This is a genomic window from Polyangiaceae bacterium (genome assembly GCA_016715885.1).
GTDB lineage: Bacteria > Myxococcota_A > Polyangia > Polyangiales > Polyangiaceae > Polyangium.
In genome coordinates this window covers 692,058-749,728 of record JADJXL010000025.1, presented here as the reverse complement: position 1 = coordinate 749,728, position 57,671 = coordinate 692,058, and the positions used below count along the sequence as shown (strand labels likewise).

General features: G+C 61.2%; 34 protein-coding genes (2 of these 34 cut by a window edge). 16 read left to right on the top strand and 18 right to left on the bottom strand.

The genetic code is table 11. The features are described from left to right. From IPM54_38035 to IPM54_38010, 6 genes are all read right to left on the bottom strand, one after another. Positions 1 to 1,125: the 5' portion of a hypothetical protein gene (locus IPM54_38035; GenBank protein ID MBK9265577.1), read on the bottom strand. The gene continues 456 nt to the left of window position 1, outside the view; the window shows 1,125 of its 1,581 coding nt (coding positions 1-1,125); its start codon is at positions 1,123 to 1,125; its stop codon lies off the left edge, out of view. A 330-nt stretch (positions 1,126 to 1,455) separates the two neighbouring features. Next, on the bottom strand, positions 1,456 to 2,232 hold the full coding sequence (locus IPM54_38030; protein ID MBK9265576.1) for a HEAT repeat domain-containing protein: 777 nt from the start codon (positions 2,230 to 2,232) through the stop codon (positions 1,456 to 1,458). Positions 2,233 to 2,510: 278 nt separating this feature from the next. Further along, positions 2,511 to 3,482 (bottom strand): hypothetical protein, encoded by a 972-nt coding sequence (locus IPM54_38025; protein MBK9265575.1) that lies wholly within the window; start codon positions 3,480 to 3,482, stop codon positions 2,511 to 2,513. Between the two features lie 84 nt (positions 3,483 to 3,566). Continuing rightward, complete coding sequence (locus IPM54_38020) at positions 3,567 to 4,547, bottom strand: outer membrane beta-barrel domain-containing protein (GenBank protein MBK9265574.1); 981 nt, start codon at positions 4,545 to 4,547, stop codon at positions 3,567 to 3,569. Between the two features lie 343 nt (positions 4,548 to 4,890). Then, positions 4,891 to 6,267 carry a signal recognition particle-docking protein FtsY gene (gene ftsY, locus IPM54_38015; protein ID MBK9265573.1) on the bottom strand — a complete coding sequence of 459 codons (1,377 nt, stop codon included), beginning with the start codon at positions 6,265 to 6,267 and terminating at the stop codon, positions 4,891 to 4,893. A 142-nt stretch (positions 6,268 to 6,409) separates the two neighbouring features. Beyond that, complete coding sequence (locus IPM54_38010; protein MBK9265572.1) at positions 6,410 to 8,212, bottom strand: carboxypeptidase regulatory-like domain-containing protein; 1,803 nt, start codon at positions 8,210 to 8,212, stop codon at positions 6,410 to 6,412. Positions 8,213 to 8,428: 216 nt separating this feature from the next. Between IPM54_38010 and IPM54_38005 the strand changes: the two genes are divergently transcribed. Together IPM54_38005 and IPM54_38000 are read left to right on the top strand one after the other, a co-directional pair. Next, on the top strand, positions 8,429 to 9,322 hold the full coding sequence (locus IPM54_38005) for a HEAT repeat domain-containing protein (protein ID MBK9265571.1): 894 nt from the start codon (positions 8,429 to 8,431) through the stop codon (positions 9,320 to 9,322). 29 nt (positions 9,323 to 9,351) lie between these two features. Next, positions 9,352 to 10,212 carry a HAMP domain-containing protein gene (locus IPM54_38000; protein ID MBK9265570.1) on the top strand — a complete coding sequence of 287 codons (861 nt, stop codon included), beginning with the start codon at positions 9,352 to 9,354 and terminating at the stop codon, positions 10,210 to 10,212. A 16-nt stretch (positions 10,213 to 10,228) separates the two neighbouring features. On the opposite strand, the gene IPM54_37995 is transcribed toward IPM54_38000, so the two are convergent. Together IPM54_37995 and IPM54_37990 are read right to left on the bottom strand one after the other, a co-directional pair. After that, entirely contained in the window at positions 10,229 to 10,765 is a 537-nt protein-coding gene (locus tag IPM54_37995) for a YraN family protein (protein MBK9265569.1), read from the bottom strand. After that, complete coding sequence (locus IPM54_37990; GenBank protein MBK9265568.1) at positions 10,726 to 11,385, bottom strand: hypothetical protein; 660 nt, start codon at positions 11,383 to 11,385, stop codon at positions 10,726 to 10,728. The genes IPM54_37995 and IPM54_37990 overlap by 40 nt, the downstream gene beginning before the upstream one ends. 524 nt (positions 11,386 to 11,909) lie before the next feature. Between IPM54_37990 and IPM54_37985 the strand changes: the two genes are divergently transcribed. From IPM54_37985 to IPM54_37955, 7 genes are all read left to right on the top strand, one after another. Then, positions 11,910 to 13,631 carry a hypothetical protein gene (locus tag IPM54_37985; protein MBK9265567.1) on the top strand — a complete coding sequence of 574 codons (1,722 nt, stop codon included), beginning with the start codon at positions 11,910 to 11,912 and terminating at the stop codon, positions 13,629 to 13,631. Positions 13,632 to 13,738: 107 nt separating this feature from the next. Then, positions 13,739 to 17,515 carry a tetratricopeptide repeat protein gene (locus IPM54_37980; protein MBK9265566.1) on the top strand — a complete coding sequence of 1,259 codons (3,777 nt, stop codon included), beginning with the start codon at positions 13,739 to 13,741 and terminating at the stop codon, positions 17,513 to 17,515. 11 nt (positions 17,516 to 17,526) lie between these two features. Next, complete coding sequence (locus IPM54_37975) at positions 17,527 to 18,996, top strand: hypothetical protein (GenBank protein MBK9265565.1); 1,470 nt, start codon at positions 17,527 to 17,529, stop codon at positions 18,994 to 18,996. A 197-nt stretch (positions 18,997 to 19,193) separates the two neighbouring features. Further along, entirely contained in the window at positions 19,194 to 19,457 is a 264-nt protein-coding gene (locus tag IPM54_37970) for a hypothetical protein (GenBank protein MBK9265564.1), read from the top strand. Positions 19,458 to 19,607: 150 nt separating this feature from the next. After that, on the top strand, positions 19,608 to 21,641 hold the full coding sequence (locus tag IPM54_37965) for an FHA domain-containing protein (GenBank protein MBK9265563.1): 2,034 nt from the start codon (positions 19,608 to 19,610) through the stop codon (positions 21,639 to 21,641). Between the two features lie 357 nt (positions 21,642 to 21,998). After that, complete coding sequence (locus IPM54_37960) at positions 21,999 to 22,889, top strand: tetratricopeptide repeat protein (protein ID MBK9265562.1); 891 nt, start codon at positions 21,999 to 22,001, stop codon at positions 22,887 to 22,889. A 68-nt stretch (positions 22,890 to 22,957) separates the two neighbouring features. After that, positions 22,958 to 34,234 carry a tetratricopeptide repeat protein gene (locus tag IPM54_37955; GenBank protein ID MBK9265561.1) on the top strand — a complete coding sequence of 3,759 codons (11,277 nt, stop codon included), beginning with the start codon at positions 22,958 to 22,960 and terminating at the stop codon, positions 34,232 to 34,234. Positions 34,235 to 34,427: 193 nt separating this feature from the next. Here the strand turns inward: IPM54_37955 and IPM54_37950 are convergent, their stop codons facing one another. Next, positions 34,428 to 38,357: a protein kinase gene (locus IPM54_37950; protein ID MBK9265560.1), complete on the bottom strand. Its 3,930-nt coding sequence runs from the start codon at positions 38,355 to 38,357 to the stop codon at positions 34,428 to 34,430. Positions 38,358 to 38,653: 296 nt separating this feature from the next. Between IPM54_37950 and IPM54_37945 the strand changes: the two genes are divergently transcribed. Next, positions 38,654 to 40,156 (top strand): hypothetical protein, encoded by a 1,503-nt coding sequence (locus IPM54_37945; protein ID MBK9265559.1) that lies wholly within the window; start codon positions 38,654 to 38,656, stop codon positions 40,154 to 40,156. A 7-nt stretch (positions 40,157 to 40,163) separates the two neighbouring features. Further along, positions 40,164 to 41,033 carry a hypothetical protein gene (locus IPM54_37940; protein MBK9265558.1) on the top strand — a complete coding sequence of 290 codons (870 nt, stop codon included), beginning with the start codon at positions 40,164 to 40,166 and terminating at the stop codon, positions 41,031 to 41,033. On the opposite strand, the gene IPM54_37935 is transcribed toward IPM54_37940, so the two are convergent. The 4 genes from IPM54_37935 to IPM54_37920 all read right to left on the bottom strand — a co-directional run bounded on the left by IPM54_37935 (position 41,034) and on the right by IPM54_37920 (position 46,193). Then, a complete protein-coding gene (locus IPM54_37935) occupies positions 41,034 to 42,281 on the bottom strand; it encodes an HRDC domain-containing protein (GenBank protein MBK9265557.1) in 1,248 nt (415 codons plus the stop codon). After that, entirely contained in the window at positions 42,278 to 43,180 is a 903-nt protein-coding gene (locus tag IPM54_37930) for a matrixin family metalloprotease (protein ID MBK9265556.1), read from the bottom strand. The genes IPM54_37935 and IPM54_37930 overlap by 4 nt, the downstream gene beginning before the upstream one ends. 10 nt (positions 43,181 to 43,190) lie before the next feature. Further along, the gene (locus tag IPM54_37925; protein ID MBK9265555.1) at positions 43,191 to 43,787 is read right to left on the bottom strand and encodes a hypothetical protein; all 597 of its coding nucleotides are present in this window, start codon (positions 43,785 to 43,787) and stop codon (positions 43,191 to 43,193) included. 237 nt (positions 43,788 to 44,024) lie between these two features. After that, entirely contained in the window at positions 44,025 to 46,193 is a 2,169-nt protein-coding gene (locus IPM54_37920) for an OmpA family protein (GenBank protein MBK9265554.1), read from the bottom strand. Positions 46,194 to 46,434: 241 nt separating this feature from the next. Here IPM54_37920 and IPM54_37915 point away from each other — a divergent pair, with 241 nt between their 5' ends. Beyond that, on the top strand, positions 46,435 to 46,725 hold the full coding sequence (locus tag IPM54_37915) for a hypothetical protein (GenBank protein MBK9265553.1): 291 nt from the start codon (positions 46,435 to 46,437) through the stop codon (positions 46,723 to 46,725). A 51-nt stretch (positions 46,726 to 46,776) separates the two neighbouring features. Beyond that, the gene (locus tag IPM54_37910) at positions 46,777 to 50,523 is read left to right on the top strand and encodes an isoleucine--tRNA ligase (GenBank protein ID MBK9265552.1); all 3,747 of its coding nucleotides are present in this window, start codon (positions 46,777 to 46,779) and stop codon (positions 50,521 to 50,523) included. Between the two features lie 62 nt (positions 50,524 to 50,585). Here the strand turns inward: IPM54_37910 and IPM54_37905 are convergent, their stop codons facing one another. After that, positions 50,586 to 50,780: a small, acid-soluble spore protein, alpha/beta type gene (locus tag IPM54_37905; protein ID MBK9265551.1), complete on the bottom strand. Its 195-nt coding sequence runs from the start codon at positions 50,778 to 50,780 to the stop codon at positions 50,586 to 50,588. A 140-nt stretch (positions 50,781 to 50,920) separates the two neighbouring features. After that, a complete protein-coding gene (locus IPM54_37900; protein ID MBK9265550.1) occupies positions 50,921 to 51,607 on the bottom strand; it encodes a sel1 repeat family protein in 687 nt (228 codons plus the stop codon). A 175-nt stretch (positions 51,608 to 51,782) separates the two neighbouring features. Here IPM54_37900 and IPM54_37895 point away from each other — a divergent pair, with 175 nt between their 5' ends. Together IPM54_37895 and IPM54_37890 are read left to right on the top strand one after the other, a co-directional pair. After that, a complete protein-coding gene (locus tag IPM54_37895; GenBank protein MBK9265549.1) occupies positions 51,783 to 52,211 on the top strand; it encodes a tellurite resistance TerB family protein in 429 nt (142 codons plus the stop codon). 74 nt (positions 52,212 to 52,285) lie between these two features. Continuing rightward, entirely contained in the window at positions 52,286 to 53,143 is an 858-nt protein-coding gene (locus IPM54_37890) for a serine/threonine protein kinase (protein MBK9265548.1), read from the top strand. Here the strand turns inward: IPM54_37890 and IPM54_37885 are convergent. The 3 genes from IPM54_37885 to IPM54_37875 all read right to left on the bottom strand — a co-directional run bounded on the left by IPM54_37885 (position 53,052) and on the right by IPM54_37875 (position 56,748). After that, on the bottom strand, positions 53,052 to 53,783 hold the full coding sequence (locus IPM54_37885; protein ID MBK9265547.1) for an FKBP-type peptidyl-prolyl cis-trans isomerase: 732 nt from the start codon (positions 53,781 to 53,783) through the stop codon (positions 53,052 to 53,054). The genes IPM54_37890 and IPM54_37885 overlap by 92 nt on opposite strands. A 72-nt stretch (positions 53,784 to 53,855) precedes the next feature. Continuing rightward, entirely contained in the window at positions 53,856 to 54,746 is an 891-nt protein-coding gene (locus tag IPM54_37880; GenBank protein ID MBK9265546.1) for a hypothetical protein, read from the bottom strand. Between the two features lie 37 nt (positions 54,747 to 54,783). Next, positions 54,784 to 56,748, bottom strand: a complete 1,965-nt coding sequence (locus IPM54_37875; protein MBK9265545.1) for a protein kinase — start codon at positions 56,746 to 56,748, stop codon at positions 54,784 to 54,786. Positions 56,749 to 57,083: 335 nt separating this feature from the next. Here IPM54_37875 and IPM54_37870 point away from each other — a divergent pair, with 335 nt between their 5' ends. Then, a protein-coding gene (locus IPM54_37870) for a ketoacyl-ACP synthase III (protein MBK9265544.1) crosses the window boundary here: on the top strand, positions 57,084 to 57,671 show its 5' portion. It continues 408 nt past the right edge of the window; the window shows 588 of its 996 coding nt (coding positions 1-588); the start codon lies at positions 57,084 to 57,086; its stop codon lies off the right edge, out of view.

Sequence of the window (57,671 nt, the reverse complement as noted above, 5' to 3'; positions counted from 1 at the left end):
GTCGCCGAACGTTTCGGGATCTCCTTCGGTCTGCCAAAGACGCACACCGCCCGATGCCGAAAAGTCGAACTTGCGCGATGGCGCTGCCGAAATGCGTGCCGTTACCGATGTCGTTGGGCTTCGCGTGAACCAGTTGAAGATCGAGTCTGCGTCGAACGTGGGCACGAAGTAGTCGACGTCGGCTCCAACGGTCGTGCGAGATCCGAGGTATGCCTCGAGGCCGCCGTAATACGACGCGATGATTTGGTTGTAGAGGTCGTAGGTGAATCCGCCCTTGATCGCGCCGAGCGAGCTCTTGTTCAAGTCGAGCGAATAGCCAAGGCGATCCTGCGACAACCGCATGCCTTTGACGGTGTGAAAACCTCCGCCGGGATCAGGGAACTGCTGCGTGACGGACGTGCCTTGGTTGTACACACGACGGTAGGAAAAACGGCCGTGTATCCAGCTCGGGCCGTTGGTCTCGAGGTTGACTCCGAACGCCGGCGCGGGTTGCGTGTACTGGTACGACGGGTAGTCGGTGACGCTTGGTTGATCAGCGGCCGTGCCAAACCCAACGTGACTGCCACGCCAGACGCCGGGCCGTTCGAAACGCGACGTCGACAAGGCCAAACCACCGCGTTGTTCGAAGCCGGCATACACCTCGGCTTGTACGAAAAACGGAGTCGTCACGCGCGCGAGAGCTCCGTCGAACGACCACCATCCAAGTGTGTCGACGACGTATTGGCGTCCCGCGCGAAACCCGAACCACCCATTGAAGAGGCTTCGCCCTTCGACGTACGCGTACATCAGGTCCACGGGAGCCTGCTGCAATCCCGGGACAAACCTCATGCCGGGGCCAGCCTCGGTCTGATAACTCGTCTCGCCACCGCGATCGGCATCTCCGAGGTGCCCGTTGATGCCGAAGTCGGCGTCGAGGCGCACGCGAAGCACGGCAGAGAAGTCGGCTTTGCCTGGCACGTAGTCGCCCTGCAAGTTGTAGACGCTGAGCGACAACGTCTGCATCAAGCGGCGCCGATTGAGAATCGTGTCGCCCCAAGGACTCGCGAGCTGATAGGCCTGCAGCGCCGTTTCACTTCGAACGTCGAAGTCGAGCGCTCGGGCCTCGCGCGGAGCTGCGACGACCATCGTTGCGCCTGCAGCAAATCCGGCCGCAGTCACGCGCAGAAGGCGCGCCAATCGTTGTGCCCTCACTTCTGCGATGCTCGCTTTCCGTCGAGTCGTACTGGCAGTCGTACGCGCTTCATACGCGTCTGCAGCTAAGCCTTCGACACTCCCCGACTTGTCGGGGCAAGCGTGATCCTCAGCGAGCGATGGGGGTGGTGTCAACTGACACGAACATCACGATGAGTGCTCGATCGCGGGGCGCGTGCGTCACGTCGACTTCACGATCCTCGCAGCGCTCTTGCGATGCTCCCCCATACGCGCGATCGGCGCGCACGTGGCTACGCGGGTCGTTCAGTTGAACCCAAGCGAGCGTTTGACGATCTTGCCGCCTTCACCAACCGAGTAGCCGGAGGTGTCAGAAAGCGCGTCGTCGACGGCATCGCGGCGAGAATCGGGGATCGTCCACCCACGTACGAGCAGCCCATCGGCAATTTTATTTTTGACTCGTACGGATTCCTCTTGAACGAGCAAGTCGATCAGCCCTTCGACACTTTCAGGCATGCCCTGCGCGAACGTCGTTTGCACGGCGTGGAAACGCACGGTCTCGTTGACGTCCTCGAAAAACCGTTCCACCGCGCTGCGCACGTCCTCGTGCACGACATCCTCGAGAGCCTGGATGACATGGATCTTAGGCTCGACGTTACGCGCATACTCAGTGTCGAAACGATCGAGCAGCGCGATGAGCTCGTTGCGGTAGTCCTCGTCGTCGAGAATCTCCGCGAGGATCTTGAGTGGCCACGTGAGCGCTTCCGCCTTCGCGCAAAAGTCGACCACGGCAGGCACGACATCCTTGCCCGTCGCGACGATGCCACGGAACGCGATGTCCTTTTCTTCCTGGTCGGTGATCGACGGGTCGATGGTGAACGTGAACCGCTTGAGAAGCGCAGCAGCCGCCTCGGGCGAGCTCATCTCGACGAGCGTCTGAATGGCTTCGAGACGATCGTAGGTCTGGGCGCGTTTGTCCGCGACGACCTTGGCGGGCCCGCTGATTTTCTTGTCGACCGCGGGGGCCGGGGCCGCGTTCGTCGTGCTCTTGGGACTCTTGCGGAGGAAGTCGAAAATGCCCACCTGGACCTCGATGCGTGCCTACTCGAGGCAAGCACGGAGGCATCGCATAGGGCTTTGCGACGGACAAGGCAAGTTCTCGCGGACGTTGCGTGGCTGCTGCACGTTGCGAATCGCCTGTCGGGCTCGCTTAGCCTATAAAGTACGCTTCCGCCGCCGTCCCTCGTTGCGCGACCCTCGTACAACATCCGCGGGAGGCGGCATGCGGCCGACGCCGTCGCTGAGTTGCGAGCGATCTTTGGATTTGGTGTGCGGGGGAGGATTCGGCGGGAAAAGCCGCGTTATTCGCTGATTTTCACGCGGTGCGGGAAGGAGAACAGCAAGTTCACGGTGATCATGCTGTTGAAGCGGAACTGGCGGTCTTTGCTGTTGACGGCCGTATCGGGGAACGCTTCGTCGTTGCCGGCGCCCGCGTTGTCGAAACCGGACGTATTGCGGGAGAACGGCATGGCGCGCCACTCCGCACCGAACCCGAAAAACTCGAGCTGACGCGGGTAGAAGTTCCAGCCGACGCCGAAGGTCGGGGCGATGCGGAGGCCGCTTTCGAGCTCGAACGAGCTAGCGCAAGCGGTGATGGGGTTGCCGTCATCGTCTTGACCACAAGCCATGCGTTCTTGCACGCCGACGAATGCAGCTCCTGCGAAGAAGCTGATGTCGGTGTCGGCGGTGAGTGCGCCGAAGAGCGACAGTTTGCCGCGGAACGGAACGACGTTGATTTGAGGTGCAGCGACAAACTGGATCTTGCCGAGCTGATCGTCGACGAGCAGACCGGTAGAAGCTCCGCCCGTCGACTGCGCGATACCCGGGCGCGTCAAGTTGACGGCGGTGAGTTTGCAGGGCTGAACGTTTTCTGGAGCGGGCGTCGTGCTGCTGCACGCTCGACTGTCGACGGCCTTTCCTTGGAGCTCATCGGTCAGTGACGTCGTGGTCGAGATGCCGTACGCGCCCCAGATACCGAACCCAAGCCAGTCGGTCGGATGCCAACTCACGCGAAGTCCTGGAAGGATCGTGCGTTGGTATTCGTCGAGCAGTGTGAAGGAGGAGCCCAACGCAATTTCGACGCGGCCTTTGCGATGCAGGCGCAGTTGGCGCACGGCAGGGGCACCCGCGAGAGGCCCCGTGAGCTGAATTTCTTGTGCCTCTACGCTCGCAGTTGCACCGAGTGCGGCGGCACCGGCAAGCACTGCGACAATCCCGCGGCGCAGTTGCGGAAGGCGAGACGCGCAAAGGTTATTGACGAATCGACGCATCATGCATGTCCCCGTACTTGGCTGAACCGTCCTCTGAATTCCTTTACGCCGCGATCGCCATGCTGGATTGTCCAGCATGGCTTCGGATCACTTCGGCAGCCGGTACTCCCAGGTGAACGGGAGGAAAACCGAGAAACCAACCTGCGCCTGAACGTTGTTGGTGAAGCTCGTTTGATCGGCTGTCCATGTTTCGGGCTTCTGCGCAAACGGAATGCCGTCCGTGTCGCGACCCGTGACGATCGTCGGATTCTCGAGCTCATCGAAGAAGATGTAGTCACTGAGCTCGGCGACGACGGCAAACCAGCGGTTGAGGAAGATGCGCAAGCCACCACCGACATGGAACGACAGTCGCGGCTTGTACTCGAACGTGCGGTTGTCCGGATCGACGACGGCGATGGGACGTGACGCGATGGCTCCGACGCCGCCGAGCACGTACAAGTCGTAGTGGAAGATGAAGTCGCCAAATCCAGCAAACTTGCCGTACGCCGGAACGTACGTGAAGTTTGCGTTGGCGTTCCACGCGTACTCCGTGATCGGAATGCCGACGCGTGCCGCGCGGCTCGTCTGGAAGTTGAAGTTCGATGGCGCGTTCAGGCCGGCGTAGAAGTTGCCGTTGATCCCGACCGCCATGACGTTGTTGATGTAGAAGTTGAGCGCGAGACCCGGTCCGTTGTGCGCAACGAACTGATCGTTCATCGTCAGTCCGAAGTACGGGTTGATCTCGAAGCGAAAACGGCGGAGCGCATAGATCTGCTGCACCGCGTACATCTCCGCGTTGATCGGGCGCTTGGCGGCCTCCGCCATGTTGATGCTCGGACAGGCGTCGGGATCAATCTTGCAAATGTCGCCGAGGCCGCCGTCGCCATCGCCTTCACCCGCACCTTCGCCACCTTCGCCACCTTCGACAGGAGTCGTCGAGCCATCGCCCGCGGCATCACCTCCTGCGGGTGTTTCCTCCTCGTCGAGGTTGATCTCTTTGGGCTGGTCCTTTTTTGGTTGCGCTGACGCCGTCAACGGTGCCGCCAGCAGCGCCGCCGCTACGAGGAGCCCCACTCGAGCCTTATTCATCGCCATCCCTTCCGCAGTTCGTGCGACGCCATCATCAGATCCATCCACCGTGCTTCTAAGTATGCGACTTTATTACGAAATATCGGCCAACCCGAGAAGTGGGCCGGACTATATCACGGACAAAATCTGAGAATCAACAACCAAATCGTACTTCGTGCTCGTCATGATCTTTTCGATCGATATCCGACAAGCGGTTCGGATGAAAGCATCATCGACGCCGAAGGGGAAGAGTGTCTCGACAAAAGCAACATCAAGCCGCTGTGAACCAGCAAAGGCCGAAGGCCCGCGTAGAGCAACCCAAACGGGGCTTGCCCTACGCGAGCATTCCTGCATCGAAGCAACTTCAGGCTGCCGCATCGGTCGCTTCGTCGGCCTGACCAAGTAGCGCCTCGACAAACTCGTCGGCGTTGAAGTCACGCAGCTCGTCCGGACGTTCACCGACGCCAATGTATCGAACAGGGAGCGAGTGCTCGGCACATACGCCGAGGACCACACCACCTTTGGCCGTTCCATCGAGCTTCGTGAGAACGATCCCGCTGAGCGGCAAAGCCTCTTTGAACAGCGCTGCTTGTTGCATCGCGTTCTGACCATTGGTCGCATCGAGCACGAGCAGCGTTTCATGCGGCGCACCGGGCAGCGCCTTGTCGATCGTCTTCGCAACTTTCTTCAGCTCGTCCATCAGGTTCGTCTTCGTGTGCAAACGACCTGCAGTGTCGGCGAGCACGACGTCGGCCCCGATCTCCGCAGCCTTCTGGATCGCGTCGAAGATCACCGCACCCGGATTCGCTCCGTCCTTGCCACTGACGACCTCACAACCAACGCGCTTGCCCCACACGATGAGCTGCTGAACGGCAGCCGCGCGGAACGTGTCGCCAGCTGCAAGCACGACGGTGCGTCCTTCCGCCTTCAGACGCGTTGCAAGCTTGCCGATCGTCGTCGTCTTTCCAGCACCATTCACGCCGACGAACATCACCACCGTCGGCCTTGCAGGGAGCTTGATGTTCCCCCCGCTGCTGCCAAGGATGTCACGCACTCGCGTGCGAAGCGCTTCCCAAACCTGATCGTCGGTGACGAGCTCCTTGCGCTTGATGCCAAGACGAATCTGCTCGAGCAGCGTTTCGGTCGTCTTGACCCCCACGTCCGAGGTCAACAGCACTTCTTCGATCTGATCGACGAGACTCGGATCGACTTCGCTGCGACCCACGAAGAGCGCCTTTAGGCGACCAAAAAAACCCTCGTTCTCGCGCGCCTTTGCAAGTCCTCGACGAAGCCCTGCGACGTCCTTCTTCCGAGGTGCAACGGGCGGGGGAGCGGCACCAGCAACGATCGCTTTCGGCGCAGGAGCTGCTTCGACCTTCGGCGCAGGTGCTACTTCCGGAGCCGCTTCGGGCTCTGGTGCAGGCTCGGCAGCTCTGGGCGCAGCCACCGGCTCTTCTTTGGGAGCAGCCTCGGCCTTGGGCGGCGGCTTTGCCTCCTCCTTTGGCTTGGCCTCCTTGGCCTCGTCCGTCGGCTGCTTTGTCGGAGCTTTCTTCACCTCTTGCTTCGCGGGTTTGTCCGCGGCTTTCTGAGGCGCTTCCGATTCGGCAGCGGGCTTCTTGTCCTGGAGCTTCTTGGGCTCCGGCGCTTTTTCGATCTGCTTCGGGGCTTCCGGCTTCCGAATGAACAGGAAGTAAACGGCGGCCAACACGATCAGACCGATGACGATGTAAAGGGGCTCCACGATGTGCGTTCTCCAGCGATCGCGAACTCGCGCCCGCGACTATATGAGACCCGACCCGTACGTCAACGTTTGCGCTCGTTTGCGAGCACGATGAAGCCGCACGGGACCAAGTTGGTTGGGCTGAGTGCGCGTTTGGCGCGCATCATACCCCAAGCTTGCGGCCGCCGCGCGGTTCTCCGGCCACGAGCTGCGACTCGAGCTGTTCATCGACCATTGCCGGCCCATACGCCGCTGTTTCGACGCCACGTGCCCACTGCTCGACTTCATCGTCTTGGGCGCGAAACGCCGCTCGGCGCACATGCCCCGGCGTGGGCTCGGGCTGGGCGTCGAAGGGAGCTCCCGTGCGCTGCGCCCAACGAACGAGACGCTCGAGGAGAGTTCGTCGCCGCGTCACGAGCGCAATGCGCAGGACCCCTGGCAAAGGCAGAGCTTGCTCGTGCTTGGTGTGTGCAGGCGCTTCGATGACGAGCCGCGCATCACTCCGATGGCTTGCATCCAGGACAAACTCGCCACGCTCGTTCGACGTCGCACGCGAAACGACGCCGTCGCCCTGAAATGCCGGCGCGATCACGACGAGACGAGCCGCAGCGATGGGCGTCGCATCATGCGCATCGATGACCGTGCCGCTGTACGAGGTTTGTCCTGCTTCCGCGCGCACGACATCGACTCCCGCACGCCCCGTAGGTACCGGCGTCTTGCCATCATCGGCATTCGGAACCGCACGCATCGGCGCACGTCGCCATCCAATGACGATCCACGCCGTCACGGCGAGCACGACGAGCGCAATCGCGATCTGTTTCGCCATGCCCGGGCCTCGAACCGAGATCTCGATGTCGAGCGACTTTCCGGCACGAAAGAAAGGTGCAGACGGCACGTAGCGAAGCTTCAGCGGAACCGTTCCGGCACGCTCGAACGAAAACGACGCGATGACACGCGCCACGCCGTCTCGTACTTCGCCCGCACCGACGCTTTCGTCGCCACGCAACGCTTCGACGACACCTCCCGTCACAGGACCACGCAACGTCTTCACGTCGACGTCGATCGGCACACCGTCATCGGGATCGCCCACGTCGACGGGGTGCGACAACGACAACGCGACGTCGGCACGTCGCACGATCGGCTGCGACGCAGTCGCTTTTGCAAGCACCGTCGTGCCATCGAAACGCAGGCGCAGTTCACCCGCGCCGGGTCCCGCAAACGCCTTCGTCGGCAGCTCGAAACGCACGCGCCCATCCCCGCCCGTCGACTGCTCCGCGATACGCTCACCACGCTCGTCTTCGAGCACCACCACGAGTCCTTCACGGCGCACGACACTCGACGTCGATCGTTGACTCGCGGCTCGGTCGACTCGTAGCGATGCCGTGAGTGACACACTCGGTCGCTCGAGATCGATGACGTCCGGAGGCGGTTCGAAGCGCAAGAGTGTGTGCGCGACGGAAGCTCTATTCGAGTCGAAGGAGATCGCGCTCTCGGTGGCATCGTGGAGCGGGTCGCCATCGAAGCGCAGCTTCAAGGAAGCTTTGCCGAAAGTCCCCTCGGCTCGAATGCAGAACTCACCGTGGTCATCGGTGCGCACTTCGTATTTGTCTGCGCTCGCAATGCGTGGCGTGCGACGTTCCCGCCGTGCGGCAGAATCGCACGGCGAAGGCAGTGGAAGAGGGGCACCAGGCGACCCATCGGGCGCGATGACCTGCAGCGTGATCGGGACTCCACCGAGCACCGCACCCGCGTCGTCCATGAGATGCCCGCGCACGATCGTTGCAGAGCCCTCGATCGTCGCAGTGGCACCGATCTGCGCTCCGCCTCGCACCTGAATGCGCACGGCCCCGGCGGGCTTCGATGCTTGTGCCGAAGCCCATGACGAGACCAGCATCACGAGCAATGCGGCGACGAGGTGAAGCGGCAAAAACGAGTTTCTCGTACGGGCGTCTCCGCCTCGGAACATTCTCTTCCCATAGGTGGGAACGCGTCGCGTGGCCAGGGCTACTTCGCGACTTCCAGATCGTCCGTCATGCGCGACGCTTTGAAGCTCCATGCGAGCAGTCACGTCCAAGCCCCCGCGTCCGCAGACCCGCTTTCGGTGCGAATGGTCGGGAGTGAGGTGCGCGCGCGATGGTCACGGAACAGAGGCGTCGACGAGTCGAGGAGCAGGGTGACGACGATGGACGGGCATGTGTGTGCAAGCTCTTCGATCATCACGAATTGCAACCAGCGCCGCCTCCCGAAGGCGAAGAGGTGGTGTACCTTTATGGGTCCTATGCGCAAGAGCATCAGCGTGCTCGTGGCTTCACTTCTTACCGTCGCGTTCTTACGCGAGGCGCATGCCGATCCCAAGACCGGCTATCTCGTGCAGCAGCTCAAGACCAGCGATGACTTTCGCGTGCGCACGCAAGCTGCGCTCGCGCTTGGTGCATCGGGTGACGATGCTGCGGTCAAACCTCTGTGCGACGCGCTTGCCGATGACAACGTCATGGTCAAGCAATCGGCCGCTGCAGCACTCGGCAAGCTCGGCAAGGCCGGAGGTGTTCCGTGCCTGAAAGCAGCCCTCGCGAAAGAGACCGCTGCTGGACCGAAGAAACAAATGCAGAAGGCGCTCGACGCTCTCGCCGGCTCTGCTGCTCCCCCACCTCCTGGTCCCGACTCCAAGTATTACGTGGCGATCGAAGTCACGAACAAATCCAAGCGAAAGCTCGACGAAGTCGATGCGATCGTTCGCAGCGCGATTCAGTCGAAGCTGCTCGGCAGGAAAGGTTATGCCGTTGCGCCGAAAGGCGAGTCGAGCGCAGCCGCGGGGAAGATCGTCAAGTCGAAAAAGCTCGCGGGCTACTACCTCATCGCGAGCGTCGAGGCGCCCGTGTATGACGGAGGGAGCCTGACGCAAGTCGTTCGCGTGAGCATGTGGACCTATCCAACGAAAGCGCTCAAAGGCGAGTTTGCACCAAAGCTCACGCAATCGGATACGCCGAAGCCCGATCCCGAGAGTGAGACGACGCTGATCAAGATGTGCGTCGAGAACGCGGTCGATACGTTCACCAAGGTCGTTGCCTCCATGTGACGCGCTTTTCTGGGCCAACGAAACGCGTCATGGCAAAAGTCGAAGAAGGTTTTCCCATGAGCGATGCGTCTGCCCCCGACACCACCCCTCCCAAGACTGGGCGCCAGCAGCGCCGTCTTCGCAACTTCCTCCTCGACAAACAATTCCAGCTCAAATACGCGGGCATGCTCGCGGGCATTGCGCTCGTCTTGTCCGTCATCTTCGGCATTGGGCTTCGAGCCACCAGCGAGCGACTCGTCCAGCGAAACCGCGACGCGGTCGCGCGGAGCCAACAGCTCGTTACGCAGGGCCAAGAGACAGTTCGTCGCGGCAAACTCGTCGTCGATCTGAGCAAGAAGGTCAACGACGTCGTCGCGATGAACATCACGAAGGCATACGGAGACGATCCGGAGCTTGCCAAGACGTTCACCGAGCAGACCGCGACGGACGAGAAGAAGTTCAAAGAGGAACAACAACTGCTCGAAGCTGATGCGGCGATGTTGCGCAAGCGAGCGGACGAGCTCGAGCTCGAAGCGGCCACGTTCGAGGAGCAGCGGAAGGTGCTCACCCTGATGCTGGTCGGCGCGCTGCTCGTCTTCGTCGTGTGCATTGGCCTCGCGGGGATTGTCGTGACGCACAAGGTCGCGGGTCCCATCTTCAAGATGCGGCGCATGTTTGGACAAGTCGGCGACGGTCACTTCTCCCTGCGCGAGCGCTTGCGCAAAGGCGACGAGATGCAGGCGTTCTTCGAAGCGTTCGAAAAGATGCTCGAGCGACTGCGCGACATCCAAGGCAAAGACATGACGCGCATCGACGAAGCAATTGCTCGCATCGAAGGCGACGCGTCGAGTGATGCGGTGGAGATGCTGAAGAAGCTACGTGCCGAGATGCAAGTGCGGCGCGACGGTTGAGCTTCGGGCCGCCGTTTCAGAAGGCTGCACGAATGTGTTCGACGATGGGTTTGTCATTCTCGTCGAACGTGACGCCGACGGCGTCGAAGCGCATGCGCGAGATCTGTTGGTCCTTCAGAAATCGCTTTCTCCACAAACTTTCTCCAGCGGCACGTAGTCTTCGGCGCTTGGCCGGCGTGATGCTGTCGAGCGGACGCTGGTAAGAGCCAGGTCCACGTGTACGCACTTCCACGACCACGATGACGTCGTCGTCGCGCACGAGCAGATCGATCTCGGCTCGGCCGACACGGAGATTCCGCGCGAGGATCGAATATCCTATGAGCTCAAAATAGTTTGCCGCTGCATCTTCCGCCCGTGCGCCGGATTCTTGGCGCGTGCGTGTGGTGGTGGACGGATCGATGCGTTTGGACGCAGCGGGGGCGGCGCGATCGACCGATGAAGTCGATCGCTCTCGAGTGCGTGGTGGCCGTTTGTCGGAAGTGAACAGAGGAAAAGGTTCGTCGCGTGGGAGGGTCAGGTGCCTTCGCCCGTGGCGAAACCGACGCCTTTGCACTGCGTGGCGTTGAAGTGACCTTTCACCGTGCCGCAGGTGCCTTCGGTGGTGAATTCGGTGCCTTCCTTGATGCAGTACTTACCCGAGAGCTGTTTGTCGCCGAGGCCCAGGTAGGGGCGGATCTGCGAGCAGGTGTAGCCCGTGGGGCATTCGCAGAAGTTGAAGTTCGGATCGGGCTCCTCACCGTCGGCGACGTCGCAGCGGCACGAGCAGTAGACGGCTTGTGCAGCGTCGCGTTTCGAGGTGTCGGCACACTGACCGCAAACTTCCGATTCGATGGGTGTGTCGGTGCCAGGGACGCAGCAGGGTTTGTCCGCGTCTGCATCGGTGGACGTCGGCGTTTGGCAGCCGTTTTCCGGTGATGCAGGGCTTTTGCCCTGACCGTAGGGGCAGCTCACGCGGCCCTGGAAGTGATTCACGAGGCAGATACGCGTCTGGCACTGGAAGGAGCGCGACTCGATGTTCTCCTCGGTTATCTTGAAGCCGGCGAAATCGGTGTTGTATTCGTCCTCGGGGACGCAAGGGTCGCCGACGCCGCCGCTTTGACAAGCAGTGGGCAACGCGCCCACGGCCAGTACGCTGATCAAACCAAGCATGCCGGACAAGATCGAACGGGTCATCAGATCGTGCTCCTTAAGGCCGGGAGGCGCGCCCCTGCATCCATAGCCGAAGCGCGCGAGCATGACGCGCCGCCACGCGCCCATTGTGCGAGGACTCAGCGAACGCGGCCAGCAGTGTGGACGCTAATCGAAGGTACGGAAGACCGTCAACCTCTCGATGCATGTCTGACGTCGACAGTGGCGGATATCTTGGATCACCCCTGCACATATGATGGGACCCAAGCGCGACGTGCGGGCTCGTGTCGGAGGTGGCGCTGACATGACACGCCTCGAGAAGTGCGTCACGTGCGGAAAGGGCTGCTTGACAAGCCGAACGCCAACCTTTTACCATCCGCGGCCAGCATCAGGATGCGCTGATTCTCATTGGTTTTTTCGGTCTCGCTTTCCAGTGACGGCGTCTGGAGAGACGCGATCATGAAGGCCTTGTCCGCTGCAGATCGCGGGATCCCAGCGGAGCAGAACTTTCATTGGGTGATGCCGACAAGGCGTTGGGCACCAACCTTCCGAACGAAGAGGAACGACGAATGCGGAAAGGGCTTGCAACTCTCTGTCTCCTTGCCTCTGCCCTGCTAGTGGCACCCACGGCCCAGGCCCAGAACAAAGGCAAGCCGGCCGCTGCCGCTGCGGGCAAAGGGGGCGCGAAAGACGCTGGCAAAGGGGGCGGCAAGGCCGCGCCCACGGAAGTCCAGCTCGATGAAGAAGACGGACCGGTCACCGCCGGCCAAATGACCGAAGAGGCGGCGCAGGCCAAGCGTCTCTTCGACGCCGATCGCTGGAGCGAAGCGGCGCTCTTGTTGAAGCGTGTCGTCGATGGCGAAACGGGCGACGACGAAGGCAACAAGCAGATCCACCAGTATCACCTGGCGATCGCGCTCTATCGCTTGCAGTTCTACCAAGCCAGCTACGCGATCTTCTCCGAGATCGCGGACAAGCCAAACCACCTCAAGTTCAATGAAACGCTGCTTTGGCTGTCGAAGCTCGCAACACAACTGCCCGAGCCGGCCGACATCATCGAGCGCGTCGGCAAGTACAAGACCGAGCAGATTGCGCGCTTCAACAACCCGCAGCAGCGCGATCTGTACTGGCAACTGAACTACCTGCTCGGACGCTACAAGTACCGCAATCGCAACTACGACGAAGCCATCGAGCTCTTCGAGAAGGTCGACAAGAAGAGCAAATACTACGTGCAGGCGCAGTTCTTCACGGGCATCTCGCACGTGCAGGGACGCAAGTCGGTTCCCGCGATCAAGTCGTTCCAGCGCATCGTGCAAGCGCTCGATGAAGGCGTGGAAGGTGTCGAGGACGAGAGCCGCATGCGCGACCTCGCGTTCCTCTCGATGGCACGCACGTACTACTCGGCGTCGATCCGCCTCGACGAGAACGCGGTGCCGACGATCGACGGCAACAAGCTTTCCGCTGCGGTCAAGTATTGGAACCGCGTGGACGTCGCCAGCGAGTACTGGCTCGACGCACTCTTCGAGCAGTCTTGGGCCTACTTCATGGCCGGCGACTACCCGCACGCGCTCGGCAACATTCACACGATCGAGTCGCCGTACTTTCCGAACGCGTTCTATCCCGAGGCCGACATTCTGAAGGCCGTCATCGCGTTCACGATCTGTCAGTACGAAGATGCAACGACGATCGTCGCGCGGATGAAGAATCGCTACGAGCCGATCAAGAAGGAGTTCGAGTCGATCTTGAATCGGTTCAAGGGCGAAGAATCCGAGGCGAAGTTCTTCGGGTTCTTGAAGGACGTGCGATCGGGCAAAGCCACGCTTTCACCGACGGTCAAACCGATCGTCGAGAACGCGTTCTCGGATCGCCAACTGCTCCGCAACCTCGAGTACGTGCGCGTGCTGGAGGAGGAGGAGGGGCGTTTCAAGAAGGCGCCGGCTGCGTTCCGCACGTCACCGCTTGGTGGAGACGTCACCGACGCGCTGCAGCTCGCGAAAGATCTTGCAGTTCGCAACGCCGGTACGCTCGCGCGTGATCGTTACCAACGGTACCTCGACGAACTCAACGAGCACCTGCGGAACTCGGCCAAGATTCTCATCGACATCACGGCGGCAGAACGAAACAAGCTCGATCAGGAAGTCGTGAGCGGTCAGCTCACGAAGGAAGAATCGCTCGTGTTCGGTCAGGTCAAACCCGACGAGGAGCATGTTCTCTGGCCGTTCAACGGCGAGTACTGGCGTGACGAACTCGGGTTCTATCGTCAGGTCGTTACGTCGAAGTGCGGCAAGTAACGAGGATCTCGGGATCTTGTGGACGCGGCCATCGGTCGCTTTTTGGGGGGCAAACGGAAGCTCGATGAGCTTCCGACTGGCGGGTTTCAGGTGAGGAGATGACGACGATGAAGCAGTCGAACGTGGGTGTGCTTCGGACGCTCCGTCTAGCGGCCGCCGCGGTGGGTCTATGCGCCACCGCATCAATTGCGGGTCAGGCGTCGGCCGCCGACGAATGCATCACGCAGCAGGCCAAGGACAATCTCGCGCAATGCCCCGGTGGATCGTTGAAGCAAGGGGCCGGCAAGAAGCCGGCCATGAGCTTCAAGTCGGCTCCACAGCAGGTGCAGCTCAAAAAGCGCGATGACATGCTCAAGCCGGTCAATCCGACGACGTCGATGACCGCCGCACAACGCGATGAGCGTCGTGCGCGGCTCAAGGACAAATCACGTCAACTGCTGATTACCGAAATCCAGCAGGTCGAAGCGCTCTTTGCGAGTACGCCCAAGAAGTCGTCGGATCGTCCGAAGCTCATGCGGCGTCTCGCTGAAGGGTATGTCGAACTCGAGGCTGCCGCGTTCCGTGACAAGACCGAGAATGCCATCAAGGCAGACGAGGCGAAGGCGAAGAAGGACAAGAAGGAACAGGCCTTCCGCGCCGAATCCGGCAAAGCCGACAAGATGCTCGTTTTGGCTCGCCAAGCGGCTGTCAAGTATTACAGCATGCTGAAGAATCAGTATCCGAAATGGTGTCAGACCACCAATGCGGCTGATCCTTCGAAGAGCACCGGCTGCACCGACGAAGTGCTCTATTACCTCGCATACGAGCACGAGCAGGGCAATAACCTCGACGAAGCTCGCAAAGTCTATTTCGAGCTGATTCAGAACTGGCCTCAATCGAAGTACATCCCGAATGCGTATCTCGCATTCGGCGAGCTGTTCTTCAACGAGGCGCAGGGCGATCCATCGAAATGGCAGCTCGCGCAGCAATCGTATTCGGAAGTCATCAAGTACCCCCCGCCCGATAACAAGGTTTGGGGCTACGCCCATTACAAGCTCGGGTACGTCTACTGGAACATGGGCGACTTCTTGAAGTCGATTTCCGAATTCAAGAAGACGATTGAATACGGCATGCAATATGCGAGCCTCCCGAACGCGGCGCAGCTCGCGATTTCGGCGCGACGTGACATCATTCCCGTCTACGCGCTCGGAGGTGCTCCGAAGGCAGCGCACGACTTCTTCAAGCCACTGTCGGGCGATAAAGGCGTCGAGAATGAAATGACGCTGAAAATGATGGATGATCTCGGCCAGAACTATCTCGATACCGGCCATTACAAGGAAGGCATCGAGCTATATCGCGATCTCATGGCGCGCGATCGCGGCCCGCGGTTCTGCAAGTACCAAGGGCACATTACGGAAGCCACGCTCGCGATGAAGTCGGGCAACAAGGCTGGGATCAAGTCCGAGCTCGACAACATGCTCCAAGTGCACGACAAGTTTGTCACGGAAAGCCATCCGGAGGACGTCAAGCTCAAGTGTTCGAATACGACTGCGGGGCTTTTGACGGAAACCGCAATGGCGTGGCACCTCGAAGCCGTCGGTTCGGGTGGTGTTCGCGGTACGGGCGACAAGAACACGATGACGCTTGCGGCGCAGATCTACGAAAAGGTCGTAGGCTCGTTCAAGCAAGAGCAATTCGCGAAGTTCGAATTTCCGCGCATCGTGAGGGAGGACTGGCCAAACGTATTCAAGATCAAGTACGCAATGGCCGACCTTCTTTACTTCAACAAGGATTGGGCAAAGTGCGGCCCGGCATTCGATGCCGTCGTGGCCGAGGATCCGAATGGTCCGCTCGCGCCTGAAGCCGCGTTTGCGGCGGTTCTCTGCTACCAAAACATCTATACCGAGCTCCACAAAGACGGTTCGGAAAAGAAGGGCACGGGGAATCTCCCGAGCTCGGCGGACGGCGGCAAGAAAGACCCCAAGAAGGCGCAGTCGGACAAGGCGAAATACGCTCCGAAGCCGTTTACCGACAACCAAAAGGGCATGCTCAGCGCTTTCAATCGGTACATCTGCTACATCAAGCCGCCCGAGAACGACAAGGAAGCCCAAGAGAACTACGTCGAAGTCAAGTACGCACGCGCTCGTACCTACTTCGAAGCCCAGCATTGGGAGGAAGCGGGATATGCATTCCGCGACATCGCAATGAGCCACTCCGACAAGGACGTGGGCATCTATGCGACGCAGCTTTACCTCGAGAGCGTCAACATTCTCGGGTCGAATTCGGATCCAGCGCGTCCGTCGTGTTATGAGGACATGGCGAATGACGTCCCCAAGTTCCTCGAGCTGTATTGCACGAAGGGCAAGGAAAAGGACAACGCCGAGCAATGCGGAATTCTTACCCGCATTCAACGCGACATCGAGCGTCTGCGTGCCCAGAAATTGATCGAAGCGGCGGACGCCGGCAGCGGCGGTGTCGACACGATCAAGATGTACGAAAAGGGCGCCCAGGCGTACATGGAGCTGTGGAAGAAGTACGGCGAATCGGCGTGCGAAAAGAAAGAAGCGTCGTGCGAGAAGAGCGAAGAAATCCTCTATAACGCCGCTCGAGCTTTCCAGGCCGCGCGTCTCATTGCGAAATCGATCGCCGCTCGTCAGATCCTGCTCAACCCGAAGTACAACCTCAACAAGACCGAGCTCGCCAAGAAGTCGGTTTACGAGATTGGCGGTAACTACCAGGCCATTGCGGTCTACGACGAAGCTGCCAACTGGTACGAGAGGTTTGCGGCCGAGAACCCGAAGATGGAGAAGGCCCCCGAGGCGCTCCAGGATGCCGTCGTGCTTCGCTTGGGTCTTGGTCAAGAGGATCAGGCCATCAAAGACGCCGAAGCTTTCGGACGGAACTACGGTGGACAGAAGCCGGCCCAAGCTGCGCAGATCGCGTTCGCCATCGGTTCGCATTACATCGAGAAGGAAGATTGGGAGAATGCGCGCAAGCGTCTGAGTGGCGCGATGTCGCAAATCGATAGGAATGCGACGTTCGACATTCAGATTCAGGCGCACGCAATGCTCGCCCGCGTGTTCACGAAGATCAACAATCCGTCGAGCGCTGCGCCCGAATACAACAAGGTGCGCAATTACTGGAAGGACCCGCAAGCGGCCCTGAAGAAGCTCGACGCGATTGGTGGCGGCGAAGACGAGAAGCTCCGACGCATTACGAAATCGCTGACGGCCGTTGGCGAGGCGCTGTTCTTCTTCGCCGAGCAGAAGCGCAAGGAAGTCGATAAGATCAAATTCCCCATCTACAAGGGGTCTGGCCAGCGCGACGATGTGATGAAGCACATCCAAGGCAAGGTCATGGATTGGATCAAGAAGAAGCGTCCGGCCATCGAGGGGTTGGCGGAGGAATATCGCCAAATCGTCAACCTCCAGCCCGCGCCTCCGCCCAAGTGGGTCATTGCAGCCGGTTCGCGTGTCGGTCAGGTATGGGGCCGGTTCGTTCTGGAATTCCGCGCGGCGCCCATTCCCAAGGAATGGAAAGGCAATGGCATGGTTCCCGGCACCGACCTCAGCTATGCCGAGCTTCGTGGTGAATACTTCGCGAAACTCGACGAGGCGAGCGAGCCGCAGAAGCAGATGGCGAAGAGCGCCTTCAAGACGTGCCTCGACTATTCGATCAAGTTCCAGTACTTCGACGAGTATTCGCGCACGTGCGAGGAGTGGCTCTCGAAGAACTACGGCGCTGAGTACCACTTGGTCGACGAATTCCGCGGTTCTCCGTCACGGGTGAACTCGGGTATGAGCGACAAGGCGCAGCCGCTCAATATCGACGGGACGGCATTCGTGCCGGTCGTGGATACGCCTGCTGCCGCGGACAAACCTGCTGACAAGCCGGCGGCGAAGTAGCCGAAGGAGAGATGGAGGAAGCCATGAAGCGACTATCGATTCTTTTGGCAACGACGGCCATTGCGGCTGCTCTCGGATGCGGCGGCGGTGCTACCGGTAGCGGCGGCAAAGGCGCGGTGGATCCGAAGACCGGCGCGGTGATTACCGATAGCAAAGGCAACGCGGTATCCGTCGCAGCGGCGAATAAATACAAGGATGGTCTCGAGACATTCGCAAAGCACGACAAGGCGGGCGATTGGAACGAAGCCGCGTGCGAAGAGACGGCGAAAGTCTTCTTGGATGCTGCGGACGAGCAGGACAAGAAGTTTCTCGAGGCTGTCTACAATGCTGGAGTTGCTTGGCAGCGTTGCAAGAACGATGCAAAAGCAAAGGAGTATTTCCAGCAGGCATTGAAGGCGGATCCCAAGTTCCACCGCGCTCGCGTGCAGCTTGCGATTTACGCATTCGCCGAATCGGGTGAAAAGAACATCGATCAGGCGATTGCAGAGCTCACGCAGGCAGCCATCGTCGACGCTCAATTCAAGAACGTCGAAGGTCTCGTGCAGCTCGGCATGCTTCACATGAAGCGCAATTCGCAGACCGACAAAGACGGCCGCACGGACATGCAGAACGCCAAGCGTTATGCGCAAAGCGCATTGGCCGTCGACGACGGGTATTTGCCGGCGTTCAATCTTCTCGCGCTTCTCTACATGGAAGCGGCGAAGCAGAAGGCGGGACGTTCGTCGAAGAAGGGCGTTGCGGCAGCCAGTAGCAAGGAAAAGAAGGTCGATACGCAAGCGCTCGATCTCGCGGCTCTCGTGTGTTCCCAAGCGATTCGGAAGAATGCGAATTATGCCCCGATTCACAATACCGCGGGCATGATCAACGTCGAATTGGGCAACTTGAACGCGGCCGTGAGCTCGTTCAACAGGGCTCGGCAGCTCGATCCGACGTTCTACGAAGCGCAAATGAATTACGCGGCCGTGAACCTTCAATTCCGAGGGTTTGCGCAAGCCGAGGAAGCGTATCGGGCGGTCGTCAAAATGCGCCCGAACGATTACGACGCGCGATTGGGCTTGGCGCTCGCTTTGCGGGGTCAAATCGACGACTCGAACTTCGACAAGATGGTCGCCGCAGCGTCAGCCGAGATTGCGGAGGCCAAGCGGATCTCGCCGGACCGTCCGGAAACGTACTACAACGATGCGATCCTGACGCAGGAGTACAAGGCCAAGAGTGGTTCGGGCAGCAGCGAGCCCGTTCTGCTCCAGGCAAAGGCCCTTTTTGGTGAGTTCATCAAGAAGGCCGGTTCTGCGCCCGAGTATGCGGATGCGGTGAAGCGCTCGAAGGAGCGCATGGAAGAAATCCAGCAGATCATCGACTTCAACAAGCAGACCGAAGCCGAGCGCAAAGCGGCGGAGCAAGAAGCGAAGCAGCGCGCGGCCGAAGCGGAAATCAATGGTCCTGATGGGGAAGGAAAGCCCGCGGAGGGCGGTGGTCAGTGAAGGGTTGGGCCCGCGGTGTCGAGGACGCAGCGGGCCCAATTCTTTTGTGGGAGCGGAACTTTCGTGCGTTCGGGGTATCCAAGCAGATGAGTGTTTCGGGTGTCTCGAATCGCGTTGATGTTTTCCGTTGATCTAGCCGGGCATAGCACGATAGTGTGTTCGTGATATTACGGCGGATCGAGGCGTAGGAGGCTGAGATGAAGAAGTCGACGCGTTTGGGTGCTGCGCTGGTGAGTGCAATGGCGGTGCTTCTCGTGAGTTCGTTTGCGCTGGCGCAGAAGAAGGATGGCAAGAAGGACGAAGGATACGGTTACGAGTTTTCCGACGATCCGTTGAATGCTGGCGGTTTCGGCCCCAACGACGCCACGATTCGGGTTCGTCCGGGACCAGTTCGTACGACGCTGATTCGTCCGCGTACGACGTTCGTCCCCGAAATGTTGAAGTCCGTCGAGAACTTGTAAGGGTCGTGATCGTGCGCCTGGATCGGGTTTCGATCGCGGTCCAGGCGCAGCGACACCGGCCAAACGATTGATTCAGCAGAGCGAAGTTCAATAGCTTCGATATGCGTCGTTTGTCACGGCGAGCGAAAAGATAGGGAAGGTTGGCTCACGATGGAAGGCAAGCAAAAAGTCGCTCTCACGTTCGCGCTTTATCAGAACGAAGCGCTCGTGCGGCGAGAGACGGTAGCGCAGGACATCGTCAAGGTTGGTAAGGATCCGAAGAGCCATCTTCGAGTCGACGACGAGCTTGCATCGCGCATGCATGCCGTCATCGAAGTGGCGTCGCCCGATGACATCACGCTGATCGATCTCGGCAACGAACCCGGGACGCTCGTCAACGGAGCGCGGGTCAACAAGGTCAAGATCAAGGTTGACGATCAGCTTCAGATCGGCGGAACGAAGCTGATTCTCGAGAAGGCCGAGCCCGTGGCGATGGCGGCCGGTGCAGCGAAACCGGCTGGAGCCAATCCGTTTGCCGCACCGGCCGGAGGCAATCCGTTCGGCGCTCCCGCGGCCAATCCGTTTGCGGCGCCCGCAGCGGCCCCGTTTGCCGCGGCAAACCCCTTCGCAGCTCCCGATCCGTTTGGCGGGAACAACCCGTTCGCTCAGCCGAAGGCCGCGCACGACGAGGTTCCTCCGGACGCACCCGAAGGTTCGTACACGTACCAACTCGTCAAGAGTGGCCCGGACGTACCGAACGAAGAGGTCGAGACGTCGACGGCGTCGGTGGAAGTGATGATCCTTTGGGATCAAACCATCTTGCACGTTGAGCACTTGACGCCGCCTCGCTCGTATTACGTCGGCGAAGAAGAGAGCAAGACGTTCAAGTGCGATTATTTCGTGCCCCAAGAAAAAATTGGCACGACGCGCGCTCCAGTGGTGCTTGCCAATGGTGGTTCGGTGTCCGTCGTTCTTTTGCCGCGCGCGAAAGGCACGATCGAGCTTGCAGGTCAACCGAAGATGACGGTGCAGCAAGCGATCGACAGTGGAAAGACGCAGCCGTGTGCGGAGCTTTCCGGCGCGTTCCAGGTTCCGCTTCCCCCGGGATCCAAGGCGAAGATCGATGTTGACGGACTGATCTTCCAGGTCTCGACGGTGAATGCCGGGCGTGCGGTTGCAGGGCACTTCTCCTTCGATGCACAGGGGCTCATGTACCACGGTTTGTCGGCGGCCGTTCACCTCGGCCTGCTCGCTGCCATGGCGTTCTTCATGCCGCCGCTTGGAGCTACCGGTGAAGACGGTATCTCCGACGATCAGAAGTTCATGATCCAGCAGTACCTCAATGCGGCGGCCGAAAAAGAGCAGGAAGAGAAGCCGCCGGAGGAGACTGCGGAAAACAACGCGGACAACAAGGAAGGCGGCACGGGCACGCGCGCGAAGGGTGAAGAGGGTTCGATGGGGAATCCCAACACCAAAGCGAGCGGCAACAGGTTCGGCGTCCAAGGTCCCAAGGACAATGCAGACCCGCACATTGCTCGTCAGGCTGCTCTTCGTGACGCTGCGGAATTCGGCATGATCGGTCTGCTCAATGCAGGCGCCGGTGGTGATCCGAATGCGCCGACCGCTCCCTGGGGTCGCGATGATTCGCTCGGCAACGACCCACTCAGCGCACGCGGCAACATGTGGGGTGACAACATCGGCGATTCGTTCGGTGCCGGTGGTCTAGGTTTGTCCGGTATCGGTGAAGGCGGCGGTGGACGTGGCGAAGGTATCGGTCTCGGATCGATCGGCACCATCGGTCACGGTGCAGGCACCGGAACGGGTCAAGGTTTCGGCTCTGGCCACGGTCGTTTGTCCGGTTCACACCGCACCAAGCCACCGCAGGTCCGCATGGGTGCAACGAGCGTCAGCGGCCGTTTGCCTCCGGAGGTCATCCAACGCATCGTGCGTCAGAACTTCGGTCGCTTCCGTCTCTGCTACGAAAACGGCTTGCGCAACAACCCGAACTTGCAGGGCCGCGTGTCGGTTCGTTTCGTCATCGGGCGCGACGGCGCGGTTTCGAACGTAGGCAACGGTGGATCGGACATGCCGGACGGCGGCGTCGTGTCGTGCGTCGTGCGTGCCTTCTACGGTTTGTCGTTCCCGCAGCCTGAAGGCGGTATCGTGACGGTCGTGTACCCGATCATGTTCAGCCCAGGTGGCTGATTCTTCTCACGCCAGTTGACGGCTAGCGCCCCGCGGGTTTTTCCAACTCGCGGGGCGCAGCTTTTTTGTTTCCCGACCTGCGCGTTTAGCATGCGGCCCGCGCCCCCTTGGTTCGGCATGACGGACGGATCCACTCGACGCTGGACTTTCCCCGTGCGCTCCGCCTATTCTCGCCCCGCCTCGATACGTCTTTTCGGCGGAAGGCGGTAGCGATTTCGTCTGCGAGATCGGGGCTTTGTCTCGTGATTTAGGCAGCAGGGCGTGGTCGCAGGGGCATTCCCCTACGCAGAGCGCGAGGGGACGGTAGAGCCGTCCTCGAGAAAGGTGAGCGAAGCAATGAAGCTTGGCGCAATGTTGATGGCGTCGTGTCTCGTGGTTTCGAGCTTGATGGGTCTCGGTTGCAGTCGCAACCGGCAGGAGGCCGTCATTCTCGCGAACGCCGGAGACAAGGATCTCGCACTCAATCCCGAAGGTGCGGCCAACAAGTACGAGCAAGCGACCAAGCTTGACCCGACAAACCATCGCATCTTCTACAAGCTCGCGATGGCCCACAAGAAGAAGGAAGACTGGGACAAAGTCGCGTCGACATTGACTCGCGCCGCGCAGCTCGCACCGAAGTTTGCGAACTACTGGTTCGAGCGTGGATATGCGCTCGAGATGCAGGCGAAGAAGAAGACGATCTCTTATGAGGAGGCGAAGGAGCCTTATCAGAAGTGCATCGAGAACGACCCGAACTTCGCCGACTGTTATCACCAGCTAGCGAACGTGTTTTTGTGGACAGACGATGAACAAAATGCGCTCGCGAACTACACGAAGGCGATCGAGCATCAGCCGACGGAGCTTCGGTACTATCCGCCGCTTGCGGATCTCTACTTGAATCTCGGGTACGTGAACGAGGCCGAGCAGGTGCTCAAGGAAGCGAAGGCGTTCGCGAAGCCTGGCGACAAGTCGCTCTTCTGGGTGCACGTACTTCAGTCGGAAGTGTACAACGAGCGTAAATCCGTGGCTGAGCGCGTCGCGGAACTCGAAGCGGCGAAAGCAGTTGCGGGGACGGAGGGCGCGGAAGCGATACAGATCATGTTCATGCTCGGAAGTACCTACGCGGTGCTCGAACCGCCGCGCACGCAGGAAGCGGTGCAGATGCTGAAGGGCTTCAGCACGCGCGCATGCAAGGGCGCGAAAGCTGCGGTGTACAAGACGGAATGCGAGCAATCGCAATCCCTCATTACGAAGCTTGGCGGCAGTTAGAGTTGGCAGTGGGTCGGCGACGTCGATTGCAGAGCCTTTCGTAGATCGGGCCAGGGGCCGAGGAATCCATGGATCTTGCGCAGCGTCTGAATCATCTCGAAGCGGTACGTGATTGGCAGGGGCTCGCGGACGAGCTCGAAAAGCAGCTTGCGAGCGAGACCGATCCTGTCGCGAAGGCGAATTGCCATCTGCGGCTGGGACGCCTTCTCGACGAAAAATTCCTGCAAGGTGTCAAGGCACTCAAGCATCTCCAGGACGCGTTCAAGCTGAACTCGGGGCTTACGGAAGCTCTTCGAGCAGCACGGCTCGTCTATTGGGAGCTTGGCAAGACAAACATGGTGCAGCGCCTTCTCGAGCTCGAGCTCAAGGCGATCGGTGATGGTCCCGATGCTGCGCCCCTCTTGGTCGAGCTCGCGGACGTCTATGGCGATCTCGGCGAGCACGACAAGGCCGTCGAGACCTACGCACGAGCACTCGGCGCTTCGGGTGGAGCGAGCGAAGAAGCGCGTGCTGGTTTGACCGATGCGCAGGCTGACCAGGACGGCTGGGAAGCTCATGTCGCATCGCTCTTGCAGCAGGCGAACGATGCGTCGAGCAGCGGCGTCGACCGAGCGCGATGCTTCTTGCGTGCGGCGAGGCTCGCGCGACGGTTTGCCCCAACCGAATTCGAATCGCTCCTGGCTCGGGCGTACGAGACAAACCCGATCGACAGGCAAGCTGCCGCGCTCTACGAGAGCATTCTTGCCGAAGAGGATCGTTTGCAGGGCCTCGTGGAGTTGCAGCGTCGCGTGCTCGACGGTTTGTCAGGGGCAGACCGAGCGGCGGCAGCGTTGCGATATGGCGCGCGCTGGGCAACGCGGCATCAGAACGCAGAGATCGGGTCGAAGCTGCTCGAAGAAGTACTCGAGTACGATCCGCGTGCAGAAGGAGCGTTCTCTTTTCTTCGCGATCTTTGGGGCGCGAAGGAAGGCGACTGGGATCGGGTTGCCAAGCTCGCCGACAAACTACTGGCCAAAGGCGCCAGTGACTCGGCATTCATGCTTGCGCAGGCTGGAACGATTGCATGGCAGCATCTTGGGAACATCGCACTGGCGCGAGGTTCGTTCGAGAAGCTGACGAATGTCGCACCGGATCATCCGGTGCTGAAATTGTTTGAATCGCAAACGGGCGAACGTCTCGGCGCTGGCAGTGCATCTGCCTCCGGTGCTGCGGCGACCGAGTCCACGGCTGGTGTTGCGGCGACGAAGGCGGAGGTTGCAGTGTCCACGGCGGTCGACGAAGGCGGCGAGGAGTCCACGGTGGTCGTCGAAGAAGAGGCGGACCAGGTGGACTGGGCAAAGATCGAAGAGCTCAAGGCGAAGGCGGCAAAGCAAGAGGCCGCCAAGCGATACAACGAGTACGTCAAGACGCTCATCGAGCTCGCTGAGGCGATGCCCGATGCGTCCGACAAGATCGACTACTACTCGAAGGCTGCTGAGCTCTACACGGGCAAGTTCTCGAACGCGGCCGAGGCCGTGAAGTGTTTCGAGGCGATCCTGGCCATCGATGGAGCGAATGCGCCTGCGATCAAGTACCTGCAGGAGAGCTACGAAAAGCGTCGCGACTGGGAAAAACTCATCGGCTTGAACAAGCGCCAAGCGAGCCTCATGCCGCCCGGCTCTGCTCGCGCCGATCGCTTCCTCGAAATCGCCAAGCTTGCAACCGAACGCGTCAAGAAGCCCGAGGTGTGCATCGAGCTTTGGGACGAAGTTCTTCGTGACGATCCCGAGAACGTCGAAGCGCTCAACGCCCTGTCCGGCCTGTACGAGCGTGCGAAAGACTGGGACAAACTCGCTGCCATCCTCCAGACGCAGGTCGAGGTCACGGCCGATTTCAAAGCCAAGGAAACACTGCTCGGCAAACTCGGCGCGCTTTATGGCGAACGCATCAACAACGACGATGCGGCCATCGAAGCTTGGCAGCAGCTCCTCACGCTGAACCCCAGCGAGCGCAAAGCGCAGGAAGCGCTGAAGAAGCTGTACTTGAAGGTCGCACGCTGGGATGACCTCGAACCGTTCTATGCCGAGGGCGGCAAGTGGGACGAGTTCATTCGCGTGCTCGAAGGCCAGAAGGCCAAAGAGTCCGACGACAAGAACAAGATCAGCTTGCTCATGAAGACCGCGCGCCTCTGGCTCGAACAGAAGCAAAAGGCCGACCGCGCGATGAAGGCATACGAAGAGGTCTGGACGATCGATGCTTCGTACTTGCCTGCAGCCGAAGCGTTGATTCCGCTCTACACCCAATCGAACAACGCCAAGGGCCTTGCGACCGCCATCGAAGTGAAGCTTTCGCACGATCAAGACCCTCTGACGCGTCTCGATCTGTATCGCGAGGTTGCAGCTCTCTACGAGACGAAGCTCAAGGAGCCGCAAAAGGCGTTCGAACGCTTCTTGTCGGCATTCGAGATCGCACCAGGCGATACGCAGTGCATCGACGACGTCGAACGCGTCGCGCGTGCCACGGGGAGCTGGGAAGCTCTCATCGCTTCGTATCGCAAGATGATCGAAGAGGCAGATGCCGAGAGCGATCGGGATCTCGGGATCGCCCTTCGACTGCGCCTTGGAAGCGTGCTCGTCGACGAAGTGAATCGCATCGACGATGCGCTTGCTCAGTTCCGCGCCGTCTACGACACCGACAGCGAGAACGCCGAAGCCATCTCCGCTCTCGAACGTCTCTATCGCAGCACGTCGCGCTTCAACGAACTACTCGAGATCCAGAAGCGCAAGCTCGAGCTCGCGGACGATACCGAAGCAAAGAAGACGATTCGGTACGCAATCGCCGAGCTGTTCGTCAACGAGCTCAGCGATCGCGGAAGCGCGATTGCGACCTACAACGAGGTGCTCGAAGACGATCCGGCCGATGCTCCTGCGCTCGAAGCACTCGACACGCTCTACCGTTTGCAAGAGCAATGGGAGCAGTACGTCGATGTGCTGAAGCGTCGCATCGAGTTGAACCTCGGCGACGCGGTCACCGTCGACCTCAAGTATCGCCTCGGCTCGACGCTCGAGAAGCACTTGCAGGACCCGCACGGCGCGCTCGAGAACTATCGGGAGATCCTTGCGCTCGATCCGACGCACGAGGGTGCGCGTTTGTCGCTCGAAGCGCTTCTCGAGAACGAGGAGCTGCGAGCGGAAGCTGCCGAGATCTTGCAAGAGATCTACGAATCACGTGGTGACTGGGAAAAACTCATTCAATCGCTCGAAATTCTCGCGGCGGCCGAGGGTGACGTAAGCGCGCGCGTGAACCTGCTCCGCAAGGTTGCGCGAGTTGCAGCGGAAAACCTTTCGAGTCTCGAACGAGCGTTCGAAGCGCAGAGTCGCGCACTGCGTGACGATCCGTCGAATGCGGATACGCGTGGCGAGCTCGAGCAGTTCGCGGCACAGGCGAACTCGTGGGACAAACTTTTCGCGGTCTTCAGCGAGATCGCGGGTGGTTTGAGCGACGAGCGTTTGGCGCGCGAGTACTGGATGCGTTTGGCTGGCATTTCCGAGAAGCTCGGCAAGGTCGAGGACGCGGCGAATGGTTACAAGCGCGTGCTCGAGATCGACCCGGCGGACGCCGAGGCGCTCTCCGGAATGGATGCGCTCTACACGCGCACCGAGCGCTGGCAGGACCTCATCGAGGTGTATCGACGGCGCATTGCGATCGCGCCCGAGTTCACTGATCGCGAGGTGCTCTTCGATCAGATGGCGATCGTGTACGAGGAAAAACTCTCGCGACCCGAAGACGCCATCGCCGCTTATCAGGAAGTGTTGCGTGAGGATCCGACGAGCCACGTTGCGCTGACGAAGCTCGACGGCCTCTTTTCGCGGCAGTCGATGTGGCAAGACCTCGCCGATAATCTCGAACAACAGCTTCGTTACGCGACGGAGGACGAGGAGCAGATTCGTCTGATGCTGCGTCTCGCGTCGCTACGCGAAACGAAGATGGACTTGCTCGACACGGCCATCGAGGGATACCGGCAGGTGCTCGAGCGTGAACCGTCGAATGCGGAAGCTCTTTCCGCCCTCGAACGTCTCGGGAAGCTGAGCGAATACGAGGAGAAGATCGCCGAGATCTTGGAGCCGCTTTATCGAGCATCAGGCGACTTCATGAAGCTCATCGGCGTGCATGAAGTGCAGGTTCGTCGCACGGACGATCTGTCACGCAAGGTGGAGCTGCTCCATCAGATCGCGACGCTTTACGAAGATGCGGGTGGTGATCTGAACGCGGCGTTCGATACGCATGCGCGGGCGCTCGCGCATGATCCAGCGCTCGATACGACGCAACAGGCGCTCGATCGATTGGCGCGAGCGACAGGCCGGCTTGCGGATCAAGCGAAGGTGCTCGAAGACCTCGCGGCTGCGCAGCAGGAGCCCGAGCTTGGAAGCCAGCTCTTCATGATGAGCGCACGGGTTTACGAGGAGCTCGGCGACGTCGAGAGCGCCATCAAGCACTACCGAACGGTGCTTCGCATCGACACGCACAACCTCGCAGCAGCGGAGGCGCTCGAGAATCTGTTCCGTGCGGCGGAGCGGTATCCGGAGCTTTCGGAGGTTTTGCAGCAGAAGGCTGAGATCCTCGACGAGTTTGGCGAGAAAAAGAGCGCGCTCTTCCAGGCTGCATCGATCGAGGAAGACGTGCTGCAGAAGCACGATGCGGCGATCGCGGTGTACGGCAAGATCCTCGATCTCGATCCTGAGGATCTCAGCGCCATCGATCAGCTCATCAACCTCTACCTCGGTTTGTCCCGGTGGCAGGATCTGCTCGCTGTCTACACGAAGAAGATCGAGCTCGTCCCCGACACGGAAGAGAAGAAGAGCATCTATTACCAAATGGGTGCGGTCTACGAGAGCGAGCAGAAGGACGTGCCGGCGGCGATCGACACGTACCAACGTGTACTCGAGCTCGATCCGGACGACTTGCAGGCGCTTGGCCGTCTCGATGTGCTGTTCCAGCAGTCGGAGAACTGGCCCGAGTTGCTTGGCATTCTCGAGCACCTGTCTCGCATCACGGGCGATCCGGCCGAGCAGATTTCCTACAACTACCGAATCGCAGAGCTGTACGAGAAGCATCTGAACGACGTTCAGCGAGCTATCGAGCTGTATCGCGATCTGTTGGCGGTGATGCCCGATCACGAGCCGACACTGATTGCGCTCGAAGGCATCAAGAGTGGCGATCGCGATCCACTCGGCGCCGCGCTCGTGCTCGAGCCCATCTACGACACGGCGCAATCCTGGGACAAACTCATCAGTGTCCTCGAAGTGCAGGTCACGAAGGCTGACGATCAGTACGCCAGGGTCGACCTGCTCCATCGCATTGCGCGGCTGCACGAGGAGATGCTCGGCAACCACCAGGCTGCGTTCGACACGTACGCACGTGCAGTCACGTTCGACATTACGAACCAGGACTCGCTTGCGAACATCGAGCGTTTGGCGGGGTACGTGTCGCGATGGAAGGACGTCGCGGCGCTGTATGACGCAGAGCTCAACAAGCTTGGCGAGCAGCCCGATTTGTTCGTCGAGCTCGGTTTGCGCCTTGCGGGCATCTTCGAGACGCAGCTCGAGGACGTGGACAACGCGGTCGCGCGATATCGTCGCGTGCTCGAAGTCGACGCGGAGAACATCCAAGCGATTTCGTCGCTCGACCGCCTCTTCATGATGACCGAGAGGTGGACGGATCTCGTTCCCGTGCTCGCGCGTGAAGCGGAGATTGCGAGCGGCGAAGAGAGTTTGGAGTTCAAGTACCGGCTGGGGCAGATCTATGAGCTTCAGTTGGACGATCTAGGCGCTGCCATCGCGGCCTATCGCGAGGTGTTGACCAACGCGCCCGATCATCGAACGACGCTCGAAGCGCTCGAAGGCTTGTTTGGCCGAGGTATTCGGCAGCTAGAGATCGGCGAGACGCTCGAACCGCTCTACGAGACGTCGAATGAGTGGGAGAAGCTCCTCGGCGTGCTCGAAGCGAAGCTCACGCATCTGAAGGAGCCGGAAGAGCGTCGCGCGATGTACTACCGCATGGCCGAGACCTACGAGGAACGACTCGTGGCGCTCGACGGCGCGCTCGGTATCTACGTGCGAGCGCTGAAGGAGTATCCGACCGACGAGAAGACGCTGGAGGAAATCGAGCGTCTTGGAAGGGTGACCGACGGCGGTTGGGAGGCGGTCGCGAACGCTTACGCGGACGTGCTCGGCTTGCATGCGGACAAGGACGTGCAGACGTCCACGGGCCTGCGTTTGGCGCGCGTTTTCGAGGAAGAACTTGGTGACATCACCAAGGCCGAGGAGACGTATCGCTATGTGCTCGGTGTCGAGCCTCTCGAGCCAAAGGCGCTCGTCGAGCTCGACCGGATCTACTCGTCGCTCGAGAGCTGGGCAGAGCTTGCGCAGATCCTCGAACAGCGGGTGAAGGTACCGCTCGAGCCGTACGAGCTCATCGAGTTGTGGGGCCGTCTCGGTCAGGTTTACGAGGAGCAGCTTGGACAGGTCGACGATGCAATTCGCGCCTTCCGCCGGCTTTTCGACGAGCTTGAGCCGCAGAACGAGGCTGCAGTCTATGCGCTCGAACGCCTCTATGGCGTGAAGGGTTCGTGGAACGACCTCATGAACGTCTACAACCGCGAGCTCGAGATCACGACGAACGAGCGTGACGTGCGCGCGAAGATGGCGCGCTTGCTCGCCGCTCCCGAGCATTTGAACAACATCACGGCCGCGATCGACATGTGGAAGCAGGTCCTCGATCTCGGCGTGGACACCGAAGCACTGTTTGCCTTGGCAAACTTGTACGAACGTGAATCACGTTGGGGCGAGTTGTGCGAAGTGCTCGAACAGCAATTCGACGCGGAAGAAACGGATGAGGGTCGCGTGGCTGTGCTCTTGCGGCGCGCGAAGCTCTACAACGATCAGCTCAATCGCGACGATCTGGCGCTCGACGATTACAACCGCGCACTCGACATCGAATACGCGAATGCCGAAGCGCTCTACGCAATCGCAGAGATCTGGCGCAAGCGAACCACGCACGAGGGGCAACCGAACGAGCTCGTGACGGTTCTGCATCAGACGGTCGATCGGTGCAGTGGGTTCCTTCCGCCCGAGAACATGATCGCGCTCTATCGCGAGCTCGGTTTGACCTACCAGAACGTCTTGCAGCAGCCGTACGACGCAATCGACGCGTGGCGGAAGCTGCTTGCGGTCGATCCGCGTGACTTCGAGGCCATGGCGGCGCTCGAAAACCTCCTCCGTGCCGAAGAGCGATGGGTGGAGGTGATCGACGTCAAGATGGGTCGCGCAGCGGCGTACGAGGATCCGCAGGAAAAGGTCCGGGAATACCTCGAGGTCGCGGACATCTGGGAGCACCAGGTCTACGACAAGGACAAGGGCACGGTCGCGTACGAGAAGGTTCTCGAGATCGAGCCGACGCACGATCGGGCGTACTTGGCGCTCGAAGAGCTACACGCCGTTGCGCACCGAGCCGAGCCGCTCATCGAGCTTTACTTGGCGCGCCTCGACACGCGTGAAGACACGAACGAGAAGACCGAAATCCTGCGCAAAGTCGCGAAAGTCTTCGAAGAGGAGCTCGACGACAAACCGCAGGCCTTCGACGCTCTCATGACGGCCTTCGAGCTCGATTACGACAACATGGACACCGTTCGTTATCTCGAACGGATGGCGCAAGCGACGAACCGTTGGCCCGAGCTCGTGCAGAACGCCAACCGTTGGCTACAGGCCGAGACGCAGCCGCTGCCAACGATCACGCTCTGTCTGCACTTGGCGAAGTGGTACGCCGAGGATCTCGGGCATCCCGAGTATTCGCAGCCGTACTACATGAAAGTGCGCACGATCGATCCGAACAACGTTTCGGTGCTGCGGCAAATGGCGAACTTCCACAAGAAGGGTGGCCAGTGGCAACAGCAAGGACAGTTGCTGCAGCAGGCGCGCGACATCGCCGTCAAGGACACCGATCGCAAGGAAGTCCTCACGGAGCTCGGCGAGGTTCTCGAGAAGAACGTCGATGTCGATCAGGGCGTGTCGTTCTACAAGCAAGCCCTCGATGTCGATGCGTACCACCTCCCAGCGCTCGATGCGCTCGACCGCATCTACACCGATCGCAATCTGCTCAACGAGCTCGTCGACATCCTGACCCGTAAGGGCAAGTCGCAGACGGATCCGGCGCAGATTGCGCTCACGAAGCTGCGTTGCGCAGGCATCTACGAGAAAGACCTGAACCTCATCGAAAAGGCGGGGCAGATCTATCGCGAGGTGCTCGAAGTCGACGCGTCGAACCTGCAGGCCATGCGTGGTCTCGAACGCGTCTACAACCAGACGCATCAGTGGCCCGATCTCGTCGGCGTCCTCGAGATGCAACTCGACGTCGTCACGACCGAGCGCGAGCGCATCGAGGTGTTGCTCAAGATTGCCAAGAATCAGGAAGAGCAATTCCTCAAGCCTGACCTTGCGGCCGTGCGCCTTGAACAAGTGGTCGACATCGATCCTCACCACGAGTTCGCGCTGGAATCACTCGAGCGCTGCTATCGCCGCCTCCGCCAGTGGCACGATCTCATCAACACCTACGATCGGCACATCAATGCGACGATCGATCGGCAGAAGAAGATCGAGCTGTGGGCGCACACGGCGAAGGTGTACGCCGAAGAGCTTCAGGACTTCGACAAGGCGATCGATTCCTGGCTCAACATCACCGACCTCGACGACAAGCACATCACGGCGCTCGAGGCTCTCGCGAAGCTTTACGAGAAGCAGGACGATTCTCACCGCGCCATCGAATACATGACGCGCGTCGCGGATCTGACCGCCGACGGCAAGCAGCGCGTCGAGATGTATTACCGCATCGGTAAGCAGCTCGAGGACAAACTCGGCGATCGTGTGCTTGCCCAAGATCGCTTCCAGATGGCGCTCGATCTGGATCCGACCCACGTCCCGTCGCTTGCGGCGTTGCGTGTCATCGCCATCGACTCCGCCGATTGGGTCGCGGCCGAACGCTACTTGGATCAGGAGCAGCAGAACACCGAGCTGCCTCGTCCGCGCGCCAAACTCCTCGTCGAGCTCGGCAAGTTGCGCGACGACATGCTCGGCGAGCACGAGCTTGCGGTGCAGGCGTACGAGCTCGCGCTTCAGAGCGATGCGGACAACGAGGACGCGGCCATGCCGCTTCTCGACGAGTACGTGAATACGGAGAAGTGGGCCAAGGCCGAACCGCTCGCGGAAATGCTCGTCAAGAAGAGCGGCAAGCGAGAGAAGCCCGAGCAGCATCGGCTGCAAAACATCTTCGGCAAAGTGCTCGTCGCATTGGGCAAGTTCGAGCCGGCACTCAAGGCGTACCAAGCTGCATATCAGCTCGATCTAACGAGCCAAGAGACCATTCGCGGCCTCGCGGACGTGTGCTTCAAGCTGAGTGACTGGGCGGGTGCCCTGACAAACTACCAGAAGGTGCTCACGAGTCTTGGTGAGGAGGAGACCGAGGAACGGGCGAACGTTTATTACAAGCTCGGGCTCATCAAGCAGGCGCAGGGGCAAGCCAAGCAGGCGATCAACAACTTCGAGAAAGCTCTCGGAGTCGAGCCTGCGCATCGTCCCACGCTCGACGCGATGGTCGGCGTTTACGACAACCTGAAGGACTGGAAGCAAGTGGCGCACTACAAGCGCCAGATCCTCGACAACATCATCGATGGTGCCGAGCGCTTCAAGGTTCTCCAGGAGATCGCGGACACGTGGGAGAAGGATCAGAACTCGCCGAAGGCCGTCGAAGCTCTCGAAGAGGCGCTCGATCTGGAGCCGCAGAACCACAAGCTGCTCCACACGCTGCTCGCGCTTTATCAGAAGCTCAGCCACTGGGAGAAGATGGTCGAGTGCTTGCAGCGTATTGCGGACCTCGAGCCGCAACCCAAGCGCAAGTCGCGCTACTTCTTCACGATGGCGCAGATCTACCGCGACAAACTCGAGGACATGAATCGAGCGGTCGATCTCTTCAACGACGCACTCGATCTCGATCCGGGCTTCCTCGATGCGTTCGAGCGCATCAACAAGATCCTCACCGCGCAGAAGGAGTGGAAGCAGCTCGAGCGCGCGTATCGAAAGATGATCCACCGCGTCGCGGGCAAGGGGAACGTCGACCTCGAGTTCACCCTCTGGCACGCTCTCGGCCTCATCTATCGCGATCGGCTCGAGGATCACGAAAAGGCGGTCGAGACATTCAGGATCTCGTCACGCCTGAAGCCTGACGATACGCAGGAGCATTTGATCCTCGCGCAGCTCTTCACCAGCCTCGCTCAGAACGATGAAGCGATTGGTGAGTACCAAGCGCTCGTGAAGATCGATCCGACGAGCGCGGACACGTACCACAAGCTCTACCAGTTGTACGTCGAGCAGAAGGCGTACGACCCGGCGTGGTGCACGGCTGCGGCACTGGCACTTCTGCGTAAGTCGGAAGAAGACGAGCAAAAGTTCTTCGAGGACTATCGGCCCCAGGGGATGCTCCAGGTCAAGAGCCGGCTCGACAACGAGGCGTGGCTCCGAAACCTCTTCCACGAGGAGGAGAACCTCTACATCGGCAAGATCTTCGAGATGATCGCTTCTGCGGCGCTCAAGGCGAAGATCATGACGCTCGAGGCAAAGAAGGAGCGCCCGGTTCTCGATCCGCGGTTCCGTCAGGATCCGGCGACGTCGACCGTCACGTTTGCTCGTACGTTCGGGTGGGCATCACAGGTGCTCGGCATCTCGTGCCCCGCTCTCTACGTCCGCAGCGATGTGCCCGGAGCTCTCGTGGCCGTGCCTGCCGAACCTCCGTCATCCGTTGCTGGTCAAACGGTACTCACCGGGTTCTCGCCGCAAGAGCTCACGTTCATCATCGGCAAGCACCTCGCGATGTACCGCGGCGAGCACTACATCAAGACGCTCTTCCCGACGGTTACGGAGTTGACGGTGCTGCTCTTTGCCGCGATGAAGCTCGTCCAACCGGACACGCCTTCGCCGCCGGACATCGAGAAGCAGGTGCTGGCGACGGCGCAAACGATCAAACAGTTCATGCAGCCCGTGCAGCTCGAGGGTCTGCGCATGGTCGTGAAGAAGTTCGTCGCCGACGGCGCCAAGGCCAACTTGAAGCGCTGGTCGCAATGCGTCGACATCACGGCCACGCGTGCCGGCTTCCTCCTCTGCGGCGATCTCGAGATTGCCAAGAAGATCATCGCGTCCGAGCCGCAGCAGCCCGGTGATCTTCCGCCTCAGGAGAAGCTCAAGGAACTGCTCCTGTTCTCCGTCTCGGAGCAGTACTTCACGCTGCGCCAGTCGCTCGGGATCGCCATCGGTTCCGAATAATACGGGCGCGTAACAAGTGAAGACGCCGGGTGGTTTCTATGCCGCCCGGCGTTTTTCTTTTGAAAGCAGGTCTAGATTTGAACGCTCGCTTCGCGCGCGTGGGACGCGCGCTTCGCGAGGCTTGGTTCACGTTGGGGGGGCCGAGGCTCGGCCCCCCCAAACCCCCCGGGGTCGAATTGATGGGCTGGTTCAGTCACAAATCGGTGAGCGGCAAACTCAGCACGTGCTCGATCCCGGGCGTCAAGTGACCGTATGCCTCGGCCGCAGTGAGCAGTGCGGCGTTGTGGGGCAGGTTCGACAGGAACGCACGCGCGTAGGGTGTTCCTTCGAGGCCTTTCAAGCGGCGTTCGAGCAGCGGAATGGCGCGTTCGACCGCGTCACGGGCATTCTTCAAGTCGCCGATGTCGACGAATCCATCGTGCAGCGTCAGGAAGATCGACGCCTCGTTGAGAAGACTGGGCGCCCCCGATTCGACGAGGCGCGACGCTTCTTTCGCGAGCTCGATGGCTTGTTCCGGATTGCCAAACCGTCGTTCGGCTTCGGCCCAGAAGCCCAGTGCAACGGGTAAAACGTCGCGGTTTTCCGTGGAACGATAAGCTTCGGTCGCTAGCTTCAAGAGCGACCGTGCGCGCGGGATGTTGCCCGTGCCGCTCATGCGGAGCAGCTCGCATCCACGGTAAAACAGCGTGCCGAGCGTGACTCGGTCGCGGACGACCCAACTTCCCGTCGCTGCCTCGTCGGCGCTGGCTCTGGTTTCCGTGAGAAAGCTGTCGATGCGGCTGTCGGCGCCGAACGTTGCGGCCCAGCAAAGCAGGTTCATTTGCGCGTTACGCACCGTGCCGGGGCTGCCGATGGCAGATGCCTTCGTCAGGCCTGCTTCGAGCTGCGATAGCGCTTCGCTACGAGCACCGATCGTGGTCAGCGCGAAGCCGAGGTTCGTGACGAGCATGGCTTCGCGCTCTTGAAGGCCGGCGAGTTTTGCGGAACGGGCTGCATTGCGTCGAGCGTCGAGCGCTGCGCCGAGTTGTCCTTGCGTCTGACGCACGACCGCAAGTGCCTGCCAAGCGTCGACCGCGGCCCAATCGATGGCGCCTTTGTCCGTCAAATCGAGCAGAACGCGAGTTTCTCTTTCGGCAAGAGCAAGCTGACCGGCATACGCATACAGATTCGCGAGCGCGGCCGAACAGCGCGCCATTTCTTCGACGAGACCAATGCCTGAAGCGCGATCGCGGATCTCGATGAGGCGCTCTTCGATGTGGATTCCCGTTCCAAGGGCGTAGTCGTACCGAACGCGAGCGCCGGCCGAACGAATTTCGCTTTCTTCGTCGAACACGTTCTCCGCCATCGCCTGGATGGCTTCGTTGCGCTGGTACGAACGTGCATCGAGGCGACTGTGCGCTTCGTCGAGCAGAACCGCGCGGGCAAACGCGATGGGTTTGTCCGTGGCGAACACGAGCGCCTTGTCGGCCATTTTCACCGCGTCTTGCAGCGAGTTTGTCGCGAGCGCTCGTTTGGCAGCCGTCTCCCAATGATCCGCGGCCTTCTCGTGCAGCTCGCCTAGATCGAAATGCTGCGCGACCGTCGCTGCATCCTCGCCCATCGTTGCAAGCCATTCACCCGCGGCTGCATGCATTTGCTTGCGCAATTCGTCGCTCGCGGACGCGTAGGCAACGTCGCGTACGAGCGCATGCTTGAACAAAAATTCGCGCGTTCCCGAGAACCGACTCGCGCCCGTTTCGACGAGCAACTCTGCCGCAATGAGCTTCTTCAGCGTGAGATCCGCGTCGGGAACGCCCACTGTCGCGATGCCCGCATCCCACACGCTCAGGCCAAAAACACTCATGCGCACGACGGCTTCTCGCGTCGCGTCGTCGAGCGAATCGAGACTGACTTGGATGGCAGCTTCGATCGTCGCAGCCGTTGCGACGTCTTTTCCAGCCGCAATGACGCGCGCGAGCTCTTCGGCGAACAGGGGCGAGCCTGCTGCTTGCTGCGCAACGCGATCGAGCGTCGCTTCGTCGGCGCCTTCTCCGATGACGGCACGCGCGATCTCTTTCGTTGCACGCTTCGGCATCGGACGAAGCTCGATACGCACGTGGTCTCGACCAATGAATCGTTGTCCTTGGTCTCGCCAGAACAGCGGCCGCATGACCATCATCACGAACAGCGGCAGATTCGTCGCACGTCCCAGCAGATGCTCGATCCAAGAAATGCTTTCCGGATCGGACCATTGAGCGTCCTCGAACATCAGCACGCACGGGCTCGTGGTCGCCGCACCGATCGCCAACTCGGTCATCGACAGGTACAGCGAATCGCGTGCATCGAGCCCATCATCGAAGGGCTGATTTGCGAGCAACCGAGACAGCGGTGAGTCTTCGATGTTCTTCACCTTGCGCGTACGAAGCGCGTGCTCGACTTGCTCGATATTCGCGCCTTTGGGCAGCCCGAGCAGCGTGCGAAGAGCATCCGTTGCAACACCAAGGGCCTGAGCTCGACCGAAGGATTCGCAACGTACGCGTACCAGAAGCGGCGGCTCTTCACGCCCCATCACGCGCGTGACGAATTCGCGTGCCAGACGGCTCTTGCCGATTCCCGGCGGACCAGAAATCGTCACGATGATCGGCGTCGTGTCCTCCGCGCAGCGTTCGTATGCGGCCAGCGCGTTGAGCAGCTCGGCTTCGCGTCCGACGAATTGCACCGTTTTCGTAGGTGCTTTGACCGGTGCGCCGACCTTGACGTCGCCGTTGGGCAGCGGTTCGAAGTGGAAACGGCCTCGCGCGAGCTCCTTCGTCGTGCTGTCGGCAAGCGCGTTGCCTTCGCCAGCCTTTCGAGCCAGCGCGCTTGCTCGATCGACGACATCACCCGCAGAGCGAACCTTATCGACGCGCATGCGACCCGTGGCGATGCCGATGCACGCGCCGAGATCGCAGAGCCATCGGCCCAAATCCAGTGCTCGCGTCGCTTCGTCACCGTGAGCCTGCTTCATGCCCAAATGAGCGACGATGGAATCGGCACCGAGTGGCAATGCATCGGCCCCATGCGCTCGCAGCCGGTCCACCAGTTGTCGTCGTTGATCCTTCGTGCCCACTTGCAGCGCCACGATCGTCGTAGCGAGCCGCGACGCCACGATGGGCGGTGGCTCCGTGGACAGCGCTAGCGGCTTCGCTTGCTCGGGAACCGATTCATCGCGGCACAGTGCATCGAACTCGAGCGCCACTTCACGTGCCGACACCGGTCGATGCTCGGGCTCCGACATCAAAAGCCGCGCGACCAGCTCTTCCAGTCGTTCGGGCACTTCGAGCAGCAGTTCGCTCAGGCGCGGCGCAGGTGTCGTCGCGAGTCGTGCGATCGTTGCGATGGATGTGGACCCGATGTGCGGCGGGCGTCCCGTGAGTAGTTCGAAGAGCGTTGCGCCGAGCGAATACAGATCGCTGCGAGCATCCACGACGGCATCTCCACGCGCTTGCTCGGGCGCCATGTACGCGGGCGTGCCCACGAAAACGTCGTTGCCCGCAAGGGCCATGTCGCTTGGCGTTGCGACGCCGAAATCGACGAGCTTTGCCTTGAGTTGCTCGGGGATCTCACTGACTTCTCGAGGGCGCCGGGCCGTGCGCGTCGATTGCGGCGGTGACTCCGCGTCGGGAAAACGATTCGAAAGTACGAAGATATTCGACGGTTTGATGTCGCGATGAACGATGCCTGCGTCGTGTGCAGCGGCGAGCGCGAAGGCGACTTGACGCGCAATTTCGAGCGCTTGGCGCATCGTCAAAGGCGCTCGGATCTGCCGCGTCAGAAGGTCTTCACCTTCGAGCCACTCCATCGCGATGAACGGAGCACCTTCGTCGAACTTCCTGCCCAGTGCGGCCGTGTAGGTCGAATCGAGCGCGCCGTAGGCAACCACTTGCACGATGCCGGGATGATCCAGCTCCGACAGCAGCTTGCCTTCTTGCAGAAGACGTACGCGTTCCGAATGATCGGCGTCGCCTGCGGCCGCGATGATCTTCAACGCTACGCGGCGTTGAGACACCGTGTCGAACGCGCGAAACACGATGCCCACGGCGCCGCGTCCGACTTCGCGTTCGACTTGAAACCGCCCGGCGATGAGCTGCTGGGTACGTGCCATGCTTGTTCGCGACTGCGACGGCCCCAAGGGTACACAATCTACGCTCAGGCAAAAAGAGCGGTGTTGACGGCGCAGTGCGGTCGCTTGACGCGCTGACTACGAACCCCTAGCCTCGGTGCCTCGGCGCAGCGAGTGCGTGGTCGGGCTTGGCATCATCGATACAGCCGGCCGCGTGACAGACGCGAGGCTCGTTACGGTCGAGGCCCCATCGAGATGTCTCGCATGATTCAGCACATGAGCACGCTCCTCTTCGAGGCCGCGGCTCGTCCGCTGTGTTCGCGAAGGAGTCGCTAGGAATGCTCGAGCGCGTTGCCGTACATCAAACTCGGCTTCGCACGCCAGGGCTCGGCCTCGATGCACGTGGTGTCGCTCTCGGCGGCAAAGGCGTCGTTCTTTTGCCCTCCATCGATCGACTCGTCGCGTTTCTCGCGCTCTACACGCGCCAAGGCTCGCTCGCCGACATCCTTCGTTCTCTCTCGATCGAAGTCGTTCGCTCCAAGCTGGGTGCTCGCGAAGTCACGCTCATGTTCGCGGCCGAAACGAGCGATCGCATGGATCGCATCGCCGAAATTGCGCGTCTTGCAGGCGGATACACGTTCACCGGCACCAGCCGACATTTCGTTCAGTATCGCGATGCTGCCGCGCCCTTTGGTTACGACGTCCCGCAGATAAGTGCTGGTGACGCGCCGCTGTGGCTCTACCACAACAGTTTTTCCCAGAGCTACAGCGCCGAACGAAAGATCGACGTTCGCGCGCTCGTGCTTCGTCTCGAGCCACACGCGGACCCTTCGGCTGGTCGTGAACCTGGTGAACGATGGCTCGCTGCTGAAGCAGGGCTCGGCCCGGCGATGATCCACTACTTCGTTCGCTCCGGCGTCGATGCCGAAGTTGGCGTCGCGGAATGGCCCCCTGAATCGAGCTTCGATGATGGGCCCGTCGTCCGATACCTCTTTCGCGTTCCGGCGCTGCCCGAGCGCATGTTGCCTTTGCTCACGCGCACACCGGGCCTCACGATGTTTGTCCCAGTCGCACCAGGTGCTGCCGTCGAGTGCGGCTTTCGTCACCCCGTGAATCTCCGCGCGTGCCCGGTCTTTTCCGATGCGGGCCTCGTACTGTTTCGCGGTCACGGACTCGACCCGCTCGAAATTCCCAAGCTACCCGCATTCGGCGACGTGCGTGCGTTTGCCCGCGTCGAGATGCGCCAGGAAAAACCCACCCCGATCGTCAAGACGCTCGCATCGAGCTCTGTTTCCGTTGCGCTGCGACTCGTTCCGACCCTCGAACCTTGGCGAGCGGTGACTGCAACGTGGGTCGACACGATTGACTTGTCGGTCCTTCGACGCATCGCGTATGCGCTTGGCCCCGACACGCTTCGCGCGGCGAGGGTCGCGTTTACCGACGTAGGCGCCGTCGTGCGTCATCCAACGGGCATCGAATGCATTCCCGTCGGCCAGTTCTATCGAAAGCTGCACGAAAACCTCTTCGCGCCCGCAGGGTACGACGTCGTTCCTGCCGTCTCGGCCGACGTTCTTTACCGCTCGCTCGGAGCGCCTCCGGGACAAGTTCTCTTCATTCGTCGCGATGGCGATGTCGTTGGCATTCCCGAAGAAGCTTTCGTTCCACTCGAGGCCGCCGTGCTCGAAGCGCAAGCGTGGATCACCGCCGGCACTGATCGCTTTGCCGACTCGCTCGCATCAGCGCTCGCCACCGAATTGCCCGAGGTGACGTTGGGCGGCGTTGGACTTCGTCCGCTTCGTGACTTCGACGGCGCCGCTGCCAGTGCCAAGGACGGGACATAGTTCGGCGATGAACGAACGGTTCGAGGAGCTCGTCGCGGGGATTGTGGTTCCGCTGGTTTTGGGCGGAAAACTCCGGCTGGCTCGCCCGTTTGGTCCGGCTGCGCTGACGGTTTTTCAGAACGAACGCATCGTCGATCCCGACACGCGAACGAATCTCGACGTGGCGCGCGTGAGGCGCGCGCGACTGCTTGCGCCGGTCGACGTTCTGCCCGAACCGAACGCGTCCGACTGGGCGATGGCCGCCGCATTGAACGACCTCTTGCAAGTGACGAATCACAACTTGGGCGGCGTTTTCACGAAGCGGCGATACGACCTTCTGGTCGCATCGGTCCTCGACGTCTGCGAACGCATCGCATCGCCCAGCGACGTTGGCGAAGCCTTGTCGCGTCACGCCACGTTCGCACGCGTCACCGAGCTTTTCCGCACGGATACCACCGTGTCTTGGTGGACCGGATCTGCTCGTTTTCGCGGCGAAGATCCACCGGATCGCCTGCTTGCGTGGCGCAACCTGAGACGTGTGCAGGTGAACGCCGAGCGCGTTCCGCTGTTTCGGATGGCCGACAATCTCACGCTGACCGACAACTTTCTGAACGCATTGTCCGCCTGGCTTCACCTCTCGCCGATTACGGACATCGCCTCCATGACGCGCGAATCACCGGCCTTCGTGTGGTCGCGACCAACCATCGCGCTGATTGCCGTTCCAGCAGGACGAACCCTGGCGCTTCGCGCTCTTTTACGCGGCCCACGCGACGCCGTGATCACGTTGTTGAAACATGCGAGCACCACGCTTCCGGAAAGCCTCGCCGCGCATCGTGCCCTGGTGGGCGAGTTTTCCCGCGAAGCGATCGATGCGCTTCAGCCTCGCCAATCCGCTTGATCACCACGCCGGTTCATCGTCGTGTTCGTCCGACATGAACGCGCTCTCGGCGTTTGCTTGCGTATCGAGCAGCGACACGAGCGCAGAGCCGTATTGCTCGGCGCGTTTGGCGCCGATGCCAGACACCGCCGCAATGCGCGTCGCAAGCTCCGAATCTCGAGCTGAAGTCGATGCTAGAATTGCCGCAAGCTCGTGCACGCAATGCCCCGGCAGCACGACTTGCTCGTCCACGCCTCGACGCTGCGCTTCCGCTCGACGAAACGCGCTCAGCTTGGACTCGATCTCCCGCCGTCGCATCGCAGCTTGCCGATCGAACGGTGGCGGATCGAAGAGCATGCGATCACTTTCGGGCACGTCACCAGCGTCGATCCCAGCCGCGATGGCTTCGATCCACCGCGCTACGTATCGACCAGCGCGCCCCGATGATGCTCCACGTATTCGGCCGAGATCCGTCATCGAGCGCGGACGCCTGCGCGCAAGCTCGAGCAAAACTTCGTTCGCGATGACCTTGAAGGGCGGCACATCGACTCGTTCGGCAACGTCTTCCCGTGCGGCAACGAGATGCATCAACACGGCGCGCCCTGTGCGATCCAGTTGCTGCACACCTTTGATGCGTGCATACGCGGGGCGCTGATCTCGTGGACGAGCCAGCGCCGTCACGAGCTTGTATGCGCACTCCGCTTCGACCTCCGCGCCGATGTCGAGCGCCGCTATTTTCTCCATGAGCGCGCGATCCAGTCGAAGCAGATGCGCCACGTCGTTGGCCAAGTAGTCCAAGTGCGCCGGATCGAGCGGACGACGTGACCAGTCGTGTTGCTGAAAGCGTTTGTCGAGAACGATGCCCAGCTCCGTCGCAAGCACGGATGCAAGGCCCGTTGCCTTCAACCCGAGCAGCCGCGCCGCAACCGACGTGTCGCGCACGTTCTGTATCGGCGCACCGTGCTCGTGCAGCATGCGTGCATCGAACGTGAGGTCGTGCAGCACCTTGATGGGCACCGTCGCGCTGAAAAGCGGCGCCAACGCCGCAATGTCGACCCGCAGCGTATCGATGACGGCAATGCTCGTTCGTTCGCCTTCCTCCCACGCCAACTGCACCGTGCACAGCCGCGGCCGGTAGACGAACAAACCGTTCGCCTCGACGTCGATGCCGATCGTCGTCGCGCCACTTGCTCGATCGACGACGGCCGCGAGCTCCACGACGTCTTGAACGAGTGTCCAGTCGCGCAGGAGGTGAGGGGGCTTCGTCATGAACGACGTGAACGATCTCGGCGACGCTTGGTGAACCAACCAAATGCCAAAAGGAGCGATGCTGCAGCCATCGCATTCGGTGCTCGCGTCCCGCCGGGTGTCGTCGAACAATTCCCATCGTCTTCGGCGATGGGCGAAGGCGAACATACCGATTCGAATCCTCGGCGAGGCGTTGGATCACAGGTGGATGGAATCGGATCGCCTGGAGGATATGCCGCGCAAATCGCTTTGATGTCGTCGGGCTCGAGCGTCCGGAGGCCCATTGCTCCTGGCGAATAATCCGAGAACATCGTCGCGGTTCCATCGGTCGAGTGCGACAAACCCAAAAAATGCCCCGTTTCATGGGCAGCGATCGATGCCAAGTCGTACTTGACGTCCTTGTCGCCAGTCGTGAATGCGACGTTCGCCGAATTGAGCTCCATGTCGGCGTCGTAGATTTCCCCCGTATCCACGTTGTACGTCACGGTCGTCAGCGCGAGCGTGCTGCCACCCCCGGCATGCGGCCACTCCGCGTCCTGAAACATGATCACGTTCGCATTGCCCGCTTTCTTGTTGTACTCGTGCACGCGACACTCGACCGGACCGAGGTCCACGACGCTGATGCGCGGATGTTTGCCTCCGCCACAATCGGCGTTCGTCCAAAGAGCGAACGCCTCTTCGAAGATCTTCGTGGCCGTTGTTATGTAGACTTGAGTGCTTGCGTCCTGCTGCATCGAGAAGCTGACGCAAGGGTTTTTCCAGAACAACTCTTTGCCGCAATCGGTGGGCAAAGCCGGTTCGCAGCGCGCGCCGGTTCCGACCCCCGGACAACTCGTCGTGCGGCAGTAGGCCGAGGCGCTGTGTGCATACAGAGTGCCGACGAGCGCGAACATCGCGGCGATGGCGACGCGCATGTGCATTGCAGTGCCTTTACTTTCGCTGCGCACGCTTTGCCTCCGCGATGACTTGCAGTGCCGTGTCGAGCGTTTTGCCGACGAGAACCTCGCGCGCCGCGATCGTCGGCCCTCGGCGCAAAAGAAGCGTTCCCGTGTCCGGGCTGCCCGCAAGCCGCGGGACCGCACCATCGGTCACCACGATGGGGTAATGCCCCTGCGCCATCGCTGCGACGGCGAACGCGGTGCCAGACTTGTGCAAAAACAGCAGCGAACGCGAATTCGGGGCAATGGCCGCCTCACCCGATACCCATTGTCCCGTCGAACCCACGGTGCCCCCGAGCGTCCGCACCCACACGCTCGATCCCACGTCTCCAACGACCGAACGTTCCACGTCCATGCGTGTGTACGTCACGATTCTCCGCCCTGTCGGCGTGTCCTCCCACATGCCCCGTTGCTCCACCGCTTTGGCCACGACGACGTGCGTCGCCGTCTGAACCAGCTCGCTGACCGAAACCACGATCGAAATCGCAGCTTCGGCCGAACGAGGACCAACGGAACGAACATTGGGGGAAGCGACGAGGGCTGTCGGCACGATGAACGCCGCGGCTAGGACGGATGCTCGAACACGCATGGAGGCGAGGATACCACCGAAGCGGCACCGAGGCTGCTGCGCGGTGTTCACAACACGCTCCGACGCCGTCCAGGGCGAGTGACTTGCATGGCAGCGGATGAAACGAAGCCAATCGAGTGACTCGCGGACGGATTTGCTGGCGAGCTGCTACGTGGACGTAATGTTTGGAAGGGCAAACTGAAGACGTCGGAGCCGTTTTGCAGGACGTTCCGACGTCTCGTTCAGCGTCGTACGAATTTACTTCTTCGTGCCGGCTTTCTTCACGGGCGGCGGCGGAGGCTTGACGGGAGGTTTCGCCGGCGGAGGAGCCTTGGCCGGCGGAGGAGCTTTCGCCGGCGGAGCTTTCGCCGGCGGAGCTTTGCCTGGTGCGGGCGGAGGTTTGGCCGGACCAGCCGGAGGTTTGGCCGGACCACCTGGCCTCGGCGCTGGTCGACCTCCCGTCGTCCTGGTCTCTTCGACCACGACAGGCGGCGCGTTGTCGTACTTCTTGATCGTCCCGTCCTTGAGCCTGCGTTCGAGGACGATGAACTGCACGCGACGGTTCTTTTGCATCCCTTCGGCCGTCTTGTTCGTCGCGATGGGCCTGTCGAATCCATACCCCATGGCCGTCATGCGTTCGCCTTCGATGCCTCGCTTGATGAGCGCATTCCGGACAGACTCGGAGCGCGCTTGCGAGAGCTTCGTGTTGAGGATTTTGCCGCCACGCGGATCCGTGTGCCCCTGAACCTCGACCTTCAGCACTTCGGGATGCTCTTTCAGCACCGCGGCAACCTCGTCGAGCAGCGGATTGCTGACCGGCCGAATCGTCGCCTTGCCCGTGTCGAATTGCACCTGCTGCAAGATGACGATTTCGCCTTCGCGGATGACGACGTTCTGGCGCTTCGGGCATCCATGCTGCGCAGGATTCTCGAGATCCGGCTCGCCCTTGACGTCGGGGCACGCGTCGACGTCGTTGAGGATGCCGTCGCCATCGGTGTCTCCGGGGCAGCCGTTGGTCTTTGGATCACCCGTTCGGATACCCGGTACGTCCGGACAAGCGTCTTCCGCATCGGGGATGCCGTCTTCGTCACGATCGGGCGGACAACCGTGCTTCTTCGGATCCTTGTTCGGCACGCCCTTGACGTCCGGACAAGCATCCACCGCATCGTAGATGCCGTCGTCGTCACGATCGGACGGGCAACCGTGCTTCTTCGGATCCTTGTGCGGGATGCCTTTGACCGTCACGCACGCGTCGACCGGATCGAGGATGCCGTCTTCGTCTGCATCGGGCGGGCAACCATTCTTGCGCGGATCGGGATGCAGAATGCCCTTCACGTCGGGGCACGCGTCCTGCACGTCGATGATCGTGTCTCCATCGCGATCGGACGGACAACCGTGCTTCTTCGGATCCTTGTGCCGGATGCCCTTGATCTGCACGCACGCGTCTTCACGGTCGTAGATGCCGTCGCCATCGGTGTCTTTCGGCGCCCAAGGTGGCGTGTACGCGACCGATGCCACCATACGCACGTCGGGTGTGCCGATGCCCCCGGACAAACCGGGGCCGAGCGCGAGGCCGGCTTCCCAGTTCGTCATGAACCGGTATTTGCCGCCGAACAGCAGTTCCGCGTTCAGGTTCTGATCCGTCACTTGGCGCAGCGACGTGATGACGCTGAACTCCGGACCGACTTGAATTTGCTTGTCTTTGCCGAGCAGAACGCCGACGCCGCCGGCGATGGAAAACGTCGATCCCAACGGGATCCTGTCGAAATATTGAATCGCCGATCGAATCTCGGGACCTACCGCCGCCGAGTACACGAAGGCCGGCAGCCGCTCGGTAATCACGCGCCCGCCAACGACGACCTGAGGCAATCCGCGGAACCAACCATCGGTCACATAGTTGCCCGTGCCCGTGGGAAACCAGAAGTACCCATTCACGCCGAGCTGAAATCTGCTGTCGTACTCGCCAAGGATGCGAAATCGCAGGCCGAGACGGATGTCGCCGAAATCCGGACCGCTCGGGGATCGGATGTTGAACTTGTTGGGCGCATCGTCGCCGGTTTGGATGAGCGCAACGGGTACGTCGAGGTTGATGAGGAGGCGGTTCCATAGGGCAAACGATCCGTTTGCCCGGAGAAACAACTGATTGCTCACGACGCTCGCGCCGTACTCGAGGTTGTCTTTTCGGCGGAGAATCAAGGGGTCATGGGCATAATCGATGTACAGCGCCACATGCGGCACCTTGTGCCCGGCAGCATACGGCGAGGGCACGCCGAACAACCGATCGCCTGCGGGAGCTGCGTAAAACCGTTCAAGCGCGATCGATTGAGGCGCACCGGACTCTTGTGCGTCGGCTGTTGCGGCGGCACTTGCAACGGCCCCCATCGCCGTCATGCAGAAGAGCCACTTGGTTCCCATCGAAGTTCGCATCGCGTAACTGACCTCTCGATCCGTCGTGCCGGTTTTTCCGCGTATTCACGCATGAAAAGTGGTCAACGACGCGCCCTGCCGAGCAAAGCCGGGTGCTCCCTGTATATACGGACTCAGTCTTTGACGGCCCAGAAACCCGCACAAAATCACCGGTCGAGTACCCAGAACGCGCACTGTTCACGAGTGCAGCAAGACCGTGATCGCGCGCTGAGCACACGACATCGCTGATACAGTTGCCGCCGTGCCCTCGTCCATTCAGACAATTTCGATCGCGCTCGTCGTTCTCGGATCGATCGCGTCCGCCCCCGTTCAATGCGCTCGCGACCCCGACCCCGAACGCGCCATCGAAGAAGAGCCCGGCGAAGCACTCTATGGACTTGCCGAACAATTCCGCGAGCAAGGCAACGTAGATGCTCGCAAATCCACGTTGCTCTACATCGTCAGGCGCTTCCCATCGAGCCGCTTTGCCAAGCGTGCATCGCAAGAGCTCGATGAGCTTGGCGTCAAGGTCGAACCTGGCTTGGCACAATGAACAGCCACGTCCCGCATCCCACGCCGCTCGAAACATGCTAGACGCCCGCGCATGAATGGCGGCCCTTCCTCTCGGGAAAAACTCTTCGAACCCGTTCGCCCCGAACTCGATTTCCCCACCGACGAGGCCAAAATCCTCGCTTTTTGGAAAGAACGACAAATCTTCCAAAAGACGCTGAATGCAAGCTCGCGAGCTACCGGGGCATCGAAAGGCACATTCGTTTTCTACGAAGGTCCGCCCACCGCCAACGGCATGCCCCACAACGGACACGTGCTCACACGTGCAGTCAAAGACGTCTTCCCTCGCTACAAAACGATGCGCGGCTACGACGTCCCTCGAAAAGCCGGCTGGGACACGCACGGTTTGCCCGTGGAGGTGGAAGTCGAAAAAGAGCTGCGCATCCACGGCAAAGCCGACATCGAACGTTACGGCGTCGAACCATTCGTCGCGCGCTGCATCGAATCCGTCTTTCGCTACACCGACGCCTGGGAAAAACTCACCGACAAAATCGGCTTCTGGGTCGACCTTCCAGATGCCTACGTCACCTACCACCGCAGCTACGTCGAAAGCGTCTGGTGGTCCCTCGCGAACCTCTATTCCAAAGGCCTGCTCTACAAGGGCGAAAAGGTCGTTTGGTGGTGGGCTCAAGGCGGCACCGCCCTGTCCGCTGCCGAGGTCGGGCAGGGGTACAAAACCGTCGATGATCCCAGCGTTTTCGTGGCGTTTCCCTTCGTCGACGATCCCACGACCGCGCTGTGCGTCTGGACAACCACCCCGTGGACGTTGCCCTCGAACATGTACGCCGCCGTTCGTGCCGACTTCGACTACGTCGTCGTCGATGCAGGCGATCGCAAGCTCGTCATGGCCGAAGGACTGCGTGAATCCATTGCCAAAAAACTCGGCAAAGACTTGCCCATTCTTTCGACCTCCAAAGGTTCGGATCTCGTCGGAAAGAAGTACGCGCCGCCTTTCGACCTATTTGCCGCTTCAGCCAAAGAGCACGAGGCCGTCTACAGCGTCATCACAGCCGATTTCGTCACGCTCGATGCTGGTACGGGCATCGTGCACATCGCTCCTGCGTTTGGCGAAGACGACCATGCCGCACACCGCGCGCTCCTCAAGACAAACCACAACTTGCCCCTCCTTTGCGCCGTAAAACCGGACGGAACGTTCATCGATGCGATGGGCAAGTACGCCGGCCGCTGGGTCAAAGACAGCGACAAGGACCTCATCAAGGACCTCGAGCACGCGGGCAAACTCGTTCATGCTGAAACGTATCGCCACGAATACCCCTTCTGCTGGCGATCGGACGAAGACCCGCTCATCCAATACGCCCGTCCGGCTTGGTACATCCGGACAACCGCACTCATCGATCGCGCGATCGCCAATAACCAAACGGTCAATTGGCTACCCGAGCACATCAAGAGTGGGCGCTTCGGCGACTTCCTTGCCAACAACGTCGATTGGGCTCTGTCGCGCGAACGTTACTGGGGCACGCCGTTGCCCATCTGGGTCAACGACGTCACGGGCTCGATCGAAGCCATCGATTCGGTCGCGACGCTCCGCGGCAAACTCGGCAACAACGTCGCGGAAATCGAGGCGGATCTCGCCAAGACGCATCCCAAGATGGCCGAGCATTTGTTGGTGCACAAACCGTGGATCGACAAGATCACCTTCCAAAAGGAAGGCGAGAAGGGCACCTATCGGCGCGTCGGCGACGTCATCGACTGCTGGTACGACTCGGGGGCCATGCCCTTTGCGCAGTGGGGTTTTCCCCATGCGAAGGGCTCGCACGAAAAGTTCGACCGAGCGTTCCCCGCGGACTTCATCAGCGAAGCGATCGATCAGACGCGCGGCTGGTTCTACTCGCTGCTCATGATCTCCACGCTGGTTTTCGACGAGGAAACGCAGAAGAAGGTGGGTTTGTCCAGGGTCCGAAATTATCCACTCCCGTACGAAACATGCGTGGTGCTCGGACACGTCGGTGATCGCGAAGGCAAAAAGGAAAGCAAATCCAAGGGAAATTACACGCCGCCCGAGATCATCCTCGACCGCGTACGGATGGAGTTCGTCGCAGCGACCGGGGAAAACGCCAAGGTCGGCAGCATCCCCGAAGGGACCGCGTACATCGCTCGCGAGGATTACGAAGGGCTCGATCTGTCGGGCGAAAGCGCGAAAGTGCACCTGTATCGCGGTGATCGCACGGGCCAGGTTTTTCCCATCGAACTGCGCCCCGCCACGGGCAAACTCAAGCTGCCCCGTCGCGTCGTGGCTTTGTCCGACGCAGACATCGCGAAGCTCGGCCTCTCCCCGCATGCCGAACCGCTTCGGATCATGCCGAACGATGTCCCGCGGCTCCCGAAGGACAGCCGCGTGTACGTCGAAGACCCGAGCGCTCCGGCTCCCGGCGCCGACGCGTTCCGCTGGTTCTTCTACGCGTCGTCGCCCCCCTGGACGAACACGCGTCACTCGCTCACGAACGTGCGCGCGACGCAAAAAGAGTTCGCCATCAAGATCCGCAACGTCTGGTCGTTCTTCGTCATCTACGCGAACATCGACGGCTTCAACCCGGCCAAGAAAAACCCCGACGCACGCGGGCTTTCTCCGGCGGATCTCGCGAAAAGCGAAGGCTACAGGCCAGTCACCGAACGAGGGCTCCTCGATCGCTGGTTCCTCTCCGAGCTCGCGCTCGCCACGCGCGACGTCACCCAGCACCTCGACAACTACCGCTTGTACGAAGCCGCGCAGCGCCTCGTTGACCTCGTCGATGCGCTGTCCAATTGGTACGTCCGTCGCTCACGTGCTCGGTTCTGGTCGCCCACGGAAGCTGCATCGGCCGAGGCAGCGCGGGACAAACACGACGCGTATTTCACGCTGTACGAATCGCTCGTGACGATTGCGCGGCTGATTGCGCCGTTCATGCCGTTTTTCGCGGATGAACTGTACCAAAGCCTCGTGCGTGCGCCCTGGCCCGCGTCTCAGCCCGAAAGCGTGCACCTCGTCGCTTGGCCCGAGCCCGACGCCGCGGCCATCGACGAGTCGCTCGCGGTTGAAATGCGCGCCGTACGAGAGCTCGTCAGCCTTGGTTTGCAAGTCCGAACCACGAACAAGCTCAAGGTTCGCCAGCCTTTGTCGCGCGCAGACATCGTCGTGTCGAGCCATTCGATGCGTGCGGCGCTTGCGAAACATGCGGCGCTCATCGCGGAAGAAATCAACGTGCACGAAGTGCGATTCCTCGAACCGGGACAAGAGGGTCAGGCCGTTCGGTACGTGCTCAAACCAAATTTCCGCGCGCTCGGCCCGAAGCTCGGCAAGAAAGTTCAAATTGCCAAACAGATCCTCGCCAAAGCCGACGCAGCGGCTCTTCGCAGCGAGCTCGTGACCAACGGTTCGGTCTCCATCGACATCGACGGTGAAGCCGTTTCGCTCGGCACCGAGGAAATTGAAGTCGTCGTCGAAGCCGGCAAGGACTTCGCGGCTGCAGGCGGCAAAACCGGCGTCGTCGTGCTGCATACGGCTTTGACCGACGAGCTTCGTGACGAAGGTTTGGCGCGTGAAATCCTCTCGCGCGTGCAAGGGCTTCGTAAAGACATCCAACTCGGCTTCACCGACCGCATCTCGCTCGCCATCGACGGGAGCGACCGCGTAAAACGCGTCGTCGAAAGAGCTCGCGAGGAAATTTCTCGTGAAGCGCTCGTGCGTACGTTCCAACTGGGCAACGCGTCGTTTGCCGGTGAACGTCGCGAGCTCGCCGTCGACGGTGAAACGCTCGTCTTGACGATCGCTCGCGAAGTTTGAGGGCGTGAAATGAAAAAGGGGCGCTCATCGAGCGCCCCCGAAACTGTTTGTCCGGACGATCCTCAGCGATTTTGCCCGCCGCCCTGCTGACCGCGCCCAGAAGAGCCAGACGAGCTGCCGCTTTGGCCTCCTCCTTCGGCCTCCTTGCCCTCCTCGACGAGCTCCCTCACGCGCTGGCCGCCCATGCGCCCCGCCTCTTCCACGGTCATCTGACCTTTCTCTTCCTGCTGCGGTTGATTCTTTTGCTGCTGGGCCATTTCGTCCTCCCCCTTGGCTCGCAACGGGCTCGTGCGGACGTGCGTATTGTCCGCGTTGAGGCGTCGTTGCTCTCACGGTCACGTGGGGACGTCGTGCACGGACGTCGAGGTGTATTTCCAGGACGAACTTGGTCGGGCGCTCATTCCCGAGGCGGTGCTGCGTCGACTTCGCCCTTTGGATCTGCGGTGACGCAAGCTTCGCCAAGACCGAGCTGGCAGGCTTTCGTGTAAAGCGCCATCGCGCGTGTCTGGTCCTTTTTCACGCCTTCGCCCCGGTCGTAGAGCTTGGCTAGCTCGAGGCACGATTCGGCATTGCCGCGGTCGCACACGCGCGCGAAATACTTCGATGCATACGTGGGGCTGCGTTCGACCCCACGTCCTTCCAAGTAGGCGCGGCCGGCGCCCAAGCAGCCGCGGTTTGCGCCTGCTTCACAAGCTCGGCCGTAAAACACCGCTTCAGCGGCAGGATCGTCGGCAAGCACGGCAGCGTGATAGAGGTCCGCGAGCTTGATGCATGCGCGTGCGCTGTCTTGGGTGCATGCGCCACGAAAGAGCTCGATGCCGCGTGCGGGGTTCGCTTCGATTCCTTTACCCTCGTAATAAATTGCGCCAAGGGTCACACAATCTTCGGTGACGCCGTCGTCACAACCCTTTGTGCAGCCGTCGAAATCGCTGTCGCCGCATGGAAGACGAAAGGGCAATGGAGCGGGATTCGCAGGCGGATCAGCGGCTGCTTTGGGCTCTTCGGATGCGCCCACGTTGGATGCTGGTCGACTGGTTCCCGATGCTGCACCGCATCCAGTCGTGGCGACGATCAGGGTTGCCATGATGGCCGCGTGCAGTGCGATTCGTCGCATCGAACAAGCATGCCATAGACACTGCGCGACCCCGCTACTTTCCCGAGTGGAATCGTTCGGGGCGTCACGGCCAAACGCCCTTGGTGAACGTGGATGGAGACGCTAGCCTTTTGACTCGGGGCGGGACAGTGTAGGACTTGAATTCATGAGCAGCCCCATCTCCTTGCGGTCCGCGCATACACTCGATGAGCCCAAGATCGAGGCGCTCATTGAAATCATGTATCTCGCAGCGTACGCCGACGGCGACTTCGCTCCCGAGGAGCGGCAGCATTTCGTGCGCAGCGTCCAATCGCTGACGGATCGTAAAGTGACCCCCGAGATGCTCGACAAGATCGTGGCGCGTCTCGATGCCGCCCGTCGTGCAACGGGTACGGCTGCATTGATTGCCGGGGCGCGCGCCACGCTCGGGAGTCCCAGTGCATGCAAGGTCGCGTTGAGCCTGGCAATCGGGGTCATCATGGCCGATGGCAAGGTGACCGACTCCGAGCGCGCGATGATGTACGAAATCGGCACAGCCCTTGGCGTCGAACGTTCCGTTACGGACCAACTTCTGGGCGACGCTCAAGCGGTATGACGGCCTTTGGTGCCCGATTTCAGGGCACGCCCCGGATGCGCCCCATGCCGCGAATCTTGCTACGTTGACCGATCGTGAACTGGTCCCATACCGGCTCGCACCTCATTCCGTTCCCGGTCCCAGGGACGACGCTGACGTCTGCCCGAGGCACGTACGTCGTTGGCGCGCTCATTGGCGATGGTCAGTACGGATCCGTGTACGAATGCATCGGCCCCTTCGACCAACGTTATGCGCTCAAAATGCTTCGTCCCGCGAACAAATCCTACCAGGCCGTGCGGGACGAATGGTCGCAGGAGCTCCAGCGTTTGGAGCGGTTTCGCCATCCAAACATCGTCTACATCCACGACGCGTTCGAGCACAATTACCTCTTTTATTTGGCGCTCGAACGATGTGACACGAGCCTCAAGGCGCTCGTAGGAAGCCCTTTTCCGGATCTGCTACTCGCAGAAATCTGCCGGCAGCTCTTGATGACGCTCCAGTACCTGCACGACAGCGGCGTCGTGCATTCGGACCTGCACGCGGGCAACGTGCTGATCTCGCAGATCGATCGTTCACCCATCGTGAAGCTCACCGACTTTGGCGTCGCGCATCAGCTCCAAGGCAGCACGCGTTGGTTCAGGCCGCAGGTCGCAAACCCCAAGATCCTCACGCCCGAGCTCGTCACGGCGGGCTACACGACGACCCAGAGCGATCTCTATCAATTCGGGCTCTTGATGTATCAGATGCACACGGGCACACCCGCCATCGACGTGGAGGTTCCGTATCCCGAGATCGCTCGGCAGATCTCCGATGGCGGTCCGCGCAAAAAGGCCGAAGCGCTTGGAACACCCGTGGGCAACGTCATTGCCAAGCTGCTGCGTCGCCGAGATGCGTACCGGTATCAGTACGCCCGTGAAGTTTGGGAAGATCTTCGCCAAGTCGTTTGGCGGTGACAACCTGCGGAATCATCTGCTGCGCGCCCCGAATCGTCGGTCGACATCGCTCGAAATACGCCCCCCCCCCCCCCCCCCCCCCCGGGGCCCCCCCCCCCCCCCCCCCCCTCCCCCCCCCCCTCCGTTTGTCCGACCCAGCCTTGGCCTTGTCGCCGTCCTTTGTTTCCGTTGGAGGAGCAACGATTTCGAGCAGCTCGACGTCGAACACGAGCGTTGCTTTGCCGGGGATCTTCGGGGCGCTGCCGTTGTCGCCGTACCCGAGCTTCGACGGGATCGTGAGCTTGCGTTTGCCGCCGACCTTCATGCCGACGACGCCTTGATCCCAGCCCTTGATCACTTCGCCCTTGCCAAGCGTGAACTCGAAGGGGGTTTTTCCAACCGAACTATCGAACATGTAGTTCGTCTTGAGCAACCTGCCCGTGTAGTGCACTTTGACCTTGTCGCCTTCTTTGCACTCGGCGCCCGTGCCCACTTGAACGTCTTCCTTGATGAGGTCTGCCGGTTCGGGCTTTTCGGGTTCTTTTTGGACGGCAGCGCGAGGCTCTGGCGCCGGCTCGGGGACCTTCTGTTCACATCCCCACGTGGCGGCGAGGGCAAAGGCGAGGGCGGTCGTGAATGAAGAGAGCTTGCGAGGGGCCATCATGCGTCCCTCCCTATTCGACGCTCGGCTTTCGAGCAAGTCGGAGGCGACGTGTCCGTCCTCGAAGTCAGTTCACTTTTTCGGGATGCTTCGTTTCGTCGTGGTCGTCGTCGTTGGGGCCGGGGAAGGTGCCGACGGCAGCTTGATGGTCGGTCGACCGGTCGTCGTCGTCGATGTCGGCAGCGTAATCGGTGGGCGCGTCGAAGCGGTCGTCGCAGTCGTCGTGGGAGTTGGTGCCGGCGTGGGAGCTTGCGTCGTCGTTGGCTTCGGAGCTGGCGATGCGGGCTGAGCGGCCGGGGGCGGCGCTGCGACGGCAGTTACGGGCGTCGGAGGTGGTTCGATGGCGGTGTTCGTCGGAGCTTCGGTGGTCGATGCCGGTGGGTCAGCCGCGACGGGCACGACGCTGGGCACTTCCATTGGGACAATCACCGCTTCGTCCGCTGACGAGCTGCCTCGGAACATGTACAGGCCAAACGCGACTCCGCCGACGACGAGTAGCCCCAAGCCACCCAGAAGCGCGACGATGAGCCCCGTGTTTCCGCCGCTCGATGAACGCGCGGCATGCAGCGGAGGGGGATATGCCTGCGGGTAGGGCGGTCCACCAGCGCCGGGGCCGCCTTGGTAGGGCATGCCTTGCGGAGGTCCGTACCCGTACGGCCCCGGTCCCGGCCCAGGTGCGGTTTGTCCAGGTGCTCCATAGGGCGCAGGCGCCCCCGCGTAGGGTGCAGCAGGGCCGGTCATGGTGCCGGGCTGAGTGCCTGTTCCAGGCGACAAACCTGCGGGGGGTGCTCCTGGTGGATCGACGATGGTCTGAGGTACCGGTGCACCCGCTAGAGGAGGTGCGGTCGTGGGAATTGGCGGGCCACCTGGCGCTGCATCCGGCGGATAGAGTGGTTCACCGACCACGGTTTTTACCGGGCCATAGGGGTTTGCCGGGGGAAACCCGCCTTGCTGTTCGCTCATGGAATGCGCGCGCTCCTTGTGATGAGTCGCTGGGTACCTAGGGCCTGCCCGGTATGGGAATCCGAATGCGAGGACGAGTCGACGTGGTCGGTGTCGATGTCGGTGCCGGTGTTGTCGATGTCGGCGCCGTCGGTGGAGTACGCGGTGTCGTGGTCGTGGTCGTCGTCGGCTGGCCTCCGCCGAGGAACGGCGGCAGCGGGATGCCCGGTGGCAACGACGACGGGAACGTAAGTGGTCCGGTTCCGAACGGATTTGGAATCGTCTGCGGCGTCGATGCCGTCGTCGTCGCGGAAGGCTGAGCTGTCGTCGTTCCCGTCGGCTTTGGCGTGTTGGTCTGTGGTTGGCTTGGCGGCGGCGTGTACACCGGAGGAGGTGGCGGCGGCGGTGGTGACGGCGTGAGCGCGCCGGTGACCTGGGTCTGCGCTGCTGTCGGCGTATCGGCTGCCACCGTCGTTGGCGGCGGCGGAGCCGTTGCCACGATATCCGTGCCTTCGTCCGTGCGCGATAGCCGCTGCGACATGTACACGCCACCCATGACCACGCCGGTCACGCCCAGCGCGATGAGCAGCATCACGGCGATGCCTGCACCGCCTCCGCGTTGCTTGCCCGTGGTTTGTCCCGGCGACGCATAACCAGGAGGCTGCGCGTACCCGGGCGTTTGTCCGTACGCACCTTGCGGCTGCCAGCCTTGCTGCACATGCGCGGGTGTTTGTCCGTACGCACCTTGCGGCGTGGGGTACCCGCCTGCATTGCCTGCATCGAGCGACACGCCCACCGCAGTTCCACCGGGCCGCGGAGTTGCGTCGAACGCGGCAGCCAGCGGTGGTGACGGTTTCGTCGCGTCCTGTTCGACCATCTGAAGCGGTGCGCCCAGCGACGTCCCGCTCCCCCCTGGTGGCCGCGCTTCGAAACCACCGAGCGGCGTTGCGACCTGCGCAGGAGGACTCGATTGCGCAGGCGTTACGCCAGCAGCAACCGCGCCTGGAGGCACGGCTTCGTCGCCAGGCGGCAACGTCTTTGGAATCGGCGAGTTTTGTCCCGTTGGCGGAACGGTCGTGGAGTTGTTCGGCTCGTACGCGGCGACCGCGGCAGGCGGCGGCGTTGCTGGCGCGGCCCCTGCGGATGGTGCCTGCGCAGCCGCGGCAAACGGATGCAGCGCTGCACGAAACTCTGCCAGCGTGTTGTAGCGATCGGGCGGTTTCGGACCCATCGCTCGATGCACGACCTGCGCGAGATCGGGCGGCACGTGCGGCGCCAAGTCCGTGAGTTGTGCGATTTGTCCCGACAAGTACGACGAAGCAATTTGATGCGGTTCGTCGCCGCCAACGGGGCGCCGGCCCGCGAGCATCTCGAAGATGATCACGCCGAGCGAGAAAATGTCGGCGCGAACATCCACCGCATCCGCCGAATACGCCTGCTCGGGCGCCATGTACTCAGGCGTTCCCATGATCACGCCGGGCCGCGTGAGCCCTCGATCGAGCTCGCCCGTCACCTTCAACTTCGCGATGCCGAAGTCGAGCAGCTTCAGGAGCGGCTCGCCCTTCGGCCCTTTGGTGAGCATCACGTTGTCGGGCTTCAGATCGCGATGAACGACCCCTGCTCGATGCGCAGCTTCCACGCCGTCGAGCATCTGGCACGCGTACTCGAGCGCATCGCCATACGAGAGCCGCTGACCTGCGTTGTAGAGCTCTTCGTAGAGCGTCTGGAGCGTCTTGCCCTCCAGGTACTCCATCACGATGAACGGTTGCCCGTTCGGCATCTGGTCCACGTCGCTGACGCGCACCACATGCGGGCTTTGGATCTGCGCCGACACGCGCGCTTCTTGCAGGAAGCGCTGTACCAGGCCAGAGCGTCGCGAAAGCTCGGGGTGGAGAAACTTCAGCGCCACCGTGGTGCCAAGCACCTCGTGACGCGCCTCGTACACGCTTCCCATCCCGCCATCGCCGATGACGCGGACGAGCCGGTACTTGTTGTTGATGACCTGGCCGACCTGAGGGCGCATGGGGACCTGTTTTGCAGGACTTGTGACGGGCGAGAGTGTCACAGCCCTACAGACGAACAACAAAGAATTTCGACCTATCGCATCACTGCTCGCGCGAGATTTCGATCGGACGGCGCCCAAGAACACCGTTCTGTTTGGAATAAGGCAAATCCGGGGGGTATGGGGGGCGGAGGCGAGCCTCGGCCCCCCATCGTAAACAAGCCTCGCGAAGCGCGCGTCCCACGCGCGCGAAGCGAGCGCGCAAGCCCTGACCTGGCTCCTCGCTGAAAAAGCTAACGCGACGTGTCGGTCGTTCTGCCTTCCAGCCTCCCCAAGGTCGCACTAAATCCTAGCCCATGCGTTCAGCGATCCTCGGAGTTGGCCACTACGTTCCATCCAAAATCGTTACGAATGATGACCTCGCTCGGCTCATGCCAACGAGCGACGAATGGATTCAGCAGCGGACTGGCATCAAACAGCGACGATACGTCGAACACGGCGGAATCGGCTCGAGTGACCTCGCCGTTCCCGCGTCGAAAATGGCTCTCGAGCGCGCCGGCCTCGAGGCCAAAGACATCGACATGATCATCTTCGCGACCTTGAGCCCGGACGTCTTCTTTCCGGGATCGGGTTGCTTCCTCGCTGACAAACTCGGTTTGCCCGGCATTCCCGCGCTGGACGTGCGTAACCAATGCTCCGGCTTTCTGTACTCGCTCAGCGTTGCCGATGCGTTCATTCGGGTCGGCACCTATAGGCACGTCCTCGTCGTAGGCGCAGAAGTGCATTCGACAGGTCTCGACTTCAGCGAGCGTGGCCGCGATGTCACGGTGCTTTTCGGCGACGGTGCTGGAGCGGCCGTCGTTGGAAGGAGCCCGTCTGATGACCGGGGCATCATGTCGGTTCACCTGCATGCCGATGGTTCGGGCGCGAAGGACTTGTGGACG

What these genes read in the sequence shown, in the direction of transcription:
- IPM54_38025 (MBK9265575.1), bottom strand. Translation starts at nt 3,482, where the DNA reads ATGATGCGTCGATTCGTCAATAACCTTTGCGCGTCTCGCCTTCCGCAA.
- IPM54_38020 (MBK9265574.1), bottom strand. Translation starts at nt 4,547, where the DNA reads ATGAATAAGGCTCGAGTGGGGCTCCTCGTAGCGGCGGCGCTGCTGGCG.
- IPM54_38010 (MBK9265572.1), bottom strand. Translation starts at nt 8,212, where the DNA reads ATGTTCCGAGGCGGAGACGCCCGTACGAGAAACTCGTTTTTGCCGCTT.
- IPM54_38005 (MBK9265571.1), top strand. Translation starts at nt 8,429, where the DNA reads ATGGACGGGCATGTGTGTGCAAGCTCTTCGATCATCACGAATTGCAAC.
- IPM54_38000 (MBK9265570.1), top strand. Translation starts at nt 9,352, where the DNA reads ATGGCAAAAGTCGAAGAAGGTTTTCCCATGAGCGATGCGTCTGCCCCC.
- IPM54_37990 (MBK9265568.1), bottom strand. Translation starts at nt 11,385, where the DNA reads ATGACCCGTTCGATCTTGTCCGGCATGCTTGGTTTGATCAGCGTACTG.
- IPM54_37985 (MBK9265567.1), top strand. Translation starts at nt 11,910, where the DNA reads ATGCGGAAAGGGCTTGCAACTCTCTGTCTCCTTGCCTCTGCCCTGCTA.
- IPM54_37980 (MBK9265566.1), top strand. Translation starts at nt 13,739, where the DNA reads ATGAAGCAGTCGAACGTGGGTGTGCTTCGGACGCTCCGTCTAGCGGCC.
- IPM54_37975 (MBK9265565.1), top strand. Translation starts at nt 17,527, where the DNA reads ATGGAGGAAGCCATGAAGCGACTATCGATTCTTTTGGCAACGACGGCC.
- IPM54_37970 (MBK9265564.1), top strand. Translation starts at nt 19,194, where the DNA reads ATGAAGAAGTCGACGCGTTTGGGTGCTGCGCTGGTGAGTGCAATGGCG.
- IPM54_37965 (MBK9265563.1), top strand. Translation starts at nt 19,608, where the DNA reads ATGGAAGGCAAGCAAAAAGTCGCTCTCACGTTCGCGCTTTATCAGAAC.
- IPM54_37960 (MBK9265562.1), top strand. Translation starts at nt 21,999, where the DNA reads ATGGCGTCGTGTCTCGTGGTTTCGAGCTTGATGGGTCTCGGTTGCAGT.
- IPM54_37955 (MBK9265561.1), top strand. Translation starts at nt 22,958, where the DNA reads ATGGATCTTGCGCAGCGTCTGAATCATCTCGAAGCGGTACGTGATTGG.
- IPM54_37950 (MBK9265560.1), bottom strand. Translation starts at nt 38,357, where the DNA reads ATGGCACGTACCCAGCAGCTCATCGCCGGGCGGTTTCAAGTCGAACGC.
- IPM54_37945 (MBK9265559.1), top strand. Translation starts at nt 38,654, where the DNA reads ATGCTCGAGCGCGTTGCCGTACATCAAACTCGGCTTCGCACGCCAGGG.
- IPM54_37940 (MBK9265558.1), top strand. Translation starts at nt 40,164, where the DNA reads ATGAACGAACGGTTCGAGGAGCTCGTCGCGGGGATTGTGGTTCCGCTG.
- IPM54_37935 (MBK9265557.1), bottom strand. Translation starts at nt 42,281, where the DNA reads ATGACGAAGCCCCCTCACCTCCTGCGCGACTGGACACTCGTTCAAGAC.
- IPM54_37930 (MBK9265556.1), bottom strand. Translation starts at nt 43,180, where the DNA reads ATGCACATGCGCGTCGCCATCGCCGCGATGTTCGCGCTCGTCGGCACT.
- IPM54_37925 (MBK9265555.1), bottom strand. Translation starts at nt 43,787, where the DNA reads ATGCGTGTTCGAGCATCCGTCCTAGCCGCGGCGTTCATCGTGCCGACA.
- IPM54_37920 (MBK9265554.1), bottom strand. Translation starts at nt 46,193, where the DNA reads ATGCGAACTTCGATGGGAACCAAGTGGCTCTTCTGCATGACGGCGATG.
- IPM54_37910 (MBK9265552.1), top strand. Translation starts at nt 46,777, where the DNA reads ATGAATGGCGGCCCTTCCTCTCGGGAAAAACTCTTCGAACCCGTTCGC.
- IPM54_37905 (MBK9265551.1), bottom strand. Translation starts at nt 50,780, where the DNA reads ATGGCCCAGCAGCAAAAGAATCAACCGCAGCAGGAAGAGAAAGGTCAG.
- IPM54_37900 (MBK9265550.1), bottom strand. Translation starts at nt 51,607, where the DNA reads ATGGCAACCCTGATCGTCGCCACGACTGGATGCGGTGCAGCATCGGGA.
- IPM54_37895 (MBK9265549.1), top strand. Translation starts at nt 51,783, where the DNA reads ATGAGCAGCCCCATCTCCTTGCGGTCCGCGCATACACTCGATGAGCCC.
- IPM54_37885 (MBK9265547.1), bottom strand. Translation starts at nt 53,783, where the DNA reads ATGGCCCCTCGCAAGCTCTCTTCATTCACGACCGCCCTCGCCTTTGCC.
- IPM54_37880 (MBK9265546.1), bottom strand. Translation starts at nt 54,746, where the DNA reads ATGAGCGAACAGCAAGGCGGGTTTCCCCCGGCAAACCCCTATGGCCCG.
- IPM54_37875 (MBK9265545.1), bottom strand. Translation starts at nt 56,748, where the DNA reads ATGCGCCCTCAGGTCGGCCAGGTCATCAACAACAAGTACCGGCTCGTC.